This is a genomic window from Alteromonas sp. (assembly GCF_984505615.1).
Genome location: NZ_CFHOXV010000027.1, coordinates 1 through 57,671 on the forward strand (window position 1 = coordinate 1; position 57,671 = coordinate 57,671).

The 57,671-nt window shown below is 49.3% G+C and carries 44 protein-coding genes and 1 tRNA gene (1 of these 45 running past the window's edge); 29 read left to right on the forward strand and 16 right to left on the reverse strand.

Going from position 1 to position 57,671, the window contains the following annotated elements:
* Positions 1–88: 88 nt before the first annotated feature.
* The 3 genes from AC4PME_RS14015 to AC4PME_RS14025 all read right to left on the reverse strand — a co-directional run bounded on the left by AC4PME_RS14015 (position 89) and on the right by AC4PME_RS14025 (position 3,523).
* Positions 89–1,945, reverse strand: a complete 1,857-nt coding sequence (locus tag AC4PME_RS14015; protein WP_491045701.1) for a putative bifunctional diguanylate cyclase/phosphodiesterase — start codon at positions 1,943–1,945, stop codon at positions 89–91.
* Positions 1,946–2,123: 178 nt separating this feature from the next.
* Positions 2,124–3,041, reverse strand: coding sequence for a LysR family transcriptional regulator (locus AC4PME_RS14020; protein ID WP_119500983.1), 918 nt, complete (start codon positions 3,039–3,041; stop codon positions 2,124–2,126).
* A 131-nt stretch (positions 3,042–3,172) separates the two neighbouring features.
* Positions 3,173–3,523: a rhodanese-like domain-containing protein gene (locus AC4PME_RS14025; RefSeq protein ID WP_491045702.1), complete on the reverse strand. Its 351-nt coding sequence runs from the start codon at positions 3,521–3,523 to the stop codon at positions 3,173–3,175.
* Positions 3,524–3,729: 206 nt separating this feature from the next.
* Here AC4PME_RS14025 and AC4PME_RS14030 point away from each other — a divergent pair, with 206 nt between their 5' ends.
* Positions 3,730–4,050 carry an ArsR/SmtB family transcription factor gene (locus tag AC4PME_RS14030; protein WP_119500985.1) on the forward strand — a complete coding sequence of 107 codons (321 nt, stop codon included), beginning with the start codon at positions 3,730–3,732 and terminating at the stop codon, positions 4,048–4,050.
* A gap of 44 nt (positions 4,051–4,094) precedes the next feature.
* Here AC4PME_RS14030 and AC4PME_RS14035 read toward each other — a convergent pair whose 3' ends face one another.
* Both AC4PME_RS14035 and AC4PME_RS14040 read right to left on the reverse strand, forming a co-directional pair.
* The gene (locus tag AC4PME_RS14035) at positions 4,095–4,844 is read right to left on the reverse strand and encodes a PRC-barrel domain containing protein (protein ID WP_491045703.1); all 750 of its coding nucleotides are present in this window, start codon (positions 4,842–4,844) and stop codon (positions 4,095–4,097) included.
* 223 nt (positions 4,845–5,067) lie between these two features.
* Positions 5,068–5,424, reverse strand: a complete 357-nt coding sequence (locus AC4PME_RS14040; RefSeq protein ID WP_491045704.1) for a MaoP family protein — start codon at positions 5,422–5,424, stop codon at positions 5,068–5,070.
* Between the two features lie 316 nt (positions 5,425–5,740).
* On the opposite strand from AC4PME_RS14040, the gene AC4PME_RS14045 reads away from it, so the two are divergent.
* The 8 genes from AC4PME_RS14045 to AC4PME_RS14080 all read left to right on the forward strand — a co-directional run bounded on the left by AC4PME_RS14045 (position 5,741) and on the right by AC4PME_RS14080 (position 17,147).
* A complete protein-coding gene (locus tag AC4PME_RS14045) occupies positions 5,741–5,905 on the forward strand; it encodes a hypothetical protein (protein WP_474845595.1) in 165 nt (54 codons plus the stop codon).
* Positions 5,906–6,031: 126 nt separating this feature from the next.
* The gene (locus tag AC4PME_RS14050; protein ID WP_491045705.1) at positions 6,032–6,865 is read left to right on the forward strand and encodes a LysR family transcriptional regulator; all 834 of its coding nucleotides are present in this window, start codon (positions 6,032–6,034) and stop codon (positions 6,863–6,865) included.
* A 246-nt stretch (positions 6,866–7,111) separates the two neighbouring features.
* The gene (locus AC4PME_RS14055; RefSeq protein ID WP_491045706.1) at positions 7,112–8,263 is read left to right on the forward strand and encodes a peptidase M16 family protein; all 1,152 of its coding nucleotides are present in this window, start codon (positions 7,112–7,114) and stop codon (positions 8,261–8,263) included.
* Between the two features lie 8 nt (positions 8,264–8,271).
* Entirely contained in the window at positions 8,272–8,637 is a 366-nt protein-coding gene (locus AC4PME_RS14060) for a DUF2750 domain-containing protein (protein WP_303574529.1), read from the forward strand.
* 58 nt (positions 8,638–8,695) lie between these two features.
* The gene (locus AC4PME_RS14065) at positions 8,696–8,929 is read left to right on the forward strand and encodes a DUF2789 family protein (RefSeq protein WP_119500991.1); all 234 of its coding nucleotides are present in this window, start codon (positions 8,696–8,698) and stop codon (positions 8,927–8,929) included.
* A 172-nt stretch (positions 8,930–9,101) separates the two neighbouring features.
* Positions 9,102–11,267 (forward strand): S46 family peptidase, encoded by a 2,166-nt coding sequence (locus tag AC4PME_RS14070; protein ID WP_491045707.1) that lies wholly within the window; start codon positions 9,102–9,104, stop codon positions 11,265–11,267.
* 143 nt (positions 11,268–11,410) lie between these two features.
* On the forward strand, positions 11,411–12,718 hold the full coding sequence (locus AC4PME_RS14075; protein ID WP_491045723.1) for a ribonuclease J: 1,308 nt from the start codon (positions 11,411–11,413) through the stop codon (positions 12,716–12,718).
* Positions 12,719–12,980: 262 nt separating this feature from the next.
* On the forward strand, positions 12,981–17,147 hold the full coding sequence (locus tag AC4PME_RS14080) for an EAL domain-containing protein (RefSeq protein ID WP_491045708.1): 4,167 nt from the start codon (positions 12,981–12,983) through the stop codon (positions 17,145–17,147).
* Between the two features lie 63 nt (positions 17,148–17,210).
* Here the strand turns inward: AC4PME_RS14080 and AC4PME_RS14085 are convergent, their stop codons facing one another.
* The gene (locus AC4PME_RS14085) at positions 17,211–19,469 is read right to left on the reverse strand and encodes a xanthine dehydrogenase family protein molybdopterin-binding subunit (protein ID WP_491045709.1); all 2,259 of its coding nucleotides are present in this window, start codon (positions 19,467–19,469) and stop codon (positions 17,211–17,213) included.
* Positions 19,466–19,921: a (2Fe-2S)-binding protein gene (locus AC4PME_RS14090; protein WP_474881590.1), complete on the reverse strand. Its 456-nt coding sequence runs from the start codon at positions 19,919–19,921 to the stop codon at positions 19,466–19,468. Before AC4PME_RS14090 ends, AC4PME_RS14085 begins: the two co-directional genes overlap by 4 nt.
* A 191-nt stretch (positions 19,922–20,112) precedes the next feature.
* Here AC4PME_RS14090 and AC4PME_RS14095 point away from each other — a divergent pair, with 191 nt between their 5' ends.
* Together AC4PME_RS14095 and AC4PME_RS14100 are read left to right on the forward strand one after the other, a co-directional pair.
* Positions 20,113–21,789, forward strand: coding sequence for an AMP-binding protein (locus AC4PME_RS14095; protein WP_491045710.1), 1,677 nt, complete (start codon positions 20,113–20,115; stop codon positions 21,787–21,789).
* 91 nt (positions 21,790–21,880) lie between these two features.
* The gene (locus tag AC4PME_RS14100) at positions 21,881–22,276 is read left to right on the forward strand and encodes a hypothetical protein (protein ID WP_491045711.1); all 396 of its coding nucleotides are present in this window, start codon (positions 21,881–21,883) and stop codon (positions 22,274–22,276) included.
* A gap of 66 nt (positions 22,277–22,342) precedes the next feature.
* Here AC4PME_RS14100 and AC4PME_RS14105 read toward each other — a convergent pair whose 3' ends face one another.
* Positions 22,343–22,996, reverse strand: coding sequence for a dUTP diphosphatase (locus tag AC4PME_RS14105; RefSeq protein ID WP_474881588.1), 654 nt, complete (start codon positions 22,994–22,996; stop codon positions 22,343–22,345).
* A gap of 465 nt (positions 22,997–23,461) precedes the next feature.
* On the opposite strand from AC4PME_RS14105, the gene recC reads away from it, so the two are divergent.
* Genes recC through recD form a run of 3 tightly spaced genes read left to right on the forward strand, consistent with a single transcriptional unit; the run spans position 23,462 to position 32,240 of the window.
* Positions 23,462–26,797: an exodeoxyribonuclease V subunit gamma gene (recC, locus tag AC4PME_RS14110; RefSeq protein WP_491045712.1), complete on the forward strand. Its 3,336-nt coding sequence runs from the start codon at positions 23,462–23,464 to the stop codon at positions 26,795–26,797.
* On the forward strand, positions 26,794–30,390 hold the full coding sequence (recB, locus tag AC4PME_RS14115) for an exodeoxyribonuclease V subunit beta (RefSeq protein WP_491045713.1): 3,597 nt from the start codon (positions 26,794–26,796) through the stop codon (positions 30,388–30,390). The genes recC and recB overlap by 4 nt, the downstream gene beginning before the upstream one ends.
* Positions 30,387–32,240, forward strand: a complete 1,854-nt coding sequence (gene recD / locus AC4PME_RS14120; protein ID WP_491045714.1) for an exodeoxyribonuclease V subunit alpha — start codon at positions 30,387–30,389, stop codon at positions 32,238–32,240. The genes recB and recD overlap by 4 nt, the downstream gene beginning before the upstream one ends.
* Positions 32,241–32,243: 3 nt before the next feature.
* Here recD and AC4PME_RS14125 read toward each other — a convergent pair whose 3' ends face one another.
* The gene (locus tag AC4PME_RS14125) at positions 32,244–33,284 is read right to left on the reverse strand and encodes a M14 family metallopeptidase (RefSeq protein WP_491045715.1); all 1,041 of its coding nucleotides are present in this window, start codon (positions 33,282–33,284) and stop codon (positions 32,244–32,246) included.
* 357 nt (positions 33,285–33,641) lie between these two features.
* On the opposite strand from AC4PME_RS14125, the gene AC4PME_RS14130 reads away from it, so the two are divergent.
* A complete protein-coding gene (locus AC4PME_RS14130) occupies positions 33,642–36,005 on the forward strand; it encodes a zinc-dependent metalloprotease (protein ID WP_491045724.1) in 2,364 nt (787 codons plus the stop codon).
* A 98-nt stretch (positions 36,006–36,103) separates the two neighbouring features.
* Here the strand turns inward: AC4PME_RS14130 and AC4PME_RS14135 are convergent, their stop codons facing one another.
* A complete protein-coding gene (locus tag AC4PME_RS14135) occupies positions 36,104–37,228 on the reverse strand; it encodes a M14 family metallopeptidase (RefSeq protein WP_119503373.1) in 1,125 nt (374 codons plus the stop codon).
* A 10-nt stretch (positions 37,229–37,238) separates the two neighbouring features.
* Positions 37,239–37,994, reverse strand: coding sequence for a HesA/MoeB/ThiF family protein (locus tag AC4PME_RS14140; RefSeq protein WP_119501002.1), 756 nt, complete (start codon positions 37,992–37,994; stop codon positions 37,239–37,241).
* Positions 37,995–38,076: 82 nt separating this feature from the next.
* Here AC4PME_RS14140 and moaB point away from each other — a divergent pair, with 82 nt between their 5' ends.
* From moaB to AC4PME_RS14175, 7 genes are read left to right on the forward strand one after another with little or no spacing between them, the layout of a single operon-like run.
* Entirely contained in the window at positions 38,077–38,583 is a 507-nt protein-coding gene (gene moaB / locus AC4PME_RS14145) for a molybdenum cofactor biosynthesis protein B (RefSeq protein ID WP_349585810.1), read from the forward strand.
* Positions 38,583–39,068 carry a cyclic pyranopterin monophosphate synthase MoaC gene (gene moaC, locus AC4PME_RS14150; protein ID WP_119501004.1) on the forward strand — a complete coding sequence of 162 codons (486 nt, stop codon included), beginning with the start codon at positions 38,583–38,585 and terminating at the stop codon, positions 39,066–39,068. The genes moaB and moaC overlap by 1 nt, the downstream gene beginning before the upstream one ends.
* Positions 39,065–39,313, forward strand: coding sequence for a molybdopterin converting factor subunit 1 (moaD, locus tag AC4PME_RS14155; protein WP_119501005.1), 249 nt, complete (start codon positions 39,065–39,067; stop codon positions 39,311–39,313). Before moaC ends, moaD begins: the two co-directional genes overlap by 4 nt.
* On the forward strand, positions 39,314–39,790 hold the full coding sequence (locus AC4PME_RS14160; protein WP_491045716.1) for a molybdenum cofactor biosynthesis protein MoaE: 477 nt from the start codon (positions 39,314–39,316) through the stop codon (positions 39,788–39,790).
* A gap of 41 nt (positions 39,791–39,831) precedes the next feature.
* Complete coding sequence (gene modA, locus AC4PME_RS14165; protein ID WP_491045717.1) at positions 39,832–40,584, forward strand: molybdate ABC transporter substrate-binding protein; 753 nt, start codon at positions 39,832–39,834, stop codon at positions 40,582–40,584.
* Between the two features lies 1 nt (position 40,585).
* Positions 40,586–41,251 (forward strand): molybdate ABC transporter permease subunit, encoded by a 666-nt coding sequence (gene modB, locus AC4PME_RS14170; protein WP_119503374.1) that lies wholly within the window; start codon positions 40,586–40,588, stop codon positions 41,249–41,251.
* Positions 41,239–42,252, forward strand: coding sequence for an ATP-binding cassette domain-containing protein (locus tag AC4PME_RS14175; protein ID WP_491045718.1), 1,014 nt, complete (start codon positions 41,239–41,241; stop codon positions 42,250–42,252). The genes modB and AC4PME_RS14175 overlap by 13 nt, the downstream gene beginning before the upstream one ends.
* Here the strand turns inward: AC4PME_RS14175 and hemN are convergent.
* The 5 genes from hemN to AC4PME_RS14200 form a co-directional block, all read right to left on the reverse strand.
* Positions 42,245–43,618, reverse strand: coding sequence for an oxygen-independent coproporphyrinogen III oxidase (hemN, locus tag AC4PME_RS14180; protein WP_491045719.1), 1,374 nt, complete (start codon positions 43,616–43,618; stop codon positions 42,245–42,247). The genes AC4PME_RS14175 and hemN overlap by 8 nt on opposite strands.
* A gap of 133 nt (positions 43,619–43,751) precedes the next feature.
* Positions 43,752–46,307 carry a TonB-dependent receptor gene (locus AC4PME_RS14185; protein ID WP_491045720.1) on the reverse strand — a complete coding sequence of 852 codons (2,556 nt, stop codon included), beginning with the start codon at positions 46,305–46,307 and terminating at the stop codon, positions 43,752–43,754.
* Positions 46,308–46,570: 263 nt separating this feature from the next.
* Complete coding sequence (locus AC4PME_RS14190) at positions 46,571–46,855, reverse strand: hypothetical protein (RefSeq protein WP_119501011.1); 285 nt, start codon at positions 46,853–46,855, stop codon at positions 46,571–46,573.
* Between the two features lie 391 nt (positions 46,856–47,246).
* Entirely contained in the window at positions 47,247–47,642 is a 396-nt protein-coding gene (locus tag AC4PME_RS14195) for a DUF3718 domain-containing protein (protein ID WP_119501012.1), read from the reverse strand.
* A gap of 329 nt (positions 47,643–47,971) precedes the next feature.
* Positions 47,972–48,367 carry a DUF3718 domain-containing protein gene (locus tag AC4PME_RS14200; RefSeq protein WP_119501013.1) on the reverse strand — a complete coding sequence of 132 codons (396 nt, stop codon included), beginning with the start codon at positions 48,365–48,367 and terminating at the stop codon, positions 47,972–47,974.
* A 270-nt stretch (positions 48,368–48,637) separates the two neighbouring features.
* Here AC4PME_RS14200 and AC4PME_RS14205 point away from each other — a divergent pair, with 270 nt between their 5' ends.
* The 7 genes from AC4PME_RS14205 to infB all read left to right on the forward strand — a co-directional run.
* Positions 48,638–48,943 (forward strand): 4a-hydroxytetrahydrobiopterin dehydratase, encoded by a 306-nt coding sequence (locus AC4PME_RS14205; protein ID WP_119501014.1) that lies wholly within the window; start codon positions 48,638–48,640, stop codon positions 48,941–48,943.
* Between the two features lie 161 nt (positions 48,944–49,104).
* Positions 49,105–49,181, forward strand: a tRNA-Met gene (locus AC4PME_RS14210).
* Between the two features lie 183 nt (positions 49,182–49,364).
* Positions 49,365–52,685: an MHYT domain-containing protein gene (locus tag AC4PME_RS14215; RefSeq protein WP_491045721.1), complete on the forward strand. Its 3,321-nt coding sequence runs from the start codon at positions 49,365–49,367 to the stop codon at positions 52,683–52,685.
* A 2-nt stretch (positions 52,686–52,687) separates the two neighbouring features.
* Positions 52,688–53,701, forward strand: coding sequence for a response regulator (locus AC4PME_RS14220; protein WP_119501015.1), 1,014 nt, complete (start codon positions 52,688–52,690; stop codon positions 53,699–53,701).
* A 285-nt stretch (positions 53,702–53,986) separates the two neighbouring features.
* The gene (rimP, locus tag AC4PME_RS14225; RefSeq protein ID WP_119501016.1) at positions 53,987–54,445 is read left to right on the forward strand and encodes a ribosome maturation factor RimP; all 459 of its coding nucleotides are present in this window, start codon (positions 53,987–53,989) and stop codon (positions 54,443–54,445) included.
* Between the two features lie 45 nt (positions 54,446–54,490).
* Positions 54,491–55,993 carry a transcription termination factor NusA gene (gene nusA, locus AC4PME_RS14230; RefSeq protein WP_119501017.1) on the forward strand — a complete coding sequence of 501 codons (1,503 nt, stop codon included), beginning with the start codon at positions 54,491–54,493 and terminating at the stop codon, positions 55,991–55,993.
* Between the two features lie 16 nt (positions 55,994–56,009).
* A protein-coding gene (gene infB / locus AC4PME_RS14235) for a translation initiation factor IF-2 (RefSeq protein WP_119501018.1) crosses the window boundary here: on the forward strand, positions 56,010–57,671 show its 5' portion. The gene runs 948 nt beyond the window's last position; the window shows 1,662 of its 2,610 coding nt (coding positions 1–1,662); the start codon lies at positions 56,010–56,012; its stop codon lies off the right edge, out of view.

Genomic DNA, 57,671 nt, shown 5'->3' on the forward strand with positions numbered 1-57,671 from the left:
TTAGTCCTTTAGTAAAAATTATTGTCGCAATGTACGTATTACAGGGTGTCTGCGGATTAAGATCACGCTTTATTTTATAATTATAAATTCAGTGACCGCCGGTGTGAATGCGGCTTTGCGGTGATGTCAGGGAAGTACCGTCCTGCATCACAGAAAGGATGTCTTTTGCCGGCATGGGTTTGCCGTAAAGATAGCCTTGTGCGATGTGACAGTCCAGCCGGGTCAGCAGGCTGGCTTGTTGCTGTGTTTCCACGCCCTCGGCAATCACGTCGATCCCCAGGTTACGGCATAAAGACACAATCCCTTCCACTATTTTTGCGTCACGGTTTCCTTCAGCCAGACCACGAATAAATGACTGGTCAAGTTTGACAGTATGAATATCCAGTTCCCGCAAGTAGGCAAATGAACTCATGCCGGTACCAAAATCGTCAATCGATGTGGCAATACCCATTTCTCTGAAATCTGACAGTACACGGCGACTTACCGCGATGTCCACCATCGTGGCGCTTTCAGTGAGTTCAAATTCCAGTAAGGCCGGTTTAATACCTGACTTTTCCAGCAAACTACGGACAAAGGGGATAAATGCGCTGTCCATTAAATTATAAGCAGACAGATTGACAGAAACAGGTAATTCAAACCCGTAGGATGACCAGGTTTTGATCTGATTGACCGCCATTTCCACCGTGTAGCGGGTAAAAGCATGAATAATTCCGCTCTGTTCGACCAAATCAATGAATAACGAGGGTTGCAGTAGTCCTTCTTCAGGGTGCTGCCACCGCACAATGGCTTCGGCGCCTGCCAGCCTGCCACTGCCAATTTCTACTTTGGGCTGATAATGCAGAACAAATTCTTTATTGTGCAATGCAGAGCGAAGCTGACTGCGCAACGTCACTTTAATGGTGCTGTTATATGCCAGTCTCTCATTATAAATTTGCACGCCAAGACGTAATTTCTTGGCCCTGTGCATGGCGTTCTCTGCGTTCCTGATCAGCATTTCGGGGTGATGACCATGCTCAGGGAAGCAGGCAACACCAATACTGCAACTGACCTCAAATGCACTGTTTCCGATAAATAACGGCTCGCGGCAATCGTACAGCAGGGTAAACGCGCGGCTGAGTACATCGTCTGCCGGCAGATCAGGGTGCCAGATAACAAATTCATCACTGCGGTAGCGATATACCTTGACGCCTTTTCCGGCAATATTTTTTAACCGTTGTGAAAAAGCAAACAACATTCTGTCACCCATCGCGTGTCCGAGCGCATCATTTATTTCTCTGAAGCGGTCGAGATCAAGAAAAAACAACGCGCCATGGGTTGAATTGAAGGTATCACCGGACAGCAGTGCATTGCGGTTGGGAAGTTTGGTCAATGCGTCCTCAAGAGCCAGTCGCTCCAGCGTGTTATTAGCCTGCTCAAAGCGGCGGGCAATGAAGGCGGACATCAGCAGAGCAGCCCACACTGCAACCCAAAACGTAATAAAGCCGGCGACAGAAAGGGTGTTGACTATCTGTGAGGATATCTCAGTGAGATCTTTTGTGCGCCAGATAACGGTTAACGGAGCTTCATCTGCGGTTGAAGGCAGTTCACGGATATACAGACGCAGGTTATTAAATTCTGTGACCGGCTCGTCTGAGTTTGCCGTCAGTGTGTCAGGAAGGTCAGCTATGCCGGGCTTTTGATACAAGATTACCGGACCCCGCTTCACCATCATTACCGCATCAGGCATGAGTTTTTTGTTGATGGCCGGCTGACTGGCAAGGGTGCTGATAAATGGCATCTGGCTGTCGAAATACTGTTTTTCAAAATCGGTTTCAAGCTCAATCAGAATACCATGGCCGAGGTAGCACAATACGCCTATCAGCAGCATTGATAAGCCTGTGGAGCCTGCCAGCAAGCGCTTGCGCAAGCTGGCTTTATTATGTTGAATTTCGACTCTATGCGGCATTGATTGTGGTATCCGCTTTGGAAGGCTGAATCTCAGGTGCAGACCCTGAGGTTCCGGAATAACAATAAATGATGGTATGTGGCACGGGTCCCTCCTTTGTTATTATTTTATACGGGACCTGTTTGTTATACCTGCTTACGCTTTTTGGGGCAACTTTTGCGCCCGATTTGCGTGCTGTTTAACGAATTAAAAAGCCTTCCGCTTCTGCTGTGGGAAGATTCATTGACTGATAGCGCAGTTCGCCAATAAAAGCACGGGCAGCGGGTCCGAGACGGTCTCCGTCTTCAAAACAAAGATACAACAGGCCTTTACGTATACCGCTGGTCTCCATCGGAAGTGGTTTCAACAGCCCCTGATTCAGCTGTGGCTTGATAATAGCCAGTGGCAGCCATGCGAAACCCAGACCTTTGCATATAATGTCGATTGATGTACGTACGTGGCTTACTGTCCAGCGTTGGTCGGCACCCAGCCAGCCGGATTCGGCTTTGCGTTCTGCAGACGAATCCCGCACCACTATCTGACGGTGAGATTTCAAATCTTCTACGGTCAAAGCACGTTCAAGCTGATGCAGCGGATGGTCCGGGTGGGCAACGGCAACAAATTCAATTTCGCATAAATCTTCGCTGAAACCGTTTTTAACTGCAAAAGGTGAAATAGCAATATCCACTTCAGCAGCTTTTAATAATGAATTTGCACCGTTAAGTACGGTTTCCATCAGCTCTATCCGTAAAAGGGGATATTCCTGAGAGACTTTATTTAAAACATTATATAAAAGCGTAGGCGGGAAAATAATATCAACAGCAATGCGTAATTGCGTCTCTGTGCCACTTTGCAGGTTCGTCGCAACGGCTTCCAGTTTGTGCGCTTCATCAAGGAGAAAATTAGCACGGCGCAGCATTAAGTCACCGGCCTCTGTTAATTTAACTTTTCGCCCGTCATTTTCAAATAAAGTAATGCCAAGGGCTGTTTCAAGTTTTTGAACGGCGTGATGCACACTCGACTGACTTTTATGTACCAGCTGAGCTGCCTGATTAAAGCCACCTGCATCCACGACGGCTTTAAACATCCGCCACTGCTCTAACGTTGCTTTCAACATAATTTTCCGTGTCTGTCTTTAATCAACCACTAAGGTAACTTTGCTTCTGTTTCTGATAATCAGTTTACCTCAGAGCACACGCTGGTAAAACACGAAAGCATAAAACCTTATCAACCGGTTGCGCAGGTCCGTCATTCAGGGAAGTGTTTACAAATATCTATAACAGGACAGGTGATCACAGAGACATTTTCGTATCCCATCAATGCAAGTTGTTCTGCAGCCAGTTTGGCACGGACCCCTGATGCGCAATGTAAATAAACCGGTTTGCCGGCGTCAGGGAACTTTTCGGCCATCTTCATCTCTAATATCCCCCTGGGGAAATTGATAGCGCTTTCAGACGGTTGGTTCTGACATTCACCCGGCTCACGAACGTCAATCAATACGCCATCGTTGCCGGCGCATTCCGACGCTGCCTCTTGAGCATTGATAATTCGTAAGGGCAGGGTGATAGAAGCAATGCGTTCCTGAATCGTCTTCAGCATGGTTATTCTCCGGAAATGGTCGGGTCATGACAGTCATGCCCCCCGATAGTGATAAAATTCACAATATAAGCTAAATGTAATATAGCTTGCGGTAAATAAACAGTGGTAATACCTTGGAACGCATGTTATTTACGATGAACATTGTTGATAAGTGAGAATCATTTACGCTTTAATACCCACAAATAAATAATAAAGAAGTACTACTAATGACAGCGACTGCAAATAACATTGACACAGAAGAATTGTTATCCCATGCCTCCGAGGCAGAGCGATATTTAAAGCAATTAGCGAACAAAACCCGCCTAATGGTGTTGTGTTCTCTGCTAAATGATGAATTTTCTGTATCTGATTTACTTACCCGGATTCCGGTAACTCAGCCGGTACTTTCTCAACATCTGGCACTTTTACGTGAGGCCAACATGGTGGCCACCCGTCGTGACGGGCAGACAATTTACTATAGTCTTGCTGACGACAGAGTGAAGCAGACTATAGGCCTGCTTTATGGTTTCTTCTGTGCTGCAGAGTGACATCTCCGGTTCTTATTGAATAAAGGCGGCGGCTGCCGCCTTTATTAATTTCGATCTGTCATTAAAGGTTTACTTGCCAGAGACGCAAGGTAGTCGGCGTCATCAAGGCGGTCATCATCCACTTCCGGTAATGCCATCAGGTCATCGTGACTGACGTTCACATGAATCTTATGCGTCGACCAGTCGATGTCTTTTATCAGCGCGGGTGCGAGCGCAATTTTTTTCCCGCCGGGCAGCCAGTTTCGTGTATCAATAATGAAAAGCTGAATGGCCCAGTTGCGTTTGTCGATGACAAAATCACATACGTGACCTGTGTCCTCGCCCTGTGCACTGATATCGTACCCGTTTACTTCGTCGCAGGACCGCAAGTGATTTTCAGGCTTGCTTTCCAGGCTGTCCATGTCGTCCTGCATACTTTGCTGATCAACAAGCTCTGTAGGATGTGAGAAGTCGCCCCAGGCACCCGGACCCGTCCAGTAATAGCCGTAACCGAAATATTTAAACAAGATTTCTTCATATTCCCGCGATAACGGTTTGTGGTCGTCGATGGATGGACTTTCTTTCAAAGCATCTTTGGTCATAGACACATAAAGTTTTTCTTCTGTGTCATTCACCTCAGTAAGTGAAATGGGGGAGAGTACTACTTTGCGGCCAAGGGGCAGCCACTTGTGTGTGTCGGCCACAAAATACCGGATAACGAAATCCTGATCATCAAACAAAACATCTTTGCACTGACCAATATCGCCGTCAGTGGCATGAATTCCGAATTTTGTCAGGGTATTAAAAGCAATCATCTTTTTGTCCTTTTTGCCTGCTTAAACCATAAGCGCAGTGAAATCTCAGTCTTACAAGTACTGAGATTGCACGGGTATACATGCTGTTTCGTACAGGCAATCTAAAAAGATCACAAAAAGCTGCGGGAAAAAGTAAAAAGTTAAGGCGTGAATAAAACGGCAAAACCTGACCGGTTCCGTGAAAGAAACCGGGCAGGTTCATAAAGATGGCTGTGAAGATGAATCAGGCGACGTCGAATGTTTCGTCTGAGTAGTCATCATCAAATTCGGCCGCGTTGCTGGCCGAACTGTGTAACGTGTAGAAGTTACGTTTTCCACGGGCAAGGTGTACGTACTTTTGCCACGCTTTTTCCAGTCCGTTCTCAGCCGGAACAGTACCGGAAATGAAAGCGACAAAGTGTTTTTCATCATCGGATTCAGGTTGTATTGTGCCTGATTCCAGATCACACAAAGTTTTACCGTAACGGGTCAGCAAGTCGGCCTCAGGAATACTGAAGTCTCCGGATTTTTTAAAACCGTACGGAAATTTTACCCTGTCGATGAAGGGCTTTGGAGCTGGTCGGATATCAAACGTTTTCATGGCGAAGTCTCGAAAAGGAGTAAACTCAGCAGACTTTTAAATCAATAAAAACATCATGGGAAACAAATTTTTTTTACCTTTAAGATAAATAATTTTGAATGTGCTTTTGTCAGGACGACAAGCACCGTGAGCAGTCCGGGAAACGGGCTCAACGGGGAAATCAGACCTTTAACGCTACACTAGTGAGGTAGCTCATGAACAGAGGGTGGTTGATTTTTGTTCAGTGAAATTATTCATCGTCACGATGATTAATTTTTGTTTCCCATTTTTGTCAGCACACTGATAATGGAGATGTGGCAATAACTATGAGACTGCAATGAGTAAAGACTATCGTTACCAGCGTGAAGAATGGGACTCGGTAGAAGATGGTGACCTTCACGGCAAAAAAAGCCAGGACCGTCGTCATCAGGTGAAAACTAAGCAAAAGCGTGACGTTCAGCGTCGCGAAAAACAGCGAAGGCTTCACCAGGAAAGTTACTGATAACACGCGATTAATGTTATCTGAGCAACGCATCAGTTTTCTGATGCGTTGTGTACATTTTTGTTTTACAACCATAGAAAGCTGTGAGACCGTATACCCTGTAACGTGACTCGCTGTGTAGCATCTATGGATATCCGCTTTTTATCTACCTTTCTTGAAGTTGTTAAGACCCGGCATTTTGGTAAAGCCGCAGAGAATCTTTATCTGACGCAATCTGCTGTCAGTGCCAGAATTAAATTGCTGGAAGAGTATTTTCAGACCACTTTATTTATACGCCACCGCAACAGTATTCAATTGACGCAGGCTGGTGAGAAACTCCTTCCTTTCGCGCATCAACTGACCGACACGCTAAAAGACGCCAAACGGGAGCTGCAAGCCGAATCCGGTGAGTTTGTGGTGTGCGCCGCTACCCAGCTGGCCAGTGAAATGGGATTCACCTCTGTGCTGGGAAAAGTTCATCAGGCATTTCCTGACTGGTCTGTAAAAGCCGAAGTGCTTACGCTGGACAGCTTATCCCGTCAGCTTCATGAAAGAACCATCGACATTGCATTGTCTTCAGAACCGCTGAAGTCTGAAGAAATTCTGAGTACCGAGTTGTTGTGTGAACCCCTTGCTATGTTTGCTTATGGTACTGAAGCAGATGAGCCTGCGCCGAACACCTATGTGTCTGTAGAGTGGGGCAGCAAAGTCAGGGATAAGTTACAGCAAATCAGTCCTCAGCTCCGTGATGCCAGACTCAGTACAAATTCTCTCCGGCTGGCTGCCAGCAGCCTAACTGAAGAAGGCGGCTTTGCGTTGTTACCGGAATCGGTTGCAAAAAAACTGTTACCGGCCGGGGAACTCCGTTGTGTCAGTACCTTTGAGGATCTCTCTGCGACGGTTTATCTTAATACAATGAAATCGGTTAAACGTCCCGGGCTACCCGCACTGCTCGATTTACTCACATCCGCTCAAGTGTGATATTACGGTATCTTCCGGTCACTCACCTTTTTATTTACATCGTCAGACTGGCGTAATACCAGTCTGAATCTGGCATTTAATTCTGTTTGGGTTATGATACCTGGATGCGGTTAAACTTTCGCCAGGCTGGCGGATGAAAAGTTACCGTTTATCTCTGTGTCTGACGGATTTAGCACAGATGAGAACCAAATCATTATTAATACTGTATTGACTGACAGAATATGCGGCCATGGAAGGAGTAAAAGCATGCGTTGTCTGAAAATATGGGGTCTGGTAATCGCGTGTTTGACCTCATGGGCGTTAACAGCCTCTGTTGAAACTGTCTCTGCGGAACCAGTTCCGGCGAAATATTCCTCATCTGTTACCAGTGCGGCACAGCTACAGCCTGCCAACGGCGAAGTGTTCAATTCTGTTGCTCACGGCGCGATAACGTTCACCCTGGAAAATGGCCTTAACGTGGTCATGCTGCCCATGGATACAACAGCCGCCGTCACCTTACATTTGCAGTTTGATACAAACCGGTATCCTGATAAACCTTTGCCCGGATTACCTGCGCTGGTTTTCGACGTACTGGCAGCAAATCCCGCTTTGTCAGATTTTAACGGTGATCTCCGGCTGGTCAGCGGCGCCCGTACCAGTCAGGTGAGCGTGGATACGTCCGGCGAAAAAGCTGTGGAAGCGGCTAATGTGCTGGCACAGGCTGTACGCTATAACGGTATTGATGAAGACATTCTGGCAAGAACAAAAGCCGAACACTGGCGGAACTATGAAATTGCCGGTTTGCAAAAAGCCACCGGCATTGAGGCCGGTAATTTAAGCCGCGGGACAGTGCAACCGGAAGTGGTTTCATTTTTGAATATCACTGGCGATGATATCCGCAACTATGTGACTGACACACTGGTGGCCAGCCGTGCCAGACTCTTTGTGGCAGGAGATTTTATGCCGGATAAAATGGAACAGGCCATACGACAGGCATTTGCCGGCATGCCGGCCGGAAACGCAGGTGCGTCCGCCGGTGAAAATCGCTATGCGGGCTACACGTTAGTTCACCGTGAAGTGGCAACGCCCGCCAGCCGGTTAACAGCAGCCTTTGCACCGGAAAAACGCTTAATGGCGGAGGATAAAACTGCTTCCAGCTTTGTGTTACCGCAACACCAACGCGGTGAATTAATTAATCAGTTAGCAAATCTTTACGCTTTTGACTTGCAGGAAAGAAGTCTGACCCAATATATCAGCTATATTCATCAAAGATCAGTCGTCCGGTCTGGCAATACTGTGGAGAGAAATCCCATGGCAGATTCATTATCAACGGGTAATGGAAAGCCGGAATATCAAACACAGGATGATAAGCCGGATGCTGAAAAATTTAAGTCAGATAACCGCTTGCCGGTTCTGTAAGGAAATGTATGTCTTTATCTCACCCTCTACTGGAAGTCAGTGCTGAAAAACGCCTTCAGGCCACCGTTGAATCCGTCATTGAAAATGGCGAGGTGTGGATTTTAAAAGATGACGATGGTTGTGTGATGCTCACTTCTGATGAAGAAGACGGTGTGCCGGTATGGCCTGATGAGGCGCTGGCTGCACTCTGGGCTACGGATGAATGGTCTCACTGTGAGCCGTTACGTATTTCCCTGCAGGACTGGATGCAAAAGTGGACACCGGGCCTGTTGAAAGACGCGCTGGTGGTCATGGTTTGCCCGGTACCGGGTGAAGAAGGCGAGATTATTGAGCCGGATGTTATGGCGGAGAAAATTCTCGCTGCAAAAGGCTGATCGCAGGGGCTGCCTCTTACGTTAAAACCGTATCAGAAATGAATAAAAGGAGCAGCCCATGTTATTGCAACAACCCACAATGCAGGATCTGTTCGCTCAACTCGGTCTGGACAACAGCGACGAAGCGATTGAAAATTTTGTCGAAAAACACCGGGGTTTGAACGACAGCAGACACATTGAAGATGCACCTTTCTGGAATGATGCACAGGCTACATTCTTGAGAAGTGCGTTGCTGGAGGATGCTGAATGGGTCGAAATTATCGATCAACTGAATGCCGAACTGCATCATTAAATAAAGTCACGCCCTGCATATGACAGGGCGTTTTTTTGCTCTTCCCTGACACATTTTCTCACACTCTTTAGCGTCTCAACGCGAACCAGTGTCCTTTTGCAATTTCCATTCTGATGTCTGCCGGGTAAACTAGGGACGTAGAATAACGATGGAAAAAAGCAAAGGAATCAAGATGTCCCGAAAAACAATCATTGCTGCGTCAGTGGCAATTTGCTGTGCAGCGCTTCCGGCACTGGCAAAAGAAGGTATGTTTACCCCTGAACAGCTCCCGCAAATAGCCGGTGACCTTAAAAATACCGGTCTGGAGATTTCTCCTGAAACTCTCTCTGACTTAACCGGATTTCCCATGGGCGCGATTGTTTCCCTTGGCGGTTGCTCTGCTTCGTTCGTTTCCGGACAGGGTCTGGCCGTTACCAACCATCACTGTGCCCGGGGCTCAGTGCAGTACAACAGTACACCTGATAACAATTATCTGGAAAACGGTTTTCTGGCAAAGGAACTGGCAGATGAGCTGCCGGCTGCACCCGGCACGCGCATGTTCGTTACTGTGGATTTTGCCGATGTGACCAGTCGGGTGACCGGCACGCTCAGTGAGGATATACAGGGACGGCAACGCTACGATGCCATCGAGCAAAACCGCAAGGCGATTATTGCTGAATGTGAAGCAGAGCCCGGTTACCGCTGTTCCGTGCCGGCTTTTTTCCAGGGACTGGAATATAAATTAATCAAGCAAATGGAAATACGCGATGTACGCATCGCCTATGCACCGGCGGAGTCCACCGGAAAATACGGCGGTGAAATTGATAACTGGATGTGGCCCCGCCACACAGGGGACTTCTCATTTTACCGCGCTTATGTGGGACCGGACGGAAAGCCGGCAGACTACAGTGAAGATAACGTCCCTTATCAGCCTGCCCAAATACTCAAGGTCTCTGCAGCCGGACTGGATGACGGCGATTTTGTGATGGCCGCAGGTTATCCCGGTTCGACAAACCGTTATGCCAGACTTTCACTGGTTTCCTATACGTTTGACTGGTTGTATCCCACATACCTTGATTTGGTGGGGCAGTGGGTGGATACCATCAAGGGCGCCTCTGAAGAGGGCAGTGATGCGCGGATAAAGTATGATGCCTTGCTCGCCAGCCTGAATAATTTCCTGAAAAATACTCAGGGACAACTTGAAGGCGCTAAGCGGGTGGGACTGGTATCGCGCCGCGCTGAAAGAGAAGAAGCACTGACTTCCTGGCTTACTTCGCAGGATAAAAATGCCCTGGTTGACAATATCACTCAACTGGACAGCGTCATGGAAGAACGCATCAGAAATAACAAGCAAAATTTCTGGTATAAAAATTTGTCCCGTGCACAGTTATTGTCAGTGGCGAAACAGCTTTACCGCAATTCTATAGAAAGTGAGAAACCGGATGCTGAACGTGAACCGGGTTTTCAGGAGCGGGACCGTTCACGGCTGGAAGAAAGCCTGACCCGGGTTGACCGCCGCTTTGATGCCGCTGTTGATAAAGCGGTATGGAAAAAAATGATTTCTCTTTACATGGCTCAGCCTGAAGACGCCCGGGTGAAAGCCTTTGATAATGCAATGGGTCTGAAGGCCGCAGCTGATAAAGGAAACCTGGATGAAGTACTGGATACTTTTTATCGTGAAACTACACTGAAAGATACTGAAATGCGGGTGAACTGGCTTAAGGCCGGTCGCAGTGAATTTGAGCGCAGTAAAGATCCTTTCATTCGTCTTGCTGTGGCGTTGTATGACACTGAAATGCAAATCGAAGATGCCACAAAAGCGCTGCAGGGACAGTCTGCTGCCTTGCAGCCTTTGTACATGCAAGCCATTATTGACTGGCAGAAATCAAAAGGTAGCCTGGCGTACCCTGATGCCAACAGTACACTGAGGGTGACCTATGGAAATGTACTCGGCGGCTCGCCAAAAGACGGCTTAATCTATGAACCGTTTACCCGTCTTGAAGGTATTTTAGAGAAAGACACCGGGGAAAGTCCCTTCAATGCACCGGCAAAATTGTTGTCGCTGATTGAAGAAAAGCAGTACGGACCTTATAAGCTGGATAGTATTAACAGTGTGCCGGTCAATTTCCTTACCGATCTGGATTCCACCGGCGGTAACTCAGGCTCTGCAACGCTGAATGCCAATGCTGAGCTGGTCGGCTTGTTGTTCGACGGTACATTTGAAAGTGTTAACTCAGACTGGGATTTTGATCCCCGTACAACACGTACTATTCATGTTGATGCGCGATACATGCTGTGGGTAATGGAATATGTAGACGGCGCAACCAATCTCATTGATGAAATGACCATCGTGAAATAATTGCCCGTTCTGACTACGTACGGCCTGTGATTGACAGGCCGTTTTTATTTTAACTTCTTGATGGGGAGGTGATTATCAGTTCACTTAATCCGGCAAAAGATGATTTATGGTTTATTCCGCTGGGCGGTACCGGTGAAATTGGCATGAACCTGAATCTTTATGGACACGACGGACAGTGGTTAATGGTGGATTGCGGCGTCTCTTTTAATGAGTCTCTGTATCCGGCTGCTGAAACGGGCGTCACAAAAGATGCCTTATTTTCCGTTGTCGCGCCGGATCCGGAATTTATCACCTCCCGCAAAGAGCAACTGGCCGGGCTGGTGATAACCCATGCTCATGAAGATCACGTCGGTGCGGTTCCTTACATCTGGCAACGGTTTCGTTGTCCTGTTTATACTACGCCGTTTACTGCCGAAGTGCTGCGCCGCAAACTGGCAAGGGAAAATATGGCCGGACGGGTGCCAATTATTGAAGTGTCGGAAAACAGCACCCACACGATTGGACCTTTCACCGTGCGCTGGCTGGCTATCACTCATTCCATTCCGGATCCCTACGCCATATTGATAGACACCTCCGCAGGTAAAATTTTTCATACCGCTGACTGGAAAATTGATGCGCAGCCTGTGTCAGGCAAGCCTTTTCAGCACACACTGTATCAGGCCCTGCAGGACGAAAACATTCTGGCCATGGTGGGGGATTCCACCAACGCATTAAAGCCGGGCGTGTCACTGTCAGAACGTAATTGCTTCGATGGCTTGTTATCAGTCATCAAGCCATTGAAGGGCAGAGTAGTGGTAGCCTGTTTTGCCAGTAACATCGCCAGACTGATTTCTCTTGCACGGGTTGCTCAACGGACCGGGCGTTACCTTGCCCTGCTTGGCCGCTCACTCATCAACATGGTCAGCATTGCCAGGGCTCAGGGCTTCTGGCCGGAAGATATTACGCTGGCAGATCCTGAACATATTGGCTACTTACCACCCGAAGAAGTGCTGGTGGTGGCAACAGGCAGCCAGGGGGAGCCCCGGGCTGCGCTCTCCCGTCTGGCAACAAACAGTCATCCGCAACTGGAGCTGGCCAGAGGCGATCATGTTATTTTTTCCAGCATAGTGATACCCGGTAACGAAAAGCCGGTAGAGCGGTTGCTGTCCCGTTTTGCAGCCATGGGAGTCAGTACGTTGCTCAGTGAAGACAGTCCCCTTCCTGTTCACGCCAGCGGTCACCCCTGTGCTGAAGAGCTTAAGCTTATGTATCACTGGGTGAAGCCGGAAATTGCCATTCCTGTACATGGCGAAGCTGCACATCTGCAGGCCCATGCAGATATTGCAAAATCATGCGGTATCCGGAAAACCTATGTGGGCACCAATGGTGATCTTTACCGCCTCGCTCCTCAGGCCGGTATCAAACGCGGCGCGGTGAAAGCCGGCCGGATCCCTATCAGGGAAAAGGACTGACACGTATTAACAGCTTCTTATTTTTCAATGAGGTATGTAAATTTATCCTCAGGTCAGGCAGTGCCGCTTTCAATTATGTGCAGAATCGTTAAACTGCACACCATAGACAAATAGCAATTGCGGTTCGCTGTGTCAGACCGGTAAAAAAACGGTGCACGGCGAAGTTGTCAGGCCCGGTGAGGCCTCTCATGTCTAAGTGAAACGACACCTGATGATAACAATGAAAATAATGCGCCAGTTCCCGGACATCAGGGAACGATTAATGACACTGTTGTTTTTTATTCTGTTTTTTCTTACCGGCACGGTGAATGCCGCTCCTCTTATCGAAGATCCCACTTTTTTACAGCTCGGTACCGCCGATGGTCTGGCTCAGGACAAGGTTCAGGATATCGTGCGCGACCGTGACGGATTTATCTGGGTGGCGACAGAAGGGGGCGTGAGCCGCTGGGATGGTTACCGTTTTGTTACCCTGGAAGGGCCGGACGGCTTGTTCGTCAACAACGAAATCCGCAACTTGTTTGTCGACAGCAGCAATCGACTGTGGGTTTCCACTTACTCTGACGGCGTTTATTTTTTTGATTTAAACAGTAACCGTTACCAACTGGTCAGCAGAGTCAGTTATTTTGATGAAGAAGGGTGGACGCAAGGTGCTGATGCCTTCGAAGAACTGGCGGACGGTTCTATGGTGGTGGCGCTGGAACAGCACATTATCAGATATTATCCCAAAACCGGTGAAAGTACTGAACTGTATCGTCTTACCAAAGAGCATATCGGAGAGGGGAACGTAATCAGGGATGTAAAGAGTATTGGTGACCAGCTCTTTATCGCCACAAGTTACGGCCTGGAAGTTATGTCACTGTCAAAAGGGCTGGCAAGTCTTAAAACCCTCAACTATCTGCCTGCCGGTGATATCTCCAATCTCTCTGTTAATACAAAGACCTTATATACCCCTTCTCCGGATACATTATTTATCGGCACGGTAGGGGGGCTTTTTTCAATCCCGGTGACTGGCTTTACCGAAAAAGATGGTGATGTTATTGAGGTTCAGGGCAGCCGTGTCGTTAAAGATCGCAATATCTGGACAATGACACCGGCCGGTAACGGAGAGTACTGGCTGGGCACAGACCTGGGACTGTTCAGGTTGTACCGTGAAAATGACCAGTGGCAAAACAGCCATATTCTTTATCCTCATGCAGGCATCATTGCGCTGGCTGACAAAAGTATCCGCAGCTTGTTGTCAGATGAGCAGGGGAACTTATGGATGGGCAGCGTATATGGTGGTCTTTTGTTCTGGTATGCCAAGCCATTGGGTATCGAGACGTATCAGAACACCATTCGTGACGATGAACCGGTCGTGGCGGATAACACCGTGTGGTCATTTTTGCAGGAAGACGACATTCTCTGGGTGGGTACCAAAAACGGATTAACAGCATTCAATCTTAAAACAGAAGAAAGCCGGCATTTCCTTCGTGAAAATGATATCGCCAACAGCAGCGATGTCAGTATTATCATGAATATCTATCCTGCACCGGGTGACAATTTAATTCTGGAGACATACAGAGGACTGCGAATGTTCTCTAAGCAAACCGGAAAAATCAGTCTGCTGCCGGCACATACACCGGAGGCTGAAAAAGTCTTAAACGATTGGAATTTTGGCACAGCAACGGACAACGAAGGCCGCATTTATTTTATTTCCCGCGGCTTCTGGCGCTACGACCCGGCCACAGAAAAACTGGAATCTCTGCCGCTGGATATTGAAGGCATTAACGCCAATTATTCCTTTACCTTTCTTGGCGCAGATAAGCGCTACCCCGGCAAGATCTTCTTGTCAGTGAGAGACGCCGTTCTGATGGTAGATACCACGGATTTCGGGATCCGCGATGTCTACCGGTTTCCTGAAAAGGAACGCAATAATATCAGCGCGGTTACCAGTTTCATGGTCGACAGTCACGACGTACTCTGGCTGGGCTTTCCCAGTTACGGCATGGTGGGTTTAGACGCTGAAACCTTTGCTGTGAAAACATACCTGAACGGAACAGAGTCATTGTTCACAGACATTGTTTACAGCCTGACCGGAGATGAAAGCGGGAACATCTGGTTTACTACCCATGGATTCCTCGGGCGTTATTCACCCCTTTCCGGTTCTGTAGAGCGGTACCGTTACGGAGAAGACATCAGAGTCTCTGAGTTTAATGATGGCGCAGCGTTAAAGCTCAGTGACGGACGGCTGGTATTTGGTTCTACGGCCGGGTTCGTGTTGTTTGATCCGGAAAAATTGCTGGATAAAGCAAAGCAACGGGCCCGTAGCGTGAAAAAAATGGTGATCAGCAATGTGTTGCTGGATTCCCGCATGATCCATGAACCCATGCGAAACCTTAGTGGTGAACATGTTACGTTTAATCATGACGACTACGGCATTACTATTCAGTTCACTGCGCTGTCGTCCAGTTACAGCCGCGATACAACATTCCGCTATAAGCTCGTCAGAGAAAATTCGGTGGTCAGTGAGTCGGTCTCCAAAAATGGCAGTGTCACGTTTGCATTCCTGTCTCCGGGCGAATATCACTTTGATGTGTCTCCGTTAAAGCAGGACAACGATGTGGTGCTGCTACCGGCTTCTTTGTCTTTTACCATTCCGTATCCGCCGTTACGTTCACCGGTGGCTTACAGTATTTATTTTTGTTTTCTGCTGCTTTTACTTGCCAGTTATCTTTTTCACCGGCAGCGTCAGCAAAACCGTTTACATCAGGCGCAACACCAGGTGCGTTTGTTCGGTGACGCGTTTCAGCACACCCGTGACTGGGTAATGATTTTCGACAACGCCTATATGCCAGTGGCTGTGAATCCTTCATGCTGTGCTGCATTCGGGCTCGACAGCGACAAGGGACTGGAACGCCAGCTGAATCGTATGTTTGAGAACTCGCCGCGACTGGGTAAAACGTTGAGGGAAAAATTATCTGTACTGAAAGCCGGCGAGTTCTGGAAGAGCGAAGAAAGTCTCACCGGTGCTGATGGCCGCCATTATGACGTGCTGGTTGAAGTCTCTGTGACCGGCACGATGACTGATGTGGATAAAATCGACCATTACCTCATTATCATGTCAGATATTACGGAGCAGAAAAACGCCGAAAGAAAGCTTATTAAAGTGGCGAACTACGACAGTCTGACCGGTCTGGTTAACCGGACACTGTTGCTCGAAAGGCTTGAACAAGCGATTGAGCGTGCCAATCACCATGGCAGCGAGGTGGGCGTATTGTTCGTCGATCTGGACAGGTTTAAAGGCATTAATGATTCTTTAGGACATGATTATGGCGATAAGTTGCTCAGGATTGTTGCCAACCGCATGCTGAATCTGGCATCACCGGACGATACTGTAGCCAGACTGGGCGGTGATGAGTTTGTTATTGTGACTGAAAATGTTACTGACAGGCAAAAAGTCGGTGAGTTTGTCGGTCACCTGATTGAGTCCGTAGAAACCCCTATCGCCCTTGGCAACGAAGTAGTGCGGGTTTCTGCCAGTGTGGGGATTTCTTTTTATCCCGAAGATGCCTCTGAGCCTGCTGAATTGCTGAAACAGTCGGATGTGGCCATGTATACGGCGAAGAAAGATACTGTGTCCGGCTTCAGTTATTTCACTGAAGATATGAATGCGAAAGTCCGTGACAGACTTAAGCTGGAAAACAGGGTGAAAAAGGCCTGGCAGGAACAGTGTTTTTACAATCATTATCAGCCCATCATTAATGCGAAAACCGGCAAAACTGTCGGGGTCGAATTGCTGCTTCGTTGCTCACTTAATGATCCTCCTTTATACCCGTCCGAATTCATTCCGGTACTGGAAGAGTTACGTTATGTGATTGATGTAACCCGTGCTGCTATGCAGGGCGCCGTAGAAGATCTGAAAACATGGTATGCGGACGGCTTTGAGGGGTATGTGGCAATTAATCTCTCAGCTTTACACTTTAAAACCGAGTTCGATATTGATGGTGTGAAAGCCTTGCTGGATGAGGCCGGATTGCCACGGAGTGCATTGCGCTTCGAGCTTACTGAAGGGATCCTGATGGATGATGCGGAAGGTGCTCTCCGTCAGGTTAACCGGTTTATCGAAGCCGGTTTTGTGCTGGCACTGGATGACTTCGGTACCGGCTATTCATCATTGAGTTATCTGAAAAAATTCCCGCTTCAGGTACTAAAAATCGATAAGAGTTTTGTCGATGATATTGAACCCGATGGCAGTAACGATGCGCTGGTGCTGGCGACCATAGAAATGGCAACTAACCTGAATATGCGTTGCGTCGCTGAAGGGGTAGAAGAAGCCGGGCAGGTAGAATATTTACTTGAGAAGGGATGTATTTACCATCAGGGCTATTATTATTCCCGCCCTGTAGAGGCGAAATATGTGCCTGAATTACTGAACCGGCAATGGTCATAGCCATTCACCTGTTATAACCGGCAAAATGCCTGTACTGAGTACAGGCATTTTACTTTTCAACGCTTAGCTTTTCAGGTTGAGTTTTAATGGTAACGGCAAGGTTTTAAAACGCTGGCCGGTAGCGGCAAATAACGCATTGCACAGCGCCGGCGTAAATGGCGGCGTCGGCGGCTCACCGACACCGGCTGCCGGTGCATCACTGTCGACGATATCAATCTCAAAGTGTGCCGGTGCATGTTGCATGCGCGCCACGGTGTAATTGTGGAAATTGCTCTGATCTATCGCCCCGTCTGTGGCTGAAATCTGCCCCAGCGCACAGCTCAAACCATAAACAGAACCCCCTTCACACTGCGCCCGCACGTGTTCCGGGTTCACAATGGTGCCGGCATCAATACTGACCCAGGTAGCCGGAATACGCCACGTACCGTCTTCTTTCACTTCTATTTCCACCACGGTTGCGGTGTAACTTAAAAATGAGCGGTGGGCTGCCAGACCGAGGTAGCGACCCTGTGACTTCCGTTTATCCCAGTCTGCCATGGCCGTCACTCTTTCAATTACATTGATCAGGCGGCCAGTATCCACAGGGTATTTTTCAATGGGATCGCCATAATTTTCATACGCCGCGCCTTCCGCTTTTAAGTCAATCAGACGGGCAGGGCCAATGAGTGACAGCAGATGAGCTTTGGGATCCTGACCGGCGTGATGGGCCAGTTCGTCAGCGAAACTCTGCACTGCCCAGGCATGGAAAATATTGCATACGCTGCGTAGCCAGCCGATCCTCACATGGTTAACCGCTTCACCTTTTTGCAGCAACATATTCTCGATACTGAAAGGGTTATCCATGAATCCCAGACTCAGCTCGCCGTTTGATGGTGTGGTAACGCCGCCGGCGAAGGTGGTGGAAATTGACGGAAATGCGGTGCAGTGTTGCCAGGCCAGCGTTTTTCCATTTTTATCCTGCGCAGCTTTAAGGTGCTGGGCACTCACACTATGATAATAACCATGCTGAATGTCGTCTTCCCGCCGCCAGATAAGCTTAACGGGAGCGCCGGTTTGCTTTGAAAGCAGTGCGGCTTCAGCAGCATAGTCCGGCTTTGACTTACGTCCGAAACCGCCACCGAGCAAGGTCACATTGACCGTCACATTGTCAGCCGGGATCCCAAGGGCGCCGGCCACGTTATTGCGGGTAGCCTGAGGTGTTTGTGTACATGCCCAGATTTCAGCTTTATCACCCTGTACGTGAGCTGTTGCCGCCGGCGGTTCCATAGGCGCCTGTGCGAGAAGGGGGGCGAAGTAAGTCGATTCAATAACCTTGTCTGACGATGCCAGTACAGCCGGAGCATCTCCTTTCGACCTGACGGTTTCGCCGCCTTTTTGGGCTGAGGCAATGAGCGCCTGCTTTTCATCTTCAAACTGATAATGGCTATGTTCGTTTTGTGTCCACTCTATGTTCAACGCTTTTGCGCCCTGCATGGCAGACCAGGTGGACGCGGCCACGACAGCAACACCACCTAACGGATTAAACATGGCCGGTGCTGCAGCAGCCGGCATGGTGATAATATGTTTAACGCCGCTGACCTGTTTCGCTTTGCTGTCGTCCAGCGATTTTACCGTCGTGAACATGACAGGAGGGCGCACAATGACAGCGGTAAGCATACCTTCACGTTGCACATCCTGACCATATACGGTGCTTCCGGCTACCACATCCGGTAAGTCGACACTGGCAATGCCCTTGCCACTGTATTTCAAGGCGGACTTTTCCTTAACAGTGACATCTGCTTCATCGGGTACAGACAAGGTTGCTGCAACAGGAACCAGACTGGCAAAGCCGGCTTTGCGGCCTGTTGGCTTGTGTACTACGAAATGGTTTTCACAAACGCACTCACTGCTGTCAATTCCCCAGCCTTTCGCTGCGGCTTGTCTGAGCATCAATGCAGCGGTTGCGCCTGCTGTTCTCAGCCGGTCGTAATTCCGGCGGATACTTCTGGATCCGTCTGTATTCTGGTCACCGTAAACCGGGTCGCCTGTTGCCTGAGTCACCTTGACCATGGACCAGTCGGCATCCAGTTCGTCAGCAATGATTTGCGCAATGGCGGTGCGGATTTGCTGACCCATCTCCGAGCGGTGGCAGGTGACAGTAATCACACCTTCCGCACTGACAGACACAAACAGGTTCGGCGCAAGACGCTCTGCTGATGTGGCCATTTCTGCGCCCAAGGCATGAGAGGCCGGCAGCAATGTCACGGACAGGGAAAAGCCACCGGCAGCGGCAGATTTTTTCAGAAACGAGCGGCGTGACAGATTCAAATCAGACGTAGTCATTTTCCTGCCTCCGCTGCTTTTTTAATGGCTTTTTTAATTCTGGGATACGTACCGCACCGGCAGATATTGCCCGACATGGCCCGTTCGATGTCTGCGTCATCAGGCGAAGGATTAGAGGCAAGCAGAGAGGCTGCCTGCATAATCTGACCACTCTGGCAGTAGCCACATTGGGGAACATGTTCTTCCGCCCAGCTAATTTGTAACGGGTGAGCATTATTTTCATCCAGCCCTTCTATTGTGGTGATCGTTTTACCGTCTGCTGCAGACATGGGTAACTGACAGGAACGCGTAGCCTGACCATCCAGATGTACAGTACATGCGCCGCACAGTGCCATGCCACAGCCGTATTTCGTGCCGGTCATCTTCAGATCATCACGGATGTACCACAGCAGGGGCATGGCCGGGTCGCCGTCATACTCCTGAGTTTTGCCATTAATTGTAATTTTCATGATTTCGCCTTGTTTGTTCATTCCTTGTTCCCAGGTCAGTGCCGGGAGCGAAAAATGTATGCCTGTTAACTGGTTTAAGTGGTGTAAGTGTCAGTATCTACTATGATTAACCATGAATAACGCTTAGATTTATATAACCGCTTTGTGAATTTAATGTTAATCTCTGCGATACAATAGCGATAAAAACGGATGTAATGTCAATGACTCTAGCCGTCGTAAATGAAAATCAGCAAGTTCAGTATAGCCCTCTGGCCATGCTGTACCATTGGGAAAATACCCGGCCCACCGATACCTTTCTTGTTCAGCCTTCAGAGGGGCATTATCAACCTTATTCTTATGCCCAGGTTGCCGGTCTTGCAAGACGGGTAGCCCGCCGGTTAACTGAGTTGTCACTGCCCGCCGGCAGCCGTATTGGTATTTTCGCTAAAAATTGCGCGGAATGGTTTGTCGTTGATCTCGGGATCATGATGGCTGGTCATATTTCGGTACCCATTTTTGCTTCTGCCGGCGGGGATACGCTGAATTATGTTATTCGCCACGCAGATATTAAGCTCATGTTCATCGGCAAACTGGATAAGCCCGATACGCAATTACCTGCAGTGCCGGCTGACTTGCATACTGTGGCAATGCCTTATCCCGGGATCCCTGCCAGCGAGAAATGGGAAGCCTTTATTGCCTGCGAACCGCTAGCCGGCTCGCCTGATCGTGATCTTGATGATGTAATGACCATTATCTACACCTCCGGCAGCACCGGCGAGCCTAAAGGTGTGGTGCACAGTTTTCGCAGTATTTGCTGGGCAGCGGCTAATTCACTGGAAGCGCTGACGTTCTGTGCCACTGACCGGATGATGAGTTATTTGCCGCTGGCGCACATAACCGAACGGGTACTGGTAGAACTGGCCAGTTTCTATGCCGGCGGAAAAATCCACTTTGTCGAATCCCTTGATACCTTCCAGCGGGACGTAAAACATTGTCAGCCCACCTTGTTTATTTCTGTACCGCGGCTATGGACCAAGTTCCGAGATGGTGTGCTTGGCAAAATGCCACAGAAAAAATTGTCTTTGCTGTTAGCTATTCCTTTTATCAATTCCATGGTGAAAAAGAAGATACAGCAGGGATTGGGGTTATCAGAAGCACGCTTGTTTGCCAGCGGTTCAGCACCACTGGCTCCCGCTATTATCAGTTGGTTCAGTAAGATTGGTATTCCCATCAGTGAAGGCTGGGGAATGACGGAAAACAGTGCTTACGGGTCTGCCTGCGTACCGTTCCGGCAGGATAAAATAGGTAAAATTGGGAAGGCCTATAAAGGTGTGGATATCCGCATCAGCAGTGAAGGCGAAATTCAGGTTAAATCTCCCTGTAACATGGTGGAGTATTACCTGGATCCGGTAAAAACGGCGGAAGTCCTGACCCCTGACGGCTATTTAAAAACCGGTGATAAGGGAGAAATTGACAACGAAGGGTACGTGAAAATTACCGGACGCCTGAAGGATATATTTAAAACAGAAAAAGGAAAATATGTGACGCCGGCGCCTATTGAAGCCCGCATCATGGAGAATGATTTAATTGAGCAGGTGTGTGTCGTCGGTACCGGATTACCTCAACCGGTGGCCTTACTGGTGTTATCGGAGGAAGCCGTTAAGCAACCCAAACTGACACTGGAAACCCGTTTGCAAAGTACACTGAACGCAGTAAACAGCAATCTGGAAAGCCATCAGAAGCTTGATCATATGCTGGTGATCAATGAGGAGTGGACCATCGACAATGGATTACTCACTCCCACGCTGAAAGTGAAGCGACATGTGCTGGAGGAGCGGTATAAGTCAGTGATTCTGGCCGGATACCGGGAACCGGTTGTGTGGATTAACTAAATTTATTGGTTAAATTTAATACAGCTTTCAGTTTCTCTGTTACTATTAAAACTCTCCGGGTCGTCGGGGCCCGGCATGCAAAGGAACGCTTATGAAAATGAATGTATTACCCGTCACATTAGTATTCGCTTCACTGGCCTTATCTGCTTCAGCATACGCTGATGTTGCTGACTACATGAAAGCTGCCGGTGCGTTCTGTGACAAGCTGAAAGTGTGTATATCGCAGGAAATGGAAAAAGAAATGGGCGGCGAAGTTCCACCTCAAATGCGCGGGATGGTAGAAGGTATGGCCGACCAGATGTGTCAGCAATATGTACCTGAAATGTTCGAAGAGAAATTTGCTGCGCACGAAGACATAGTGGAGAAAAGTACAGAGTGTCTTAATGAGATGCTTGATGTTGACTGCAGTGAGTTTGAAGACTTAAATGAACCCGCTTCATGCAAAGAAGCTGAATCTATGGCAAAGGCCAGGGGTCTGATTGAATAGCCTCTCAGCCCGGATGAAAAAGTAGAAAGCTCACTAAAGAAGTGAGCTTTTTACTATGATTTATTCTCAGGCAGGATAGCGTTCTGCCAGTCCTGCGTAAACCTGATCAGCGTAGCTTTCGTGGTTGATATCCAGTGCCGCTAATACTTCCACAAGGTGTTCATTGTCTTCCCGGCCTTGCCACTCTTTGATATAGGTTCCGGCTTTATAACCATTGTCCTGACGGAAAAAGTTCAGCACATTCTTACCCACATACTGGCGAAACAACTCATCACTAGTCATTTCGCTTTGACCGGCGATATGCATAAACAGTGGCACACTGAAACGTTTTGCCGCACAAAGACCGGCCATCAGTTCCAGGTTATCCAGCAGTGACTGCTGCTCCGGGTGATAATCTGTGCCGTCAAACTGCACTTGCACTGAAGTCTGTGCAAGTTGTGCCGCCAGTGCATCAGCGGTTGCCTGCACATCACCCTGATAATCAATAATGCTTGCAGAAAGGGCAAAGTGCCAGATATCTACCAGCTCCATTTGTAACTGAGGTAAATCTTTCTGTTGTGCTTTCCACCACTTCCAGCCGTGGTGCTCAATAGCCTCTACCGATTCCACCATCGCGGCACGCAGGTAACCATATCCGGCGGTTAACCACTGAGGGTTCACTTTGGTGTTCATTTTATTTTGCAGCGAGAGCATGGTGGCGAGTTGTTGTTGGCTTAACATGTTTTTCTTCATAACGATTGTCAGGATGACAGAATTGTATAGGAACAGCATACGGGAGAAAAGCACTGGCAAGTTGCCTTGTCTTGGTGCGTTTGCACCAAAACAAAAAAACTGCTTTCGCAGTTTTTTGATGAGGCTAAGGCTAAGATTTTGAATTTTATAGATTATTTTTTTCTGGCACGCATAGTGCCTTATCTATAGTGTTATCTGTGCTTTCTCCTGGCGTTAACCTTTTCCGGTGCCAGGCAACGCCGCGAACCGGTTGTCACGAGTGAGCCCGTAACCTTGCCCATACAGATTTTTCGTGTCCTGAGGTCTGTATGGGTTTTTTTATCCACACAATTCTACCTCAAGGCCATTTTTTAGCCAACCGTTTATTTATTGAACTTTAGTCTGTTTTTTGCTGCTGGCTCATTCTCACGTTATCCCGTAACATGGGAAAAAATGCGTGAATTCAGGTGATCATTGCTAGCCCTTTATCCCTCAAACAAGCTCGAACATCTCAGTTTTTTATTGTCAGCGTTGCTTAGCCAACAGAGCCAGTCGGAAGACACGGCCTCTCTGTTCACACCGCAAACGATTCTGGTTGAAAGCCCCGGCATGCAGCACTGGCTGAACATGTCACTGGCTCAGGACCGTTCCGTGGCGATGAACCTGTCATTCCCTTTGCCGGTCAGGTTCATGTGGGATACCGCACGTAAAATACTCGGGGAAGAACGGGTGCCGAAACAGTCGCCGTTTCGGCGGGAAGTGCTGGTATGGCGGATAGACGCCATCATCCGCAGCGCTGCATTCTCTGAATTGCCGGAGGCTGAAGCGGTAAACCGTTACTGGCAGCAGTGCAGTAATGAAGAGGAAGCCAGTGTACAGCGCCTTCAATTTGCCACGGCGCTGGCAGACGTATACGAACAATACTTGTTATTCCGGCCTCAGTGGCTGTTCGCCTGGGAAGAAGGGAAGGGCGCAGACACCGGTAACAGCGATGAAGTCTGGCAGGCTGTTATTTGGCGCGCGCTGGTAAAAGAGAACCGCGATCATCCGGCCCGGCTTCATGCCGATGCGATGGAAGCGCTGGCAGAACGGGGCAGCGAACTGTCCTTACCGGAAAATATCATTGTTTTTGCCATTAACACCATGGCTCCGCAACTGGTGCAATTTCTCGATGCACTGGCTGTGCACACACATATCCATGTGTTTCACCTTAATCCCAGTGTGAATTACTGGGGCGAGGTAAAAAGTAACAAAGAGCAGGCGAAACTGTTACGGGAGTCCGGCCTGGCCCAATGGCAGGAAGCACGGCAGGACAACCCCCTGTTAGGTAACCTGGGTCAGCAGGGGCGTGATTTGTTTAACCTGCTTACCCCCCTTGAAAGCTATGAAGTCAGCGCATTCGACACCGATCCCTTGGTAGCAGAAGAGCTGGCCGGCCGGCGCCTGCATGCCATGCAGGAGGATATCTTACATGCCTGTGCACCTGAAGCCCGTTCCGGTTTTAACAGCGAAGACAACAGCATTACAGTTGTCAGTGCCCATACGGCGCTGAGGGAAGTTCAGGCACTGCACGATTACCTGCTGACGTTAATGAATACCGCTGGTGCTGACGGTGAAACCCCGTTGAAACCCTCTGATATTGTAGTGATGTGTCCCGCAATTGAAGAATATGCCCCATTTGTGGAGGCGGTTTTTCACCGTGTGGGTACGCCGGAAGCGGGCGATACTGAACCGCCCCGTATTCCGTGCTCCATCGCAGACCGTGCGCCCCTTGATGCCGAACCTATGATCGCCGCTTTTGTACGGTTACTCAGTTTGCCTGACAGTCGCTTTGAGGTTAGTCAGATCATTGATTATCTGCGTCTTGAACCGGTTCAGCGAAAGTTCCGGCTTACCTCTGAAGACATCGATATGATGAGCGAATGGTTGCACCAGGCACATGTGCACTGGGGTCGAAACGCTGCACATAAATCTGCCTTACTTGATAAGGAAGCGGCTGAGACCTTTACCTGGGCCTGGGGATTGCGACGTTTGCTCACCGGCATGACTATGAAGGACTCACCGTTAGTAGCCGGCGATATTCTGACTATTCCTGATGTGGAAGGGCAGAGTACAGTATTGCTGGGTAAGCTGATCCATTTACTTGAAGCGCTTTCCTTATTTGCCTCAGAATTGAAAGCGCCGCGAAGTGCTGACGCATGGCATGATTATCTCAATGAGATGAAAGCAGAATGTTTTGAAGCTACACCGGAAGATATGCCCGGTTGGGAAGCGATATCCAAAGCCACTGCTGATCTGGTAACCCATTGTGAGCAGGCTGGTTTCAGTGATGAGCTTACACTGAGTCAAATCCGTGCGGTGCTGGTAAAAAAATTCACTACGCCGGATGCGGCGAACCACTTCCTCACTGGTCAGGTAACCTTCTGTTCCATGCTGCCTATGCGCAGCATCCCTTTCAAAGTCGTATGTATTCTTGGCCTTAATGACGGTGAATTTCCCCGTCAGTCAGCCCCGCTCAGCATCGATTTAATGGCAAAGACGCCCCGTAAAACCGGTGACCGTTCAAGACGTCTGGAAGACCGCTACCTGTTTCTGGAAGCATTAATCTCTGCCCGTGAATATTTGTATCTGAGTTATCAGGGACGGCGGGGAAAAGACAATACAGAACGCCAACCCAGTCTGGTGTTGTCAGAATTACTTGCGGTGCTCAGCAGCGGGTATGAATTTACGCCGTCCTGTGTGCGGCAGTTACCTTTACATCCGTTCAGTGCCGCCAACTTTACCGGTGATATGCCCTCGTTTGAAAGCGGCTGGTTCCGTCTGGCCGGTGCGGTAACGACTGTACCTGACGGAAGTCAGGGTGAGTTTGCTGCTACTTCTGCTCCGTTGCCGCAGGCTGTTATCAGCACAGACGATATGGCAGGCGTGTTCGACAACCCGCTGCGGGCATTTGCCGGTCAGAGACTGGGTGTCCGGCTGGAACAGGCTGAACCTTTGCTTGCTGATGAGGAGCCCTTCAGTGAAAACAATCTGCTGCGGTTTAATGCGTTAAGGGCCTTTACGGAGGCGGGTATTCACCAGCAGGATAAGACACTGGTGAGAGAAACGTTACAAAAAAGCGGTGATTTTCCTGATACCCCGCTGACACCTGCACTGATGGAAAGCTGGGAACAGGCAGGCGCGCAATTATCTTCAGGCCTGGGTTTGCATATGGCAGAGCAGAATTATATCAGCGCTGATCTGGGGGAATTACAGTTAGAAGCCGGTGCCTGGCTTGGCAGCGACGGCCTTAAAATGCTGCATTACGGTTCGCAGAACGCAAAAAGGATGATGGCCCAGTACCTGACGTTGTTATGTTTTAACGCAAACGGAAATGATCTGCCCCTGCAGGTTTTTTACCTGAAATGGGCAAAGGGACAGGCAGAGCTCAGGCAGGCGACATGGCACCCTGTCATGATGGAAGTAGCTCAGCAACGTCTTGAAGAAATTGGTGCATTGTACAGGCAGATATTAAGCGAACCGGTGCCCTGTTTTGCCGGGCTGGCAGTAGAGTTAACGAAAAAATATACCGGTGGCCGGAAAAAAGAAAAGCCACAAATCCCGCTATCACAATGGTTGTCATCGCCTGAGGGCTTAAAAACCTGGGAGAACGCACTGGACAGCGGTTTTATGCAGGCAAGCATCAACGACGACCCGTATGTGCGCTGGTTCTTCCCGCAAGGCTTGCTACCGGACCAATTTCCCTGTGAAGCCGCAGAGCGGTTTTTCGTGCCGCTGTTGTTAAATCAGAAAGATGGAAAAGTCTCGTGAGTGAATCTTCCGTGCAATCCTCCTCCCTTGATGTTATTGCCATGCCCCTTCGCGGCCGGCACTTAATTGAAGCCAGTGCCGGGACCGGTAAAACCTTCAATATCACCCGTATTTACCTGCGGCTGTTGCTGGAAAAAAGCTATACCGTGCAACAGATCCTGGTCATGACGTTTACCAAAGCGGCCACAGAAGAAATTAAAGGGCGGATAGCTGAAACCCTTCGCGAAGCTGTTGATTTGTGGCGGCATGCGGCTTCTCAATCATCGTTACCGGACAGCGCCGATCCGGTATTTCACGCGCTGTATGCTATTGCTCCGGGTGAGCAGGGGCTGGCAAAGCTGGAAGCGGCATTGCTGGAACTGGATGAAGCCGCGGTATTCACCATTCATGGCTTTTGTAATCACGTGTTGTCCCAACTGGCGTTTGCCAGCGGCTCGCCCATGTCTCTGACGCTTGAAACGGATACACAGGCTCTCTGGGAAGAAGCGGCGGCAGACTGGATACGGATTATGGCATTGCAACCGCAGCAATATGCGTTACTCGCAGAAGCGGGCTGGCATGTGCCCGGGCAGTTTATCGCTGAGTTTAATCAGGCTATTAAGAGTGAGCTGGAGCCGGAATACTGCGATGATGAAGCTGTTCTGCGCCAGTACGAAAAAGGGCTGAACAACCTGAAAGTGCGCTTTCAGCACACGTTTCATGATTTATACAGTGAACTGAAAATCCATGAAGCGCTCATCAGCGAAAAACTGATTTTAAGTAAAAAAGGCAGTGAGCGGGATGAGCGGGCAGCAGAATGGGAAGTGTTGCTGAACTGGCTGGAAGCGAAGCGGATTGGTTCTCCGGATAAAGCGGCGAAAGAATTCGTCAAAGGCACCAGGTATTCCAGACAAAAAGAGGTGAAAGCGGTCCTGGAGCCGGTTAAAGATTTCATCATTAGCCTGGAAAAAGAGCTGGCGCAGCTGGACGCGGCAAAACAAAAAAATGAACAGCAACAACCGCTGTATAAACTGGTCTGTGAAGGCTTTGCGTGGATACGGCAGCATGTGGCTAATGCAAAACGCAGGTTGGGCATTGTCGATTTTGACGACCTTATCCGTCTGCTGGCGCAGAAGGTAAAGGGTGGCGATGACACGCTGAAAAAAGCGCTGCGGGCGTTATATCCGGTGGCACTGATTGATGAATTTCAGGATACCGACGACAGCCAGTACAGCATTTTATCTGCGGTTTATCCTTCCGGCAGCGATGATTTGACCCTGATGATGATTGGCGATCCTAAACAGGCGATTTACGGCTTCAGGGGCGGGGATATTTTCACTTATCTGGAAGCTGGCCGTCAGGCGGATTACCGGTGGGTGATGGACACAAACTGGCGCTCTGTTGCGCCCATGGTCGACGCCTATAACCGTCTTTTTTACGGTGCGCCTGTGGAAGCGCAAGCCCGTGATGTCTTCGGTTACGGCATCCGGTACGAGCCGGTAAAATCGACTGAGCATGCCAAAGCCGCGAAACATCCCTTAAGCGATCCTGCTGAACGTGCCGCACTGAATTATGTGGTACTGGAAGCTGAAGAAGACACGCCTGCCAATGCCAATACGTTGTCTCTGCAACTGGCTAACTGGATGAGTCATGAGATCCAACGCTTGCTGTCTGAGGCAATGTTGGGTGAAACACCTTTACAGCCTGCTGATATCGCCATTCTCGTCCGCTCCGGGCCGGAAGCCGATCTGGTCAAAAAGGCATTGCGGCAGGTCGGGCTGGGTTCGGTTTATCTCAGCACCAGTACCTCTTTGTTCGCATCGGCAGAAGCAGCAGATTTATACCGTGTTCTCGACGGCATATGGCACAGTGAGCAAATACGGCGTCTTTCTGCAGCCCTTGCCAGTCCGCTGATGGGGTATCCCCATGAAGAGCTCGTTGCCATGCTTCATGATGAAGACGATGACCTGTGGGAAGACTGCATGGCGGAAGTGGGCACACTTCGCCAGATATGGCTGAAACAGGGTTGTATGGCCGTGGTACTGAATTTGCTGCGGCGCAGGTTCCGGGTCACCGGCCGCGATACTGAACGACAACTGACCAACTATATGCATCTGGCGGAAGTGCTGGAACAACAGGCGTCGGCCACATTGCAGCCGGAGCAGTTACTGCAATGGTTGCACCGTCAGGTACATGATCCTCAGTATGGTGAGGAACAAATCCAGCGCCTTGAGAGCGATGCGCGGCTGATTCAAATCATTACCCAGCACGGTTCTAAAGGACTGGAATATCCGGTGGTTTTTGTACCTTTTGCCAGCCGCTACCGCGACCCGGTAAAGCAGGGCACCCGGGATCTGACAATTTATAAATACTACAACAGCGAAACCGGAAAACAGACCCTGCAACTCGGGGCTACTGAGGAAGTGGCGGCACAGGTCCGTGATGAAGGTGAAGCGGAAGCCATGCGCTTGCTGTATGTGGCCATTACCCGTGCCGCACACCGGTGTTACTTAGGCGTAGCCCCCTATAAAAATAATGAACGCTCAGCGCTGGGTAAAGCCGCTGATGTGAAAGCAGGAGAAAGCTGGTACTTGCCGGTAAACAAAGTGGAGCTGGAGAACGGCGGGCATACCCGCTATTTGCAGGCCGCTGAATTACCTGCAGAGCCTCATTCTGATCACACTGCTTTCCCACAAGCCAGTGAAGTACCACTGGCAATCAGCCAGTTCAAAGGCTCTGTTGAAGATGCATGGCGTTTGTATTCTTTTACCGCGCTGACCAGACAGCAGATTGCGGTTAAACAGACGGCCCGTGACGAAGAAACCGACCTTGCAGTGCCGGGAAACGAGCCTGTTGCAGGCGAATTACCCATCCGTTTCACCCTTGAAAAAGGGGCAACGGCCGGTAACTTGCTGCACGATTTACTGGAAGTGACCGATTTTACTGCGCCAGACTGGCAGTCTCATCGCAGTATGGCCAATCGCTTAAGCCTGAGTGATGATGATTTCAGCGCGCTCAGCTGCTGGATGGACGAAGTACTCGCCACGCCGCTCTGCGCCCCGGGACTGCGCGTTCCCCTCAACAGCCTGTCGCTGCCTGTTACATTGCGGGAGGCAGAATTTTATTTTCCGGTTGAGAAAGCCAACTGGTGGTCAATAAGCCGTATCCTTACTGCCCATCGCAGCGCAGTAAACGGCGATAACGCGCTGGCAGTACCCAAGCTATCCCGTCCCATGCTGGAAGGTATGATGCACGGCTTCATTGATTTAATTTTTGAGCACGACGGGCGTTTTTATGTGGCGGATTATAAATCCACCCATCTGGGCGATACGTTCACCGGTTATTCTTTCAATGCGCTGGCGGACAATAACCAGCACCATTTGTACGATCTGCAATATTTATTGTATGCACTGGCATTGCACCGGTTTCTGACAGTCAGTAAACCGGATTATGACATTCACCGCCACCTGGGCGGGGTGTTTTATCTTTATGTGCGCGGCATGCATCCTGACAACAGCGGTAGTGAAGGCGTGTTCTATACGCCCCTTGCGGCTGAACTCGTTCTCGCACTGGATGCGGCCTTCAAAGGTGAAACCGGGGAGGTCGCGTTATGACAATACCTGCTATGAAAACCTACGCTGGTATCGAATCCATTGATTATTATTTTGCCCGCCATTATGTGCAGGCAGTGGATGCCTCAATCCGCACTGACGCGTTTCATTTGCTGGTGGCATTGTCATGGCACTTGCGTCAGGGACATACCTGCCTGCCACTGGCAGAAATTGCCGGAAAGCAATTGTTTGATGATGAGGAACAGGCATGTGACGGGGTGACATTTGCGGAACTCACCCCCCTCATCAGGCTGGCAAGAACACTGGCTGAAACCTTTGAAGATCCGCAACAGCTGGTTTACCACAGAGGCAAGCTCTATACAGCCCGCTACCATGATTTTGAACAGGTTGTAGCAAAAGGAGTCGTGCAGCGACTGCACGCCAGACAATTTACTGATGAAGACTATACGCGGTTGCAAAAGATCTGGCGGCATCTGTTTCCGGTGACGCCGGTACTGGATCAGGACTGGCAGCAGATTGCGGTTGCCTGTGCACTGACACGGGAATTTGCAGTGATTAACGGCGGCCCCGGGACAGGTAAAACCTACACCGTAGCCCGTTTACTGCTGGCATTGCAGGCTTCGTCGGAAAAAGCGCTGAATATTAAGCTGGCTGCGCCTACCGGAAAAGCGGCTCAACGTTTAACAGAGTCAGTGAGTGACAGCCTGAATGGCATTACCGGCGCAGATATTGAGCCACTTAAAGCGCGCATAGTCACACAGGCCAGCACCTTGCACCGGTTACTGGGGATCCGGCCAAACTGGGTCAGACCGCGGCATCATTCCGATAATCCGGTGCAGTGTGACGTATTCATTATCGATGAGGCTTCAATGGTAGATCTTGCCCTGATGGCGCGGGTTTTCCGTGCCTTACCGGATGACGCCAGGGTCTATCTGGTGGGCGATGCCAATCAGTTACCTTCCGTTGAGTCGGGCAATGTGCTTGAAGCGCTGGCTGGCAATGATGACGACCGTCATCTTACTGTGCCTGCTGAGCTTGCTGCACATGTACATAAATTGTGTCCGCATTTACCCGGTCTTGCCACCGACGATGAACAGCTTACTACCGTGTTTTCTCTGAAAGTCAGTCAGCGTTACAGCGGTAAACTGGCAGAAATTGCAGTGGCGGTCAGAACCGGTAACAGCGATGACATGCTGGCACGGCTGACCCGTGTCAGTGAGCCGGTAACCGGTTTGTTAAGCCTGGAAGATGTGGTGCTCATGCCGCCACCTGAAAACACGGATTTCACCAAACTGGTAAAAGACAGCTTCGCGCCGCTGCAGCAGGCAACATCACCGGCTTCTGCACTGGCTGCTATGGGACAATGCCGGTGGCTGACACCGGTGCGCAACGGCAAACAAAGTGTCAGCGAACTGAATACGTCTATAGAGCGCATTTTGCAGCCCGGTAAGCTGAATGGCCGGGACATCCACTATACAGGAAGGCCTGTGATGGTCATGGAAAATGACTATACACAGCGATTGTTCAATGGTGATACGGGCGTGATCTGGCCTGATGACAATAAACAACTGAAAGCATGGTTTACTGATGACCAGGGTGCGTTAAGGGCGGTGAGTTTATCCCGGTTACCTGCAGTAGAAACGGTGTACGCCATGACCATACACAAATCACAGGGATCGGAGTTTCAGCGGGTGGTAATGTGGTTGCCGGAAGCAAGCGGTAAAGCAGCCAGCTTGTTTACCCGCGAACTGTTATATACCGGACTGACCAGGGCGAAAAAAGGGTGTGTGATGATAGGTCACACTCAGCGGATCAAAGAGATTATCGCTCAGCGGGCTACCCGTTTCTCCGGTTTACAGGCATGCATTGAAGAAAACTGGCATCACACCTGATCATCAAACCTGAAAGTAAAACAGGCAATCTGATTTAGCCGTTTCTGCCAGCCGGTTTACTACAATGAGCATCATGGGCATGGTCACTGTAAGACAATGATCGTCAGCACAGAACCAGGTGCTGACGGCTTCTCTGGGGCTTCTTCCGGCGATGCGGAAATGGCTGAGTTTATGATGGTCCACCCATCCGAGTACATCGCCGGGATTGACCTGTGTAAAACTCAGACCGGATATGTCCTGCCGCAACGTGCAATTGACGCCGAACACCGGTTTATCTGAATACGTCAGCGCCGCACTTCTTCGCAGTTCTAGTCTTCGCGGCTGTTTAAGTATGTTAACCAGCTGACGGGGATGGATTGTTCCGGTTTGCCAGAAATGCATCAGGCCTTTGTATAACTGACTACGCTGAAGACCGGTATATTCCGCCGGTGCATAGACAGAAATGAGGGGATGATCTGCAGATAAATCCGTAATCGCACCGGTCTTGAGGGGAGACCAGAGCAGATTGCCGGAGAAAAAAGATGTCAGAGCACAGGTATCTCTGTTTTCTGTCGCCGAAATGGCAAAGGTTTCTGTGAGCACGCAGGAGTCGTGGATATCGACCAGCGCACCGGGTTGCCATTTTTCAATCTGGTTGAGCAGTGTATTAGCGGGATGTCCGGGCTGGCAGATGAAAGGGTCGCGAAAGCAGCGGTTGAGATCCCGCTGACCCGGTAAAAACGGATGACTGAATTGAGGAAGCAGTTTCGCTGCTTCTACTGAGATAATCACAATTTTCATGTCCGTGGCAGGTTCGCCGCCATAGATCATGGTAGCCAGTAATGTTCGTAAACTGTTGCTGTTGTCTCCGTGCAGCAGGCTGGTAATTACTCTGCAGGGTGTTTCTTTCCCCTTTTTTTCCTTCCCTTTGATGTGCAGTACTGACGGGCCGGGCAACTGGGCAATGAAATCTGTTGCAGAGGCGGGGAGCAGAGCGGTATCCACATCATAAAAGTGATAGAACCCGTCCTGCTCAGTATCGGTTTTCCGGAATGCCGCCGTCATAATTATTCCTGTATCGCCATGAGATCCGTTATTCACAGAAAGCATAGTTGCCCGTGGTTTTTATGCGTTGACGCAGATCAAGAGGAAGGATTTCTGCAGAAATGGCCACCGTCCGGTAGAAATTCCACCCGACTTGCGTGGCGAAGGCGGGAGAGTTTAATCGCAAAACCAGCGTTATTCAGCGTGTGATCTTGCACCTTGCGAAATAATCAGGGTAGGGTAGGAAACGGAACTTCGCGTTCACTAAAACATAATAAATATAAATCCGCGCAGGCTTTTCTGCCTGTCGCAGACGTTCAGACACGACACTTGTTGAACTTATAATTTGGAGAACTCACTTTGCGCAAATCCCTCTCGATGTTGCTGCTGCTTGTCAGCAGTAATCTGTGGGCTGCACTGCCGTCGGTATCTGACTTTACGAAGGATATGACCCGCAGTGATGGCTACCTGCCATTCTATTACGATGCCGGCTCAGACAAAATTTATCTGCTGGTTAATAAACCTGATACCCAAATGCTGTTGCAGACCAGTCTGCCCCAGGGGGTAGGTTCTAATGATATTGGTCTGGATCGTGGTCAGCTTGGCCTGGCTCACCTGATTGTGTTTGAACGTCACGGCAACAAAGTGCTGATGAAAGAGCTGAACACCCGTTACCGTTCAGTCTCCGATAATGCTGCCGAACTGGCCAGTATTGATGAAGCCTTTGCTGACTCCGTGCTGGCGGGTTTTACCGCAGTCGCTGAGAAAGGTGACAACGTCCTGATTGATTATACGTCGTATCTGCTCAGTGACGTGCACGGTATATCAAACCGTCTTACCCGTGCGAAGCAGGGCAGTTACAAACCTGATCCGTCACGCAGCGCCGTTTTCCTCCCACGTAGCAAAGGTTTTCCAAAAAATACCGAGCTGGAGTCTATTGTTACTTTTGCAGGTAGCAATCCCGGCGAGTATGTAAAACAGGTTACCCCCAGTGCGGAAAGTATCACTGTGCATTTGCATCACTCGTTTGTAGAGTTACCTGAACCGGGTTATACGCCGCGGGCATATCATCCTTTTGCAGGGTACGGTAAGCAATATTATTACGACTACGCCACGGATATTACTGAACCTACTGAAGTAAAATACATAGCCCGTCACCGTCTGCAAAAGAAAGACATTAATGCAGAGGTGAGTGAGCCGGTAGAACCTATTATTTATTACCTTGATCCCGGCATTCCGGAACCGGTCATGAGTGCGCTTAAAGAAGGTGCAAGCTGGTGGAATCAGGCTTATGAAGCTATCGGCTATAAAGATGCTTTCCAGGTAAAAGTATTGCCTGAAGGTGCCGATCCTATGGACATCCGTTACAACATGATTAACTGGGTTCACCGTGCAACCCGTGGCTGGTCATACGGTTATTCAGTGAAAGACCCCCGTACCGGTGAAATCATTAAAGGCAATGTGACGCTTGGTTCGTTGCGGGTCCGTCAGGATTTTCTGATTGCTCTGGGTATGACCAGCCCGTTTGACGGTGAGCAGACAACAGATGCCCAGAAAGAGATGGCGCTGGCCCGAATCCGTCAGCTGTCAGCTCACGAAGTGGGACACACACTGGGCTTGTCGCATAATTTTGCTGCCAGTGAAGACGGCCGAGAGTCTGTGATGGATTATCCTCATCCCCTTATCAGCGTTAAGAACGATAAAATCGTGCTGGATGACGCTTATGATACCGGTATGGGCAAGTGGGACTTCCACACGATTGCTTACGGCTACCAGGACTATGCTTCTGCGGAAGCTGAAGCTGCCGGACTGGCGGCATTAATTGAATCGGACCGTGAAAAGGGCCTCGAATTTAAAACCGACTGGGACACCCGTTCTGCTTATCACCCTTCAAGTAATGGTCATATGTGGGACAACGGCAATGATCCGCTGGATGCCTTTGATGAAATGGCCGGTATTCGCAGTCTGGCGCTGAAAAACTTTGGAATGAATTCTATTCCTGATAATGCCAGTTTGTCGTCTCTGGAAGACGTACTTGTGCCGGTTTATCTGTCACACCGTTATCAGCTGGAAGCGGTATCCAAGCAGATTGGCGGTCTGGATTATGAATATGAGCGCAAAGGTGATTACAGCAAACCAAAAGGTGTGAGTTTTGTTGCTGCAGAGCGTCAGAAGCGGGCACTTAAACAATTGCTTGAAGCGACGTCACCGGCTTTCCTGCGCTTACCGGATGAAGTGCTTGCACTTATCCCGCCAACGGCATTCGGCGATGATATTACCCGTGAGCAATTCAAAAGCCGTATGGGACTGGCATTCGACCCGGTCAGTGCCGCAGAAGCCGCAGCCAATTTCAGTTACAGCCTGTTACTGCATCCTGAACGCCTGAACCGTGTCTCCTGGCAGGCCAGCCAGTCGAAAGGGATCCCTGACGTGGCAGAAATTGCCGGCCGTATTTTTGCTATGCACTGGTACGACAAAAAGCAGGCTGATTATGGTCTGAATGCCAGATTACGCATGGTAGCGCTGAACGCTGTTATAAAAGCGGCAACGTCAGATGAACTGGCGCCGGAAGCGAAACTGGCGCTGAATGATGCGCTTATGGAGCTTGACGAGTGGCTGGACGATAAAAGTAAATTGCCGGGTTCTGAGCTGTTACATAAACAACTCGGCGTATACTTTGAAACAGGCAGCTGGCCGGGTGCATTCGAACCTAAACCTCTGCCACCGGGTTCACCCATTTAAGCGGTGTCAGCAGGCAGTTTGTCTGATGAATCACCGGTGTAATACAGTATAAAAAAACGGCGCATCATGCGCCGTTTTTATTTGTGTTCTTTTTCTGCTCAGGCCGTAGTCAGGTAGGTATAGTTTGTGAATACCTTAAATAACTGGGTGCCGCTGAGCACCGATGCGGACGGAAAATGAAGCATGGGAATTAAATCGCAGGGGGCTTCAAGGGTAAAACAGCCGGCCTCTGTATCGAGTTCATCAATGTTGAGGACCCTCGCCATCGTGTCGCCCCGTGTGACTTTCTGACCGGGTTTAACGCAGTACTCCACCATACCGCCCCATTGGGTGAATAATGTTTTGTAGTCTTTTAGCGCCACGCCTATACGGTCCATCCCGGCTGGCTCCAGCGTAGATGCCGGTAACACGTCTTTTTGTGTCAGGTAAGTCAGAATACTCAGCGCATCCACTTTTCCTTCAGAGAACTGAATCACTTCCTGACTACCCATTTCAAGGGTGAACCCTTCCACGCCGAATGCGAAAGGCCGGCCGAACCTTGCTGTCAGTGCATCCTGCAGTGTCCACCAGGGACAAAACGTAGCTTCATCCAGTGCACCGGCAAATTTGTTAGGAATAAAAATACAGTGAGGAAAGTTAAACTGGTAAGCCGCATCTCTGGCATATTCAGGAATATAAATGTGTCTTGTGGATACCGGTCCATTGTGTAAGTCCAGCACAAAATCAGCATTCACAGCCAGTTGCTGTAACTTCAGATTAAGTTGTTGAGCCAGCCCGAGTCCCCAGGGCGAAGCCAGCTTTTCGGCAATACACTCTGCCCAGTAATGACGGAAGTCGTTGCGGATAGTGGCTATATCATCACTGTCCTGCACCGTTTCTGCAAACGCCAGGACTTTTTCTTCATCATAAAAATAGCCGCGGTTCCAGTTTGTCCCGTTTACCGGGTCAAAGCGCCCAAGGGTGTATTCACCGGCCTTGATGTTGGTGCCAATGGGATTACAGTTCGGGACGAGAATGATTTCACCGGCAATCTGCTGATCTTTCAGTGCCTGAATTAACTGATATATCACCACGTTGCCCTGAACTTCAGCGCCATGGATAGAGCTCTGGATATAGACTACAGGACCAGGTTTTTCTCCCTTGAAACGGTAAACAGGCACATTCATGCTGCGGCCTGAAGCATTCTGGGCAACCACCATGTGGTTTTTCGTCATTATTGTCATAATATCTCTTTTATTTTGGCTGACAAATGTCACAGTCTGGCAGCGGTGGTACGGTAAATTTTTGCCATTGAAAAGTGAGGCCGTCAAAAAGGTGAAGTTCACCGGCGGGTAATGTACCAAAACCGGTCAGTACCTGCATGGCAAGTTGCGCCTGGCAGGCACCGGTGATACTGACTACCGGAGAAAGGATACCTGCCTCGTTACAACTCAGTTCTGTCATACTGAAGCGTTTTTCCACACACTGATAGCAGGCTTTATTGCTGCCGGGCATGCTGATAAAAAGCTGACCTTCAAACCGGATGGCAGCACCGCTGACAAGGGGTTTACCAAGGCGGTAACTGATTGCATTGATTTGCTTTCTGCTGGCAAGATTGTCTGTACAGTCAATAACTATGTCATGGCTTTCTACCAGACGGCTCAGCAGGTTATCATCCGGCCTTTCGGATACACAATGAATGGCACACTCCGGCACGAGTGCAAGTAAACGTTGCCGGGCCGCTTCTGTTTTTAATTTACCGCAATCTTCTGGCGTAAACAGAATTTGTCGGGGAAGATTGTGTGCTTCCACTCTGTCATCGTCGGCCAGTGTGATTGTTCCCGCGCCGCCGGTGCACATGAGCTGGGCAACCGTATTACCCAGGCCTCCGGCGCCAAGGATTAATACTTTGCTGTTGAGCAGTTTTTCCTGACCTTCCAGGTCAAACTGTGGCAGCACGATGTGCCGGTTGTATCGCATAGCTTGAGTATGCGTTAAAGTATCTGGCATAGTAGTAAAAAATCTCTTTTCAGCGACGGTGCGGTACTAAGCGTACACGTATATTTACCGCCGTATTTTATCAGGAAAACCCATGTCTTCAGCAGTATCTCTCAATATCGCCGTTCTTACTATCTCTGACACCCGGACAACAGACACAGACACGTCCGGCGCTTACCTCATTGAAGCTGTAGAAACAGCAGGCCATAAGCTGGCTGCGCGGGATCTGGTAAAAGATGATATTTATGCCCAGCGTGCGATTGTGTCTGCGTGGATTGCCGATCCTGCTATCCATGCCGTTCTGGTAACCGGTGGTACCGGCTTTACCCACAGAGATTCAACACCGGAAGCGTTGTCGGTTTTATTTGATAAAACCGTTGACGGTTTTGGCGAGCTGTTCCGTCATCTGAGTTATCAGGAAATCGGCACCTCTACCATTCAGTCCCGTGCCATTGCCGGGTTTGCCAACCGGACTGCTATTTTCTGTTTGCCGGGCAGCACCGGTGCCTGCCGCACCGCCTGGGAAGGCATTGTACGCAGTCAGCTGGATTCTGAATACCGTCCGTGTAACTTTGTAAAACACCTTACCGGTGAACTGTAATGAGCGGGTTCAGTCATTTAAATGCCAGTGGCGAAGCCAATATGGTGGACGTTTCCGGCAAGCAGGAGACTCAGCGTGAAGCGCTGGCAGAAGGCTATCTGTATGTGTCTGATGCCGTTATGACAGCCATTTCAGAGCAAACTGTGATGAAAGGCGATGTGTATGCCGTAGCCAGAGTAGCGGGTATTCAGGGCGCAAAACGTTGCGCTGATTTAATTCCGTTATGCCACCCGTTACCGCTGACCAAAGTGGACATCGGCTTTACCGCTGAGCCCAAACAAAGGCGCATCCACACGACCTGCTTTTGCAAAGTCAGCGGCAAAACCGGCGTGGAAATGGAAGCACTTACCGGTGTGAATATCGCCTTACTGACATTGTTCGACATGTGCAAAGCGCTGGATCCGGCCATGCGCATTGAAGGTGTCAGAGTGTTACAAAAGCGGGGCGGTAAAACCGGTGACTGGGAGGCAGAGCAAAAGGCATGATTACCATAAAAACCTTTGCGCAGATCCGTGAAATCAGTGGCGACAGTGAGCTATCTCTTCCCCTGCCGGAAAACTGCACTACCGTTGCCGGTCTGAAAGTGCATCTTGCAACCCGGTCATCCGCCTGGGAGCAGGCCTTGTCTGCCGGGGTGCTCTGCGCGGTTAATCAGTCGCTGGGTGACGAAACCAGTGCGGTTAACGATGGTGACGAGGTGGCGTTTTTCCCGCCGGTAACAGGAGGCTGAATGTTTGCTGAAGTAACCACAGCCTTACTGGATGAATCGGCTTATGTTGAAAAGCTTCGTCAATCATCGCACAATGCTGGTGCAATAGTAACGTTCACCGGTCTGGTTCGTGACTATAATTCTGACGGTGCAATTGAAGGTATCAGTCTGGAGCAGTACCCCGGGATGACCGCCAATGCCATGCAACAGCTGTTGCAGCAGGCCTCAGACAGGTTTGCACTGCTCAGTGCCGGTATTGTACACCGTGTCGGTTACATCGGAAATTACGAGCCGGTGGTGTGGGTAGGCTGCAGTGCCAGCCACCGTAAGGCCGCCTTCGACGGCGCAGAATTCGTTATGGATATGCTAAAAAAGTCGGTGCCGCTTTGGAAGAAAGAACATGCTGACGGAAAAACAGCATGGGTTGCCGCAAAGGCATCAGATGAAGAAGCCGCCATGAAGTGGCTCAGGAATGAAGGTTTATCAGACAATTTATGAAGAACAGGATGTGTCGGGCGTATAAAGTCTGTCTGTGTGTCATGCTACTTCTGGCAGGTAAAGGATTTGCCGCAGAGCAGGTAGTAAATATTGCCGTTGCCGCCAATTTTGCCGGGCCGGTTAAACATTTCGCCAGTGCTTTTGAAGAAAAAACCGGTATCCGTCCGGTTATCACCGTCGGTTCAAGCGGCACTTTATTTGCGCAAATTGGCCACGGTGCCCCCTTTGACATATTTCTTTCTGCTGACGCAGCCAGACCTGAAGCGCTCGTGGCTGAAGGCAAAGCAGATAAACAAAATCTGCGCAGTTACGCCAGAGGGCGCCTTGCACTGGTAACCAGACAGACAGCGCCGTCCGGCCTGGAAGAATTTCTGACAAGACAGTTCAACAAACCTGTTGCCATTGCCAATCCCAAACTCGCGCCTTATGGTCTGGCGGCTGAGCAGGTGCTTTCCACGCTGCCTGAAAATACCGCACTTCCTTTCAAGCTGGTACGTGGAAAAAGTATTCTACAAGCGTGGCAGTACTTTACTGCAGGCAATGTGGACGACGCGTTTGTGGCATGGTCGCTGGTGAAAAATTCGAAAGCAAATTACTGGTTAATCCCTGCCTCCATGCACGATCCCATCGTGCAAAAAATGGTGATTGTAAAACACAACCAGCACCCTTATGCCGCACGGCGGTTTATGCAATACATGATGTCACCGGCGGTGCAGAACGCGCTGGCAGACTGGGGATACCAGCCGGTAAAAGCGCGGCAAAAGAAAAACAAGGATAAAACCGGTGAGCGGTGACATGGATGCTATCTGGCTGACACTGGAACTGGCGTTGATCACCAGTCTGGTGCTGATGCTGATTGCCACGCCGCTGGCATGGAAGTTATCCCGCTGGCAGCATAAAGCAAAGAATCTGGTACTTGCTGTAGTGGCGCTGCCGCTGGTGTTGCCGCCCACTGTGCTGGGTTTTTATCTGCTGGTGGTGTTTTCCCCGGATGCACTGGCAGGGCAATTATGGCAGGCCGTAACCGGTCAGCAACTGGCCTTTTCTTTTTCCGGCCTGGTGCTGGGGTCGGTGATTTATTCACTGCCCTTTGCCGTACAGCCTCTTTATGCCAGTTTTATTCAGCTGGACAGTCGTTATATCGATGTAGCCCGCACCATGGGTATGTCCAAATGGTCACGTTTCCGTCGCATCATTATGCCTATCTGTAAACCCGCCTTTATCGTTGCACTTGGATTAAGTTTCGCCCACACCATTGGTGAATTTGGTGTGGTGCTGATGATAGGCGGCAATATTCCGGGTGAAACTCAGGTGCTGTCTATTGCGTTGTTTGAGCATGTGGAGGCACTTGAATACGGACAGGCTCATGCGCTTGCCCTGGGCTTGCTGGTCTTTTCCTTCCTGTTGATGGCGCTGCTTTACCGCTATAACCGAAACGGAGTGTCGTCATGGAAGTCGTAGTACAGGCAGCATGGGACAACTTGCAACTCAATGCCAGTATTCAATTACCGGCAACGACACAATTTATTGGCCTGAGCGGACCATCCGGCGCCGGTAAATCAACATTACTGCGTTGCCTGGCCGGACTTACCGGTTCTGCAAAAGTCACCGGGCAGTGGGAAAATAGTCGTATCGCCAGGGTCCGCACCGGACTGGTGTTTCAGGACAGTCTGTTGTTCCCCCATTTATCAGTAGGGCAGAATTTACTGCTGGCGGCAGATTTTGCAAAACAGCAAACTTATCACTTTGATGAAGTCGTTCTGGGGTGTAAATGTAATCACCTGATGACACGTATGCCCGATACACTCTCGGGTGGCGAAGCGCAGCGGGTAGCCATTGCCAGAGCCATTTTAAACTCACCACAAATTCTGTTGCTGGATGAACCGGTGAGCGCGCTGGATGATACGTTAAAGCACGATGTGCTTAAGTATTTGACAAAGCTGGCCCGCAGCGGCCTGAAAATGCTGATGGTGTCCCACGACCTCCGTGAACTGGCTTTGTACAGTGAATACATGGCGTGGATGGAGCAGGGCAGTATTGTCCATCAGGGCGCATCAAATGATGTGCTGGCACAGTTAACTCCGTCTATGCCAAATTTCGAACAGCAGTTCAGTGTGCTCAAAGGCGCATTAAAAGCACATCTGCCTGAGCAGGCTTGTTATGCCATAGAATGCGAAGGGCATACGCTCTATGCACGCCATCCTGTGGTCAGTAAGGAACAGGCCATGCTGACCATCGACGCCAGGGATGTCAGTATCGACCGGCAGGAAGCCAACGCCTCTTCCATTGTCAATGCCTTACCCTGTGTCATTGAGTCCGTGTCTGAAAGCCGGGGCGGGCAGGTAATGATAAATCTGATGTGTGGCCGCAGCAGATTGTTTGCGCTGATCAGTCAGTTGTCCCAGGAACGGTTACAGTTCCGTGAGGGAGAAGCTGTAACCGCCAGGTTTAAACTCAGATAACTCTGGAATACCGGTGCTGAATTGCGGCGCTGCCTTTAAGGTAAGCGTCGAAAGTCATACAGATGATGCGGATAAACAGTCTTGCTGACGGAAATACCTCGATACCCGTTCCGGTTACCTGTAATAATCCATCTTCTTCAAATTCTTTCAGTGCCGCCAGTTCCGGCTCAAAATGATGGCGGAACTGAATACCAAAAAGCGCCTCTGTTGCGGCAAAGTCCACGGCAAGATTGCACATTAATTGTTGGATAACGTAGCGTCTGAGCAGATCTGAGGGTGACAGAAACACGCCTTTTTCTGCAACTTCTTCATTGCTATCGAGTTTGCCGTAATAGTCATTCAGGGTTTTCGGGTTTTGCAGGTAAGCATTGCCTGCGGCACTGATAGAGGAAACCCCAAGCCCCAGTAAATCCAGATCTCCCCGTGTGGTGTAGCCCTGAAAATTCCGGTGCAATTTTTTATTCCGTTGCGCTTCAGCCAGTTCGTCAGACGGCAGGGCGAAATGGTCCATGCCAATCATTTCATAACCTGCCTGTGTGAGGCTGGTGATAGCTTGCTTCATAAGCCCTGTTTTTACCTGTGCAGAAGGCAGCCATTCATCTTTTATTTTGCGCTGGGCAGCAAACCGCTCAGGCAGATGGGCGTAGCTGAACAGGGAAATCCGCTCCGGCGCCATCGCCTTCACCGCTGCCAGTGTTGAAGCAAAGGTATCTGCTGTCTGATGAGGCAGGCCGTAAATCAGATCCAGATTCACAGATTTAAATCCGGCGGAACGGGCGCAATCTACCAGCGTGGCGATATGCGAGGTGCTCTGAACCCGGTTTATCGCTTCCTGCACACGGTAATCGGTATCCTGTACACCAATACTCAGGCGGTTATAGCCTAGAGAGGCCAGGTGTCGCAAATAAGCGGGCGTGGTACGGCGGGGATCGATTTCAATACTCATTTCTGCATCGCTGACCACATCAAAAGCCGATTTAAGCATGCCTGCCAGGCGTGTTTGCTGCTGCTCTGTGAGGAAACCAGGCGTGCCGCCTCCTAAGTGTATTTGTTCCACTTTACGGTGGCGGAAAGCAGGCGCGCGCCGTTGAATTTCTTTTTCCAGATAATCCAGATAACGATCTGCTTTTTCCTGATGCCTGGTCACAATTTTATTGCAGCCGCAGTAATAACAAAGGCTGTGGCAGAAAGGAATATGTACATACAGTGAAACGCCGCTGGCCTGAGTGACACTCAGTGCTTTTTCCAGAGGTGCTGGTTCAGATAACCCGGAAAACGTTAGTGCGGTAGGATAAGAGGTATAGCGCGGCCCGTTAATATTGTATTTTTTCAGGCGAGCGGGATCGAATAATTCGTTTGCTGACATGGTTATTCCGGCTTGAGTAGAATGCACGGAAAGTATAATCAGCAGACAAAGAGGCGTTGTTGATCTACTTCAAGTTTTCGCCAGCCAGTTTTGTAAAACGCAACCGGCCGGCGTTTACTCTTCGAAATGACAATCAGAACTCGCGGGTAACAGTGACACCCCAGGAGAGCGGCTGGCCGGGATAAGCCATAAGCTTGCCGGCCTGAACAGGTACATCGAAACCGTTTCTGGCGATGTACTCTTTATTTGTCAGGTTCCTGCCCCATAACGTGATGCGTGTATCCCACTGGGGGACTGACAGTTCAACCCGGGCGTTCACCAGGGCATAACTGCTGCTGTGTTTATACGGATCGTTCGTATCATCAAGGAACAAGTCTCCCGTGTACTGATAATCTGCAGCCATGACAACCGGATACCCGCCTGCCATTAATGTGTGCTGCAACGTCAGGCTGGCAGAGGTTTCAGGCTCAAACCCCAGGCGATCGCCGGTTCTGGAGCAGTAGGGGGTATTTACAGAAGGCCGGCCGGGATCATCCGTCCCGGTGTGCCAGGGATAAGCAACCTGGCAGGTGCCTTTTTCAAAATCATCAAAACCGGTAAGGGTACGGGCCAGAGTCAGGCCGGCACGGGTATCGGAAACAGGAAACCAGACAATTTCAAGTTCATACCCTTTGGTATGTAAGTCGCCGGCATTTTGTAAATTAAAACCAAGACCGGTAAAGGTCGAGGCCTGAAAATCTTTGATTTGGGTATAATGCAGTGCACCGTTAATACGCAGGTTTCTCTCCGGAAATTGCTTTTTCACACCCAGTTCGTAAGCGGTGGCTTTTTCAGCGTTAAATTGGGGGCTTAACCCTTCGGCAATACGATCTGTATTCATGCCTCCCGATTTAAACCCTGTGCTGGTACTGGCATACCAGAGGCTATTGTTATCTGGTTGCCAGCTTAGTTTCAGCGTCCCTGTAAGTTGTCCGTCGTTACGTTTTTCATCCAGATCACTGCGGGGAAGTACCGATGCTGTACCGAGAAAGTAATAGCCCCAGCCCGCCTGAGTAAAAGGAAGCAGCGCACTGAGCTGCGTGTAATCAGGGGGATTACCGGTTGCCAGGCTCTGAGCAAAAGAGCCTAGAGCGACAGCGGCACTCAGCGGATCAGGAGTGTTTTCAGCACCTGTTGGTAATCCGTCAATGCCCGGGCCCTGTTCATCAAAACGGGCGGTCAATGTTTTATCTTCGCGGGTGTATCGTAATCCGGCGGTGACGGTAAATTCTTCAGCAAATTGCCAGTCAGTCTGGCTGAACACGGCCAGGCTGTCCTGTTGCTGATAAGCATTGTGGGCAAACTGAGTCTGGCCGGGGGTGGCTGGCGCAACAGCGGGGACAAGGCCGGATGTTGCAACACTCAGGGCATTTATGCCGTCAGTCAGGGGTTGCAGGTCAGCCGCAAACGCTGCGAAAAATGCCGGAAATGCGTCACCGGTCGTGATAGCAAAATCCAGGTCAAGGTTCTGGCTGAAATACCACAATCCGGCGATGGTAGTGACATGCTCACCGGACCATGTTGCCCGCAACTCCTGGGAAAACGCCTGTTGTCGGGCGTTATTGGTAGTGGAAAGCAAGTCTGCATCAGTAAAATCTGTGTCTGTCTGGTCGAAGCTGTCAAAGCCACGCCAGGCTGTGATGGAGGTGAGCAATAATGCGGGGGATGTTTGCCAGTTTATTTCTGCAGAAAGCCCCTTGTCCTGCATGCGGGATTCGGGCAGGGAGCTGAGTGCCGTGGTATAGCGATAAAACTCATCGCCGGTAAATAAGGTGGCATTAAACGGCGGCATCATAAGCAAGGTGTCTGTTCCGAATTTCCCTTCGACACCGTTGGCTTGCCGGTTATCCTGCAGCGTTAATGCACCGCAACAATGTTCATTGAGCTCTGCGTAATCGGCAATCACCCGCACAGATACGTCGTCTGACGGCGTATACAGGGTTTGCAGACGCACACCGGAACGGCTCCTGTCATTAATTGAGTTTTCACCATAGCCTGTATCGTTAATCCATCCATCCCTGCGAGTACTGAAGCCTGATACTCTGGCAGCCAGTTTATTATCAATCACATTGATTGACGTCGCTCCGCTTAACCGGATCAAATCATCATTGCCGGCGGTTGCTGTAATAAAACCATTACCGTTTTCAAAATCAGGTTGTCGCGTTCTGAAAACCACTGCACCAGCCGGAGTATTCTTACCGAAAAGTGAGCCCTGAGGGCCGCGAAGAATTTCTACAGTATCAATATCGACTAAATCATTAATCACCGCATTCTGTCTTGACCGGTAGACGCCGTCCACATAAAGACCGGTAGATGACTCAAAACCGTAATTTTGCGACGACGTACCAATTCCCCGTATGGAAAAACTGGAGTTGACCGCACTTTGACTTTGAAAGGCAGAAAAAGCCGGTACGTAACCCTGAATGTCGAAAACGTCCATTGATGCTGTTTCATTGATTATCTTTCCGGTGATGGCCGACATGGCAACAGGCACATCCTGCATATCCCGCGGGCGTTTCTGAGCGGTAACTTCAATATGTTCAAGTTTGGTCGGAGAAGGATCTTGCCGGGCGATACTTTGAAAAGAGGTGATTAAGGCGGTACTGATCAGAGAAAAATAAAACAACCTGCCTGTTGAGCTGTGCGACATGAACAATTCCTGTTTCTTATTTTGTCCGGTCCTTCGCTGCGATGAATAGGTTTTTCAGACTCCTTTTGAAAAACGGCTGTTATTCTGCCCGAATAATCAGCAACTTTCATGACAATTTTATCAAAACAAAAACAGGTATGAGCAGGGCGGGAGGGACTATATCCGGATTGCAGAAAAAGATGCGGCCCGTAAAACGGGCCGCGGAGATGCAGATGTTACTCTGCTTACCATGTTGAAAGGTTCAACACCTTCCCTGGTGCATGTTACGGGTTAGCCGCAACAAGATGGTCTGGTAAATTTTTTAAAAGAAGTGTCTTTTTGTTTTCCTGCAGGGAGCTGAAGATGTCTGCAGTCTGTTGTTCTTCTCCGGCTGCCGCCGTCAGAATGGTTTTGTCAAACGACTTACCTGCGCGAACTTTCTTTTTCACTGAAATCTCTGCAACACCGGAAGCCGCTGCTACGGAGGCTGTTTCGCTGGTGCCGGCCAGAACAACATTGCTGGAAGCCAGCAGAGATAAACCGATTAGTGTTGTTTTGATAGTTTTCATTCTGTTTATCCTGTTTAAAAAGCAGGACGCCGGAAGCGCCCGCAAAGATGTTGTTTGTTCGTTGTCTATTAAAGTCGATAACGACCCCGTTAGATACGCCCGGGCTGATACTTGGGTATGTGATAAAATACGATAAATTGAGTATTTATATATTTTACAATTAGTTACATCATTTTGGCGGGTGTAATTTCTCCCGCAGATTGTTGTTTTTTACCCCGTGACCAGCTTTAACCAGCTATTTCGTATTTTCAACTATAACTTTTATGAAAGGGTGAATTTTTCTTATTTATCAATTCTATAAAAGAAAAAAGCGACGTCTCCGTCGCTTTTTAGAGTGCAGGCGTTAACCTGCTACCATGTTGAAATGGTATCATTTGTTTCGTCTGAATCCTTAGAGGCGCTTAGACAAAACATCCGCGATAGGGCTGTCCTGGTTACCGGTTTCGTTTACCCAGGCCTGAAGGGTTTTGCCATCAGCTTCCGGTGCACTCAGGTCGCTCTTTGGCATTTTCTTTACCAGCAAGGTGCCGGTTTCTACTGCGTTGCTGCTGATGGCAGTACGGATAAGGCTGTTGCCACCACAGCTGATGCCAGAGTAGTAATCACGCAGCTTCAGGCGGTAATCAGATTCTACCAGACGAATTTTCTTACGCAGCTCACCTTTATCGTCAGCTTGTACAATAGTGCAAATGTTAGCCAGATCATCATTGATGTCCGCTTGCGCTACGCCAGTAAAACCTAAACCCATTGTTGCTACGATGAGAGAAGTCTTAACAATTTTCAACATGGTTAATTCCTCAGAAATAAAATTAAAAAGTGGTGTTGTTTGTTCGGGTTTAATTAAACTAAATTAATGCAGAATGAAAAATAGCAGGGTGAATACTAAGGTATGCTGTGAAATACATTAATCCGCTTGGTTTTATCTAAGTGATTGTATTTATTGTATTAATGTAATTATTCTGATCTGGCGTTTTAATGATTTATCTCAGCACATCAGCGAAAAATATCAGGCCGGATTTAGGACGAAAAAAAGCGGCGTTTCCGCCGCTTCTTAAGTGCAGGCTTTCGCCTGCTACCATGTTGAAATGGTACTTTGAATTTTTAGTAGTAATAGAATTACAGACGCTTAGCCAGTTCGTCAGCGATAGGGCTGCCCTGGTTACCGGTTTCGTTTACCCATGCCTGTAACGTTTTGCCGTCAGCTTCCGGCGCACCCAGGTCACTCTTAGGCATTTTCTTAACCAGAAGCGTACCAGTTTCTACTGCGTTGCTGCTAATGGCAGTACGGATAAGGCTGTTGCCACCACAGCTGATGCCAGTGTAATAGTCGCGCAATTTCAGACGGTAGTCAGATTCTACCAGACGAATTTTCTTACGCAGTTCACCTTTGTCGTCAGCCTGCACGATGGTACAGATGTTAGCTAAGTCGTCGTTAATATCAGCCTGCGCTGCGCCAGCGAAAGTTAAACCCAGAGTTGCAGCGATGATAGAAGTCTTAACAATTTTCAACATGGTTAAATCCTCGAAGTAGTTAAAAGTTTTTGTTGTGTTGTTTGTTCGGGACCTATTAAACAAAAGTTGAAGAGGAAGAAAAATACCAGGGGATAAACATGGGTATTTGAACTGATACCTAACTGAAGGGGGCTTGTAAAGTTTGCCCCCCGGACTGGACTTCACTTTCTGCGGACGAAAACTTGAAGAGTGAATCCGCTAAGGACAAAGTAAGCGTAATAACTATATAGACAGATTTACACTTCTAATAATGAAAGCAGGAGCAACGAAATGACAGAAAAGTTAGATGATCAGGCGATTGCCGCAGCGCTCACGGAATTGAACGAAGGTTTAGCAGAAGATAAGCAGTGGGTATTAAAAGAAGGGAAGTTGACGAAGGAATTTGTTTTCAGAAACTTTATCCGCGCATTTGGCTGGATGTCTCAGGCTGCCATATGGGCTGAAAAACTACGCCATCACCCGGAATGGTTTAATGTTTACAATAAAGTAGATGTTGCATTAACGACCCATGATGCAGGTGGAATTACTGAGCTGGACTTCATATTAGCTACCAAAATGGAGAGTCTTTTACAGTAATTTGTATGCGGATTGAGCGGTCTGCCGGAATATTGTCCGAACAGTCAAAAAATTGCAATATTCTTACTTCTATCCCTTGCCAAGGATTAATGCCTATGTATAATACGCACCACTCAACGGCAGGGGGCTTTCAAACAGCCAACAGCCGGTAAGTAAACGGACGCGGGATGGAGCAGTCTGGTAGCTCGTCGGGCTCATAACCCGAAGGTCGTTGGTTCAAATCCAGCTCCCGCAACCACTCCGAATGTTTAAATTCTAATTTATTCCCGTATTTTTTCCAAAATAAGTCATCACTTTTTATTAAGTTGCGCTTCACCGTACTTTTTCGGCAACTTCACGACTTTCGCCCTGCAACTAATTTGTACTTCACTCAATAGCTGTTACGCTAACTATTGATAATAAACTATACACGGACTTACTGATGCTCGAATGGCTGATGTCTTTTTTTGTCATTCCTGACACCTCTCTGTTACTTACCGGCGAATATTCACCTGTTCTGGTAACTATTTCCATTTTTATATCGGTTGCTTCTTCTTATATGGCGTTCCGCGTAGCCGGTCAGACCGCAGGATCTGAAGACAATAACCGGAGACTAATTTTGCTTGGTCTGGGAAGTCTGGCGCTGGGAGGCGGAATTTGGGCCATGCACTTCATTGGCATGCTGGCTTTTGAATTGTGTACTCCCGTTAGCTGGGCTCCGTGGACAACATTTATGTCCTTTATTCCCGGCGTGCTGGCAGCATTTGTTGCATTGCAAAGTTTGACTCACCGGAAAGTGAAATTTTCACAGATATTTATTGGCGGCGTCCTTGTCGGCTCGGGTATCGGGGCGATGCATTATACCGGGATGGCGGCTATGGAAATGGCGCCTCTGTTACGGTACAACCTGCCTGTTTTTGCCTTATCCATCGTTGTAGCGGTATTGCTGGCAATGTTGTCTTTATGGATAAAGTTCGGTCTGAAGCGATTTGCAATTTCCCGCGGATTTAAAGGTACCCGTGTTATCGCCAGCGTTGTGATGGGTTGTGCGATCACGGCAATGCACTATACCGGTATGGCTGCCGCCCGCTTTGTTGCCCCACCCGGATTGGAAACCTCTGCTCAGGATCAATCTCTGTCGTACATCCTTGCTGGCTATGTGAGTTTCTTCACGTTATTGATTATTGGCATTGTGATGGGCGTTACATTGTTGTTCCGTTACATGGATATTTCTCAAAAGGCTGAAAACAGCCGCCGTACACAGCTTGCGCTGATGGATACTGCTATTGATGGCATCCTTACCGTCAATGACCAGGGAACCGTGCTGAATATGAATCAGGCGGTGACAACCATATTGGGCTGGACAGAAGAAGATCTTACCGGTCACTCTATTCATCGTATGATCCCTGAAGAAATGCGCAGCCGCTACAATGAGCAATTTTTCCGGCAGGAAGTGGTTCCTGTTGATGAACAAATTATCGGAGTTAGCCGTGATGTGGAAGCACTGAATAAAACGGGCCAGCGGGTTCCGGTTCGGGTGGGTGTGGGCCACACCCGTTTAGGTGAACAAAATCTGTTTGTGGTCATTGTCGGCGACAACCGCGAACGCATTGAAATGGAAAAAACCATCAGAGACAACGAAGCCAAGTTCCGGTCTTTTTTCCACAATATTCCCGGCATTGCTTATCGCAGTATGAATACACCCGGCTGGCCTTTCGAATTTGTCAGTGCCGCTGTCGAAGAATTCAGTGGTTACCCGGTTTCAGCATTTATCCGTTCAGACTCGCCGGTTACCCTTGAACAACTGGTGCATGAAGACGACCGGGAGTCGTTTCTTACTGCCCGCCGCTCCGGCGAAGAGTTTTATGTGGAATACCGCCTCGTTCATAAAGACGGCACGATTAAGTGGTTGCGTGAGTACGGCAATGTTGTACAGAGCACCGACAAGTCAGTGAGCTGGGTCGACGGCTTTATTATGGACATTACTTCCCGTAAGGAAATGGAGGAAGAACTGCGTCATGCGAAAAATGATGCCGAGCAGGCCGCAGCAGCCAGAGCCAGCTTCCTTGCCAATATGAGTCATGAAATCCGTACACCCATGAATGCCATTATCGGTTTCAGTGATATTTTACTGGATGAAAAACTCACAGACGGCCAGCATAAACACCTGACTACTATTAACCGGTCAGCGCGCTCGTTACTTCATTTACTAAACGATATTCTCGACAGTGCCAAACTTGATAAAGGAAAGCTTGATCTCGAATACCGTGATTTTTCAATTACCGAAGAAATAGATACGGTGATTTCTACCTACTGGCTTGAAGCGAAGAGAAAGGGGCTGATGCTGGGGGTCAGTGTTTCGCCATCTTTGTCCGATTACTATTACGGTGCTCCTGAGCGTATCCGGCAGGTGCTGAATAATCTCATCAGTAATGCCGTGAAATTCACTGCCCACGGTGAAGTTGATGTAGAAGTCTACCCGGACGCGGACGGTATGATCGCATTTTCCGTCAGCGACAGCGGTATCGGCATGACCAGCGAACAGGTGAGCAGGGTGTTTGATGCCTTTGCGCAGGCAGATGCTTCCATGAGCCGCAAATATGGTGGTACCGGTCTCGGGACGACAATCAGTAAACAACTGGTTGAGTTAATGGGCGGTACGATTTCGGTGTCCAGCGAACCGGAAAGAGGTACTAATTTCACTTTCACGCTGCCTCTCACTGCGGTGGAAAAACAGGCCAGTGAAATCCGTGCAGCAACAGTTGATTTACCGCCACTGCACATTCTGGTGGTGGATGATATCAGCCAGAATATTGATCTTATCAGTTTGCTGTTAAACCGCGCCGGTCACACAGTTGATTTTGCAGAGAACGGTGCCAGAGCACTGGAAAAAATGAATAAAGGCAGTTTCGACATTGTGTTGATGGACTTGCAGATGCCGGTAATGGACGGTCTGACAGCGGCGGCACGACGCCGTGAATATGAGCAGGTACATCATTTAAAGCAACTGCCTATTGTCGCCTTAACCGCCAGTGTACTGGTGCAGGATAAACAGGATGCGATAAATGCCGGCATGGAAGGCTTTGCGAACAAGCCCATCGATTTTCCTGTACTGGTGAATGAAATTGCCAGAGTGCTGGGTTTTGAAACAAAGGAAAGGGTGCGTGAAACAGAAACAGCCAGAGAGGCCTGTGCAATAGATTATCGCAGGGGTGTGCAGCTTTGGGGCGATAAGGACACACTGAATAAGGAAATCTCACAGTTTCTGCGCAACAGTCATGAAACTCTGACTAAACTGGTGAATTTCTTCGCTGATGATGATTACGAGCAGGTTGTGAAATACCTGCACGGCATGAAAGGTGTCAGCGGTAATCTGGGCTTAACAAAGCTGATGAATTTGTGCGGCGAGTTCGAGCGCAGCGCAAGAAATGATCATTTAAGCGCCGAAGATATTCCTACTCTTAAAACTGCATTGCGGGAAGTCGAAAATGAACTCAACCGGCAGAAGGAAGAGCCTGCAGCAGAAGAATCCCGTGAGGAAGTCGACATTGCTGCCTTGCGGAACACGCTGAATGCACTGCTGGTTTCAGCGGCGCAGAATCAGTTTGACGAATCTACCTATCAATATTGTGAAGGTCAGTATTTTGGCAGCTACAATGTACAGGTGCAGGGCATTTTGCAGGATATGGATGATTTTGAATTTGAGCGTGCTGTTGAACGAATTAAGCAACTACTTGCATCTACAGAACAAACAGGGGAATAAGTGTGTTTGGTGAACCCGGAAAGCCCAAATTACTGCTGGTAGATGACGAACCGGTTAACTTGCGGGTACTGAAACAATTATTAGGTAAAGACTACACCCTCTATTTTGCAAAAAGCGGTGATGAAGCGTTAAAGCTGGCAGAGAAACAACGTCCTGATCTTATTTTGATGGATGTGATGATGCCGGAAATGACAGGTTTCCAGGCCTGTACACATCTTAAAAAAACACCCGGTCTTAAGCATATACCGGTTATATTCGTTACTGCTCTTAATGATGCGACTGATGAAGCGGAAGGGTTTGCTGTCGGAGGCGTGGACTATATCACCAAGCCTATTTCGCCACCGGTAGTGCTGGCGAGGGTAAAGACCCACCTTTCCCTGGTACAGTCTGAAGAATTACGCCGCACCCGTATGCAGGTCATACAACGACTCGGCCGGGCGGCGGAATATAAAGATAACGAAACAGGCATGCACGTGCTGCGCATGAGTCACTTCTCAAAAATCATCGCGCTGGCGTACGGTTTTTCAGAGGCGAGGGCAGATATGCTGCTTCACGCTGCTCCCATGCACGATATTGGTAAAATCGGAATTCCGGACAGTATTATGCTCAAACCCGGCAGACTCACAGATTCAGAATTTGAAGTCATGAAGACCCATCCCAAAATTGGTGCAGAAATACTCGGTGATGCGGACTCCGATCTCATGAATCTGGCGCGAATTGTGGCACTGACACACCATGAAAAATGGGATGGAACCGGGTATCCTGAAGGCCTCGCCGGGGAAGACATTCCCATTGAAGGGCGTATTGTGGCAGTGGCGGATGTCTTTGATGCGCTCACCAGCCGGCGGCCATATAAAGAAGCCTGGCCGGTGGATAAAACCCTGGACTTTATGCATTCCCAGAGCGGTATTCATTTCGACCCGGCACTCATCGCATTACTCGACCAGTGTCTGGATGATATTTTAGAAGTGAAAGAACGCTGGAAAGATGAAGATCCAAACCCGTTACTGAGTTGATATCTGGTCTGAGTACCAGTATAATGCGCACCAACTAGTTAGTTAGCGGGCTTACTGGAGCATTTTACACGGTATACGCCTAACTATTTTGCAAACTTTTCTGCGTATTTTGCGTAGTTAAACCTGTATTGTTTGCAACTGCCTCTGGCAGACAGGGTTCAGATTCTTGCAAAAAGCCCCGCTAGTACGGGGCTTTTTGTTGTATTTAAACTGATTTATTCCCTTTTCAGGCAGTAAATTAAGTAGTTGGGCTATATGCCCTTTTTTCGTTTTTGGAGGTAAGGATTGGCAAAGCTTGAAGATAAACTGACCGAGATGCTTGAGCCGGGTGTTGAAGCCCTGGGTTACGAACTGGTAGGCGTGGAATTTGTACGTGCAGGTAAGCACTCGATTTTGCGTGTTTTTATCGACCATGAAAATGGTGTAACCGTTGATGATTGCGCGGAAGTCAGTTACCAGGCAAGTGCGATTCTTGATGTTGAAGATCCAATTACTACGGAATACAACCTGGAGGTGTCTTCTCCGGGTATGGATCGACCTTTGTTCAAGGCCAGGCACTATGAGCAGGCCGTGGGTGAAGTTATTCAGGCGCGTTTGACTGTGCCTATGGATAACCGGCGGAATTTCAAAGGAAAGTTATTGTCATGTGAAAATGGCATGATCAATATTGAAGTGGATGGCCAGCAGTTCCAGTTAGCTGTGGCGAATATCGAAAAAGCAAACATTGTTCCCACATTTGACTAATGGAACAGCACGCTTTCAGCGTAAGAAAGCATCAGTGAGGCGAAAATGAATAAAGAAATTTTGTTAGTGGCAGAAGCCGTTTCAAATGAAAAACAAGTGCCTAGAGAAAAGATCTTTGAAGCACTGGAGTACGCGATTGCCAGCGCAACGAAAAAGAAAAACGAAGGCGAAATTGAAGTACGCGTAAGCATTAACCGCACCACCGGTGATTTTGATACGTTCCGCCGCTGGGAGGTTGTTCCTGACGATCACGAACAGGAAAACCCGTATGCAGAAATGTCGCTGTCTGCCGCACAAGTTGACGATCCTGACGTACAACTGGGCGATTATGTTGAAGAGCAGATTGAATCTATTGCATTCGACCGTATTACTACGCAAACCGCCAAGCAGGTTATCGTACAAAAAGTACGTGAAGCTGAACGCGCGCAAATGGTTGCAGAATACGAAGATAAGGTTGGCGAACTGGTAACCGGTACGGTGAAGAAAGTTAACCGTGACAACATTATTATCGACCTGGGTAATAACGCTGAAGGTGTTATTTACCGTGACGATATGCTGCCCCGCGAAACCTTCCGTCCGGGCGACCGTGTACGTGGTCTGCTTTACGTTATCCGTCCTGAAGCCCGCGGTGCACAGCTGTTTATCAGCCGTACTCATCCTGACATGCTGGTTGAGCTGTTCCGTCTGGAAGTGCCGGAAATTGCCGAAGAGACACTGGAAATTAAGTCCGCTGCCCGCGATCCGGGTTCACGTGCAAAAATCGCTGTAAAGACAAACGATAAGCGTCTTGACCCTGTCGGTGCCTGCGTCGGTATGCGTGGTTCACGTGTGCAGGCTGTATCCGGCGAACTTGGCGGTGAGCGTGTTGATATTGTGCTTTGGGACGAAAACCCGGCGCAATTCGTTATTAACGCAATGGCACCCGCTGAAGTGGCTTCTATCGTAGTAGACGAAGACGCCCATGCGATGGATGTTGCAGTGGAGCAGGACAACCTGGCACAGGCCATCGGCCGGAGTGGTCAGAACGTTCGCCTTGCAAGCCAGCTGACCGGCTGGGAACTGAATGTCATGACAGTTGCCGACCTGAATAAGAAGCACGAAGAAGAAACTGCCAAAGTACTTCAGGTGTTTGTTGAAGGTCTGGATATTGACGAAGATTTTGCAGAATTATTGGCTAGCGAAGGCTTTAGCACACTTGAAGAAGTAGCTTATGTCCCTGTTAGCGAACTGCTGGCCATTGACGGCCTTGATGAAGACACTGTTGAGGAACTGCGTAATCGTGCACGTGCTGCACTGACTACCCGTGCTCTGGCGAATGAGGAAACGCTGGAAGGCGCTGAACCGACTGAAGCGCTGCTGAACCTTGACGGTATGAATAAACACATTGCCTATGTCCTTGCTAGCCGTGGAATTACTGACCTTGAAGAGCTGGCTGAGCAGGGAACAGACGATATTAGTGATATCGAAGGATTGACCGAAGAAGACGCCGGAAAACTCATCATGGCGGCACGGAATATTGTCTGGTTTGGTGAAGAAGAAGGTCAATAAGGGGAAAAAGACTAAGATGGCAGAAGTATCCATAGAAAAGCTCGCCAGCGACATTGGAACAACCGTTGACCGACTGGTAACTCAGTTTAAAGATGCCGGTATTACGAAAGCTGTTGATGATTCCGTTACAGAAGATGAGAAACGTCAACTTCTTGAGCACCTGAGCAAGCAACACGGTAGCGCCGGTTCTGGCGAACCGACACGAATGACGCTGCAGCGTAAGACTACCAGCACGTTAAGTGTAGGCAAGTCTAAGTCTGTAAAAGTTGAAGTACGTAAGAAACGCACGTACGTGAAGCGCAGCGAAGTTGATGAACAGAAAGCGGCTGAAGAAGAGGCCCGTCTGGAAGAGGAACGTGCGCGTCTTGAAGCTGAGCAGAAAGCAGCAGAAGAAGCCGCCGCTGAAGCCGCCCGCAAAGTGGCTGAAGAAAAAGCGCGTGTAGAGGCGGAAGCGAAGAAGAAGGCGGAAGAAGAGCGTGCCCGTAAAGCTGCTGAAGAGAAAGCCCGCAAAGAATCTGAAGCGCCTGAGCTGAGTGCTGAAGAACTGGCTGAGCAGGAAGCTGCACGTCAGGAAGAAGAGCGCCTGCGTAAGCAACAGGAAGAAGAAGCGAAGAAAAAGCTTGAAGAAGAAGCAAAGCGTGCGGCAGAAGAAGCCCGTAAGCTGGCTGAAGAAAACGAGCGTCGCTGGAAGGAAGAAGAAGAGCGTCGTAAACGTGATGAGGCTGCTGAAGTTCATATGCACTCAAACCGTTACGCGCAGGAAGCGGAAGACGAAGAAGACATGCAAGTTGAGCGTTCTTCACGTCGCCGTAAGAAATCAAAGAGAAATGCCGGTGAGCATCTGAAGCAAGGCTTTAATAAGCCGGCTCAGCCAGTTGAACGTGTTGTTAAACTGGGTGCGACTATTACCGTTGGTGAACTGGCTAACCGTCTGGCGGTTAAGTCTAACGAAGTTATCAAGACCATGATGAAAATGGGTGAGATGGCTACCATCAACCAGGTATTGGATCAGGATACTGCCACACTTGTTATTGACGAAATGGGTCACAAGTATGAGTTGGTTAATGACAATGCGCTGGAAGATGAACTGATGTCAGAATCCGGTCAGGGTGAGAAAATTACCCGTGCACCGGTTGTTACCATCATGGGTCACGTTGACCACGGTAAAACGTCGTTACTTGACTACATTCGCCGCGCTAAAGTAGCCGCAGGCGAAGCCGGTGGTATTACTCAGCACATCGGTGCATATAAAGTTGAAACGGATAACGGCGAAATTGCCTTCCTGGATACACCGGGACACGCCGCGTTTACTGCAATGCGTGCACGTGGTGCAACCGCAACTGATATCGTAATCCTGGTTGTTGCAGCAGATGATGGTGTAATGCCGCAAACTAAAGAAGCGGTACAGCACGCGAAAGCGGCTGGTGTACCTCTGATTGTTGCTGTTAACAAAATGGATAAAGAAACAGCGGATCCGGATCGTGTTAAAACTGAACTGTCTCAACTGGAAGTTATTTCAGAAGAGTGGGGCGGTGAACACCAGTTTGTAAACGTATCTGCGAAAACAGGTATGGGTGTTGATGAGCTGCTTGAAGCCATCACGCTGCAAGCTGAACTGCTTGATCTGAAAGCAGTACCGAATGGTCCGGGTCGTGGTCTGGTGATTGAGTCGCGTCTT

Coding starts and splice junctions, on each gene's coding strand:
- AC4PME_RS14015 (WP_491045701.1), bottom strand. CDS start 1,945: ATGCCGCATAGAGTCGAAATTCAACATAATAAAGCCAGCTTGCGCAAG.
- AC4PME_RS14020 (WP_119500983.1), bottom strand. CDS start 3,041: ATGTTGAAAGCAACGTTAGAGCAGTGGCGGATGTTTAAAGCCGTCGTG.
- AC4PME_RS14025 (WP_491045702.1), bottom strand. CDS start 3,523: ATGCTGAAGACGATTCAGGAACGCATTGCTTCTATCACCCTGCCCTTA.
- AC4PME_RS14030 (WP_119500985.1), top strand. CDS start 3,730: ATGACAGCGACTGCAAATAACATTGACACAGAAGAATTGTTATCCCAT.
- AC4PME_RS14035 (WP_491045703.1), bottom strand. CDS start 4,844: ATGATTGCTTTTAATACCCTGACAAAATTCGGAATTCATGCCACTGAC.
- AC4PME_RS14040 (WP_491045704.1), bottom strand. CDS start 5,424: ATGAAAACGTTTGATATCCGACCAGCTCCAAAGCCCTTCATCGACAGG.
- AC4PME_RS14045 (WP_474845595.1), top strand. CDS start 5,741: ATGAGTAAAGACTATCGTTACCAGCGTGAAGAATGGGACTCGGTAGAA.
- AC4PME_RS14050 (WP_491045705.1), top strand. CDS start 6,032: ATGGATATCCGCTTTTTATCTACCTTTCTTGAAGTTGTTAAGACCCGG.
- AC4PME_RS14055 (WP_491045706.1), top strand. CDS start 7,112: ATGCGTTGTCTGAAAATATGGGGTCTGGTAATCGCGTGTTTGACCTCA.
- AC4PME_RS14060 (WP_303574529.1), top strand. CDS start 8,272: ATGTCTTTATCTCACCCTCTACTGGAAGTCAGTGCTGAAAAACGCCTT.
- AC4PME_RS14065 (WP_119500991.1), top strand. CDS start 8,696: ATGTTATTGCAACAACCCACAATGCAGGATCTGTTCGCTCAACTCGGT.
- AC4PME_RS14070 (WP_491045707.1), top strand. CDS start 9,102: ATGTCCCGAAAAACAATCATTGCTGCGTCAGTGGCAATTTGCTGTGCA.
- AC4PME_RS14075 (WP_491045723.1), top strand. CDS start 11,411: ATGAACCTGAATCTTTATGGACACGACGGACAGTGGTTAATGGTGGAT.
- AC4PME_RS14080 (WP_491045708.1), top strand. CDS start 12,981: ATGACACTGTTGTTTTTTATTCTGTTTTTTCTTACCGGCACGGTGAAT.
- AC4PME_RS14085 (WP_491045709.1), bottom strand. CDS start 19,469: ATGACTACGTCTGATTTGAATCTGTCACGCCGCTCGTTTCTGAAAAAA.
- AC4PME_RS14095 (WP_491045710.1), top strand. CDS start 20,113: ATGTCAATGACTCTAGCCGTCGTAAATGAAAATCAGCAAGTTCAGTAT.
- AC4PME_RS14100 (WP_491045711.1), top strand. CDS start 21,881: ATGAAAATGAATGTATTACCCGTCACATTAGTATTCGCTTCACTGGCC.
- AC4PME_RS14105 (WP_474881588.1), bottom strand. CDS start 22,996: ATGTTAAGCCAACAACAACTCGCCACCATGCTCTCGCTGCAAAATAAA.
- recD (WP_491045714.1), top strand. CDS start 30,387: ATGACAATACCTGCTATGAAAACCTACGCTGGTATCGAATCCATTGAT.
- AC4PME_RS14125 (WP_491045715.1), bottom strand. CDS start 33,284: ATGACGGCGGCATTCCGGAAAACCGATACTGAGCAGGACGGGTTCTAT.
- AC4PME_RS14130 (WP_491045724.1), top strand. CDS start 33,642: ATGTTGCTGCTGCTTGTCAGCAGTAATCTGTGGGCTGCACTGCCGTCG.
- AC4PME_RS14135 (WP_119503373.1), bottom strand. CDS start 37,228: ATGACAATAATGACGAAAAACCACATGGTGGTTGCCCAGAATGCTTCA.
- AC4PME_RS14140 (WP_119501002.1), bottom strand. CDS start 37,994: ATGCCAGATACTTTAACGCATACTCAAGCTATGCGATACAACCGGCAC.
- moaB (WP_349585810.1), top strand. CDS start 38,077: ATGTCTTCAGCAGTATCTCTCAATATCGCCGTTCTTACTATCTCTGAC.
- moaC (WP_119501004.1), top strand. CDS start 38,583: ATGAGCGGGTTCAGTCATTTAAATGCCAGTGGCGAAGCCAATATGGTG.
- moaD (WP_119501005.1), top strand. CDS start 39,065: ATGATTACCATAAAAACCTTTGCGCAGATCCGTGAAATCAGTGGCGAC.
- AC4PME_RS14160 (WP_491045716.1), top strand. CDS start 39,314: ATGTTTGCTGAAGTAACCACAGCCTTACTGGATGAATCGGCTTATGTT.
- modA (WP_491045717.1), top strand. CDS start 39,832: ATGCTACTTCTGGCAGGTAAAGGATTTGCCGCAGAGCAGGTAGTAAAT.
- modB (WP_119503374.1), top strand. CDS start 40,586: ATGGATGCTATCTGGCTGACACTGGAACTGGCGTTGATCACCAGTCTG.
- AC4PME_RS14175 (WP_491045718.1), top strand. CDS start 41,239: ATGGAAGTCGTAGTACAGGCAGCATGGGACAACTTGCAACTCAATGCC.
- hemN (WP_491045719.1), bottom strand. CDS start 43,618: ATGTCAGCAAACGAATTATTCGATCCCGCTCGCCTGAAAAAATACAAT.
- AC4PME_RS14185 (WP_491045720.1), bottom strand. CDS start 46,307: ATGTCGCACAGCTCAACAGGCAGGTTGTTTTATTTTTCTCTGATCAGT.
- AC4PME_RS14190 (WP_119501011.1), bottom strand. CDS start 46,855: ATGAAAACTATCAAAACAACACTAATCGGTTTATCTCTGCTGGCTTCC.
- AC4PME_RS14195 (WP_119501012.1), bottom strand. CDS start 47,642: ATGTTGAAAATTGTTAAGACTTCTCTCATCGTAGCAACAATGGGTTTA.
- AC4PME_RS14200 (WP_119501013.1), bottom strand. CDS start 48,367: ATGTTGAAAATTGTTAAGACTTCTATCATCGCTGCAACTCTGGGTTTA.
- AC4PME_RS14205 (WP_119501014.1), top strand. CDS start 48,638: ATGACAGAAAAGTTAGATGATCAGGCGATTGCCGCAGCGCTCACGGAA.
- AC4PME_RS14215 (WP_491045721.1), top strand. CDS start 49,365: ATGCTCGAATGGCTGATGTCTTTTTTTGTCATTCCTGACACCTCTCTG.
- nusA (WP_119501017.1), top strand. CDS start 54,491: ATGAATAAAGAAATTTTGTTAGTGGCAGAAGCCGTTTCAAATGAAAAA.